This window comes from Actinacidiphila alni (assembly GCF_900112845.1).
GTDB classification, from domain to species: Bacteria; Actinomycetota; Actinomycetes; order Streptomycetales; family Streptomycetaceae; genus Actinacidiphila; species Actinacidiphila alni.
Window position 1 is genome coordinate 342029 of sequence record NZ_FONG01000007.1, and the last position, 42080, is coordinate 384108.

Genomic DNA, 42080 nt, shown 5'->3' on the forward strand with positions numbered 1-42080 from the left:
CGCGGCGGCGACCTCCGCGATGACGATCGGCGAGAGCTCCCAGCGCGCGGACAGGAAGCCGCGCGGCTCGTCGGCCTCGACCACGCCCGCCACGACCGGCAGGTCGACGGGCGTGATGAGGAAACCGTCGCGCCCCCAGACCCGGTCGTCGTCGCCGACGAGCGAGCGCTTGCGGCCGGCCGCCACGATCGACAGGGACGGGGTGTAGCGCTGGTACGCCAGCCCCGTCGGCGCGGTGACGTGGCTCAGCCGCAGCCCGAGGCGGGCGGCGAGCGCCCGGTCGGCGGCCCGCCGCGCGATGACGTCGGCCACGCGGTCGAGCCGGTCGGAGATCGTCTCCGCGGCCGCCTCGCCCATGCGCCCCATGTGCCCCATGCGTCTCATCCAACCCCATGCCGTACGGTCCGGCCCGGCCGGTCGAGCCTGTCGGGCCGGTCTGCCTACGAGTCCGGGCCGGTCGGTCCGGCCCGGCCGGTCTGCCCACGGGGCCGGGCCGGCACCGGACGCCGCCGGGACCAGCATCGCCGGGGCCGGGCGCGGCCGGAGCCCCGTACCGGAATCGGGCAAGACAATGATCGTTCCAGGCAATCCGGCCGCCCGCCCCGCGCGCCACGATCGAGGCATGCGTACGAACGAAGACCTCCTGTCCGCCCTCCCCGCCGACGGCACCCTCTCCGGCCGCACCGCCCTGGTCACCGGCTCGTCCGGTGGCATCGGCGAGGCCGTCGCCAGGGTCCTGGCCGCGTCCGGCGCCGAGACCGTCGTCAGCGGCCGGGACCGCGGCCGTACGCGGGCCGTCGCGGACGCGATCGGGGCGGCGGGCGGCCGCGCCCACGCCCTCACCGCGGACCTCGGCGCCGAGCCCGCCGCGGTCCGCGCCTTCGCGCGGGAGGCCGAGGACGCGCTCGGCGGCCGGGTCGACATCCTGGTCAACAACGCGGGCGTCTACCCGGGCGTCGCCACCGCCGCCGTCACCGACGACGAGATGCAGGCCCTGTGGGCCACCAACATCCGCGCCCCGCACGTCCTCGTCGCGGCCCTCGCCCCGCGCATGGCCGAACGCGGCTCCGGCGCCGTGGTCAACGTCGGCTCCTGGATGGCCCGCGTCGGCGTCCCGTACAAGGCCCTCTACCCCGCGACGAAGGCCGCCGTCGAACAGCTCACCCGTGCCTGGGCCGCCGAGTACGGTCCGCACGGCGTCCGCGTCAACACCGTCGCGCCGGGCGCCACCGCCACCCTCGGCACCGCGAGCAGCGCCGACACGCTCGCCGCCATGACGAAGGCCACCCCGGCCGGCGTGCCCGTCCGCCCCGTCGACATCGCGTACGCCGTCCGCTATCTCGTCTCCGACGAGGCCGCCTTCGTCCACGGCGCCACCCTCGACGTCGACGGCGGCCTCTCCGCGACCCGCTTGCGCTGACCGCCGCCCCCCCCGGCCGGCGACCGTCGACTGTTGACCGTGGACCGGCCGGGGCTTCAACTTCCGCCCCGGCGCGCCAAAATGAACGTATGACAGTCGCGGGCGTGGCCAGCACCCTCATCATGCTCTGCGGTCTGTCGACCGCGCTCGTGCTCCACCTGCGTTCCCGCACCCGGCGCCGGCAGCTCGAACAGGAACGCCTGGCCGCGAGCTGGGAAGCCCTCATCCGCGAGCGCGACAGCGCCCGGTCCGAGGGCGCCCACCTCGTGCAGATCCTCAGCGTCTACCAACGCGCCCGGCGCGGCTCCAAGGCCGTCGTCCGCTGGTGCGACACGGGCGCCACCCAGGACGCCTGGTTCTGGGACCGCCACGTCCCCCCGGGCGCCTACCTCCTGCTCCGCGGCCACACCGGCTTCGGCCCCCACAACCACAACCCGGACGTCCTCTACGTCCACCCCCACGAAGTCCTCCGTCAACTCCCGGCCCACGCCCCGGGCGCCTGGCGATCCCACAACCGGCCACCGATCTGACCGGGCCGAACGCGGGCCCGGGCAGCGGGAGTCAGCCTTCTGAACATGCCAGACCTGTGGTTCGCACCCGACCCCGGAGTCCCGGTGCACATGCCGGGCAGCCCCCTTCACGCACCGCGCGGCCCCGTCGCCACCGAGATCACCCCCACCCCCGTCGAGCCCCCGCCCCGCTGAAAGGGACACCCATGTCACGGCTGTGGAAGCTGACGATCGCCGCCCTGCTGGCAGCAGTTGCCGGCACAGCCTGGAAGCGCCGCGGCTGGCTGTTCTACATCTACGCCACCTGGCGCGAGAGCCGCGACTGACGCCCCGGAGCCCGGGCCCGATGTCACGGAGTACGGACCCCACCGGCCCGCCGGATTCACTCTCCGGGGTGGGGGCTCCTCGACGGAGCGCAGGGTGGGGCGGGTGGGACTCGAACCCACGACCGACGGATTATGAGTCCGCTGCTCTAACCGGCTGAGCTACCGCCCCGTACGGTGCGCCTTGCGCGCCGTCTGCCGCAGCATAGCTGCTCATACGATCTGTCGCCCTCGCGGGTCACAGACGCGTCATTGGGTGGACTCGCGGGGGCCGGGGGTTGGTTCCCGGGGGTATGAAAAAGGACCCCAACGGGGTCCTGATCCGGCGCTCCCCCGACTGGACTCGAACCAGTAACCTGCCGGTTAACAGCCGGCTGCTCTGCCAATTGAGCTACAGGGGACCGAGCTCCCCCGACTGGACTCGAACCAGTAACCTGCCGGTTAACAGCCGGCTGCTCTGCCAATTGAGCTACAGGGGATCGCTCTGCGTGCACCGAATGCACTCGTCAGGGTGTCCCCGGACGGCGCGCGTTCGCTGCGACACATACATTAGCGCAAGTGAGGGGGTGCTCCGCCAACCAGTTGCGCCAGGGTTGTCGCCCGGGTGCGCAGGGTAGGCGCGGAGCACGGCACACCTCACCCGACGGAGAGAGGGTGGACCCCATGCGCTACCGGCTGGCTTTCCTGACTGGAGCGGCTGTCGGCTATGTACTCGGCGCGCACGCCGGGCGGGAGCGGTACGAGCAGCTGCGCAAGAGCGCACAACGCGTGGCGCAGAATCCGGCGGTGCGGAACGCCGCGGAGAGCGCCGCGCAGAGCGGGCGGAGCGCGGCGGTGAAGGCCGCGGACACAGTGACGGCGAAGGTCGGCGACCGGCTGCCCGAGCCGGTGGCGGAGCGGGTGAAGGCGCTGCGCGACCGGACCGCGCCGGCCGAGGACGACTGGGGCACGTCCAACACCTGAGCAACGTCTGACCAGCGTCCGGTAGCCCCCCTGGTCCGCCGGGACACGGGCCCCGCTTCGAACACCTGGTCCAACCTGATGCACAGCTGTCACCCCGTACCCGCCCGCCGTGCGGCATCATGCCGTCCATGGGGAAAGTCGCGGGCATAGACAGCTCCACCACCGGTACGACCGTCGTCGTGTGCGACAGCGAGACCGGGGCGGTACTCAGGCAGGGCCATGCGCCGCACCCTCTGGAGGACGGCGAGAAGCCGACCGAGATCGACCCCCAGGCGTGGCTGCTCTCGCTCGGCGAGGCGGCCAAGGACGGCGTGCTCGAAGGGGTGCAGGCGATCGGCATCTCGGGGCAGCAGCACGGGCTGCTCGCACTGGACGCCGGCGGCGTGACCGTACGGCCCGCGCTGCTGCGCGGGGACAAGCGGGCGCAGGTGCAAGCGGTGGACCTGACCGACGAGCTGGGCGGCGTGGCCGGCTGGACGGAGGCGGTCGGGTCGGTGCCGCAGGCGGCGTATCCGGTGGCGAAGCTGCGCTGGATCGCGCAGCACGAGCCGCGGGCGGCGCAGCGGATCGCGCAGGTCCTGCTGCCGCACGACTGGCTGGTGTGGCAGCTGCTGGGGCGGCCCGCGCGCCGGACCACCGACCGCGGTGACGCCTCGGGCACCGGCTACTGGTCGGCGGCCACCGGCGAGTACCGGATGGATCTGGTGGAGCGGGCGCTCGGCCACCAGGTGGCGCTGCCCGACGTGCTGGCGCCGGCCGAGCCGGCCGGGCAGACCCCGGAGGGCCTGCTGATCTCGGCGGGCACCGGCGACAACATGGCCGCCGCGCTGGGCCTGGGCCTCGGCCCGGGCGACGCGGTGGTCTCGCTGGGCGCCGCGGGCACCGTCTTCGCCGTGCACCACGAGGCGCTGAAGGACCCGACGGGTACGGTCACCGCCTTCGCGGACGCGACCGGCCGCCACCTGCCGGTGGTGCAGGTGCGCAACGCCGTACGCACGCTGCGCGGCACCGCGGACCTGCTGGGTACGGACCTGGCGGGCCTGTCCGAGCTGGCGCTGAAGTCGACGCCGGGCGCGTACGGCCTGGTGCTGCTGCCGTACCTGGAGGGTGAGCGGACCCCGGACCTGCCGCACACGGCGGGCACGCTGGCCGGGCTGCGGCGGGACTCGATGAAGCCGGAGCACCTGGCGCGGGCCGCCTTCGAGGGCATGCTGTGCGGGCTGACGGACGCGCTGGACGTACTGCGCGACAAGGGCGTCGAGGTGCGCCGGGTGTTCCTGCTGGGCGCGGCGGGCGAGCTGCCCGCGGTACAGGCGATCGCGCCCGCGCTGTTCGGCACGCAGGTCGTGGTGCCGCCGGCCGCCGAGTACGCGGCGCTGGGCGCGGCCCGGCAGGCCGCCTGGTCGCTGGGCGCGGTGCTCGGCTCGCAGTCGCAGAGCGAGCCGCCGCGGTGGGCGCAGGCCGCCGCGCAGCTCCTGGAGCCGGGCGACGACTCGGCTGTGGGCTCTGCGGTGCGCCAGCAGTACGTGTCGGTGCGCGAGCAGACGCACCCGGGGGCGTTCTCCGCCTTGTGAACGGGCCGGCTCGACGGGCCGCCACCAGTCAGCCTGGCCGGCGCCCCGTTGATCAACCAGGTGGCGCCCCGTCGATCGGCCGGCGCCGCACCCCGTCGATCCCCTGGGACGTTCGCCCCGTTAATCACATGCGGCACGGCAGCGCCGACAGGTAAAATCACCCGCCGATTCCGGCGGGCAAAGGACCGGCAAAGCCCGCCCGGCCGGGGCAACGTCCGCCGGTCCCGCCGCGTCCTCACAAGCTCCGCCGACTCCGAGGTATTCAGTGTGCTGATCCGACTACTGCGGTCCCATCTGGGGCCGTACAAGCGACCCATCGGTCTCTTGGTGCTGCTCCAACTCGTGCAGACCATCGCCACCCTCTACCTGCCCACCCTCAACGCCGACATCATCGACAACGGCGTGGTCAAGGGCGACACCGGCTACATCCTGGACCTGGGCGGCGTCATGATCGGCGTGACCGTCGTCCAGGTCTGCTGCGCGATCGGCGCCGTCTACTTCGGCGCCCGCACCTCGATGGCGGTCGGCCGGGACATACGGAAGTCGGTCTTCGACCGGGTGCAGAGCTTCTCGGCCCGCGAGGTCGGCCAGTTCGGCGCGCCCTCGCTGATCACCCGCACCACCAATGACGTCCAGCAGGTGCAGATGCTGGTGCTGATGACGTTCACGCTGATGGTGTCCGCGCCGATCATGTGCGTCGGCGGCATCGTCATGGCGCTCGGCCAGGACGTGCCGCTGTCCTCCCTGCTGCTGGCCGTCGTGCCGGTGCTCGCCATCGTGATCAGCCTGATCGTCCGCAAGCTGCGCCCGCTCTTCCGCACGATGCAGACCCGCGTCGACACCGTCAACCGGGTGCTGCGCGAGCAGATCACCGGCATCCGCGTGATCCGCGCCTTCGTCAAGGACGACTTCGAGCAGCGCCGCTTCGCCAAGGCCAACGACAGCCTGACCGATGTGTCGCTGGCCACCGGACGGCTGCTGGCGCTGATGTTCCCGATGGTGATGGCGGTGGTGAACCTCTCCAGCGTGGCCGTGCTGTGGTTCGGCGCGCACCGCATCGACAGCGGCGGGATGCAGATCGGCGCGCTGACCGCGTTCCTCAGCTATCTGATGCAGATCCTGATGTCGGTCATGATGGCCACCTTCATGTTCATGATGGTGCCGCGCGCCGAGGTCTGCGCCGAGCGCATCGAGGAGGTGCTGGGCACCGAGTCCAGCGTCGTCCCGCCGGTCGCGCCCGTACTGTCGCTGCGGCGGCACGGCGAACTGGAGCTGTTCGGCGTCGAGTTCGCCTACCCCGGTGCGGAGGCCGCGGTGCTGCGCGGGATCGATCTGGTGGCCAGGCCCGGCGAGGTCACCGCGATCATCGGCTCCACCGGCAGCGGCAAGTCCACGCTGCTCGGCCTGATCCCCCGGCTGTACGACGCGACCGGCGGCCGGGTGCTGGTCGACGGCGAGGACGTGGCGGAGCTGGACCCGGCGCTGCTCGCCGAGACCGTCGGTCTCGTGCCGCAGAAGCCGTATCTGTTCTCCGGCACCGTCGCGTCCAATCTGCGCTACGGCAAGCCGGACGCCACCGACGAGGAGCTGTGGCACGCGCTGGAGGTGGCGCAGGCCAAGGACTTCGTGGAGCGTCTCGACGAGGGGCTCGACGCGCCGATCGCGCAGGGCGGCAGCAATGTCTCCGGCGGGCAGCGGCAGCGCCTCGCGATCGCCCGGGTGCTGGTCCGCAAGCCGGAGATCTACCTGTTCGACGACTCCTTCTCCGCCCTGGACTACGCGACGGACGCGGCGCTGCGCCGCGCGCTGCTGCGCGAGACGGCCGCGGCGACGGTGGTGATCGTCGCCCAGCGCGTGTCGACCATCCGCGACGCCGACCGGATCGTGGTCCTGGACGAGGGCCGGGTCGTCGGCACCGGCACCCACAGCGAGCTGATGAACGACAACGAGACGTATCGGGAGATCGTCCTGTCCCAGCTGACGGAGCAGGAGGCCGCCTGATGAGCGACGACGAGAGCAAACCCGCCGCGGCGCAGCGCCCGCCGCGGCCGATGGGCGGCCCGGCGCGGTTCATGAGCGGCGGCCCGGTCGAGAAGCCGATGGACTTCGGCGGTTCGCTGAAGCGGCTGCTCGGCCTGATGCGCCCGGACCGCCTGCTGCTGTACATGGTGCTGCTGTGCGGTACGGCCAGCGTCGCGCTCGCGGTGACCGGGCCGCGGATCCTCGGGCACGCCACCGACCTGATCTTCGCCGGGGTGATCGGCCGGCAGATCCACGGCGGGTCCAAGGACCAGGCGCTCGACACGCTGCGCGACCACGGCGACGGCAAGGTCGCCGACATGCTGAAGGGCATCGACTTCACGCCCGGCCAGGGCATGGACTTCGGTGCGATCGGCCGGGTGCTGCTGATCGTGCTCGCGGTGTACGTGGTCGCCGCGCTCTTCAGCGTGGTGCAGATGCGCACCGCGACCAAGGTGATCAACCGGGCGGCGTACCGGCTGCGTTCGCAGGTCGAGGACAAGCTGGCGAAGCTGCCGCTGTCGTACTTCGACAAGCAGCCGCGCGGCGAGGTGCTCAGCCGCGCCACCAACGACATCGACAACATCGGCCAGACGATGCAGCAGACGATGGGCCAGCTCATCAACTCGGTGCTGACCATCGTGGGCGTGCTGGCGATGATGTTCTGGATCTCCTGGCTGCTGGCGCTGATCGCCCTGGTCACGGTGCCGGTGACGCTGGTGGTGGCGACGCGGGTCGGCAAGCGGGCGCAGCCGCAGTTCATCCAGCAGTGGAAGACCACGGGCAAGCTGAACGCGCACATCGAGGAGATGTACACCGGCCACTCGCTGGTGAAGGTCTTCGGGCGCGCGGAGGAGTCGGCGGCGGCCTTCGAGGAGCAGAACGAGGCGCTGTACCGATCCGGTTTCAAGGCGCAGTTCATCTCCGGCACGATCCAGCCGATGATGATGTTCATCGGCAATCTCAACTATGTGCTGGTGGCCGTCGTCGGCGGTCTGCGGGTGGCGTCGGGCGCGCTGTCCATCGGTGACGTGCAGGCGTTCGTGCAGTATTCGCGGCAGTTCAGCCAGCCGCTGACGCAGGTGGCGAGCATGGCGAATCTGATCCAGTCGGGCATCGCCTCGGCGGAGCGGGTCTTCGAACTGCTCGACGCCGAGGAGCAGTCGGCCGAGCCGAAGGCGCCGGCCCGCCCGGAGACGGTGCGCGGCAAGGTCGCGCTGGAGGACGTGAGCTTCCGCTACGACCCGGACAAGCCCCTGATCGACGGCCTGTCGCTGAAGGTCGAGCCCGGTCACACGGTCGCGATCGTCGGCCCGACCGGCGCGGGCAAGACCACGCTGGTCAATCTGCTGATGCGCTTCTACGAGGTGTCCGGCGGCCGGATCACCCTGGACGGCGTCGAGGTGGCGGCGATGTCGCGCGAGGAACTGCGGTCCTCGATCGGCATGGTGCTCCAGGACACCTGGCTGTTCGGCGGCACGATCGCGGAGAACATCGGCTACGGCAGCGAGGGCGCGACCCGCGAGCAGATCGAGGCGGCGGCGCGCGCCGCGCACGCGGACCGCTTCATCCGTACGCTGCCCGACGGGTACGACACGGTGATCGACGACGAGGGCGCGGGCGTCAGCGCGGGCGAGAAGCAGCTGATCACCATCGCGCGGGCGTTCCTGTCCGACCCGGTGATCCTGGTGCTGGACGAGGCGACCAGCTCCGTCGACACCCGTACCGAGGTGCTGATCCAGCGGGCGATGGCCAAGCTCAGCCACGGCCGTACCAGTTTCGTCATCGCGCACCGGCTGTCCACGATCCGCGACGCCGATGTCATCCTGGTGATGGAGTCGGGCGCGATCGTCGAACAGGGCACGCACGACGAGCTGCTCGCGGCGGAGGGCGCCTACGCCCGGCTGTACGCGGCGCAGTTCGCGCAGGCCGTCGCCGAGGTCGACTGACACGCGAGGCCACGCGGGGTACGGGGACACCGGGTGGCCGACGGTACGGCGGGCAGGCGCGTTGGTAGCCTGTGCCGCCGTACCTCGGGAAGGGCAGAAGTGATGAGCAGCGCCGCCACCGCACCGCCGGGCAGCCGCAGCCGAGGGGCGGAGGCCGCCGCCGCCGCACCACGGGCCGGCCGGGGCACGGACCCGGCGCGCTGCCCGGGCGGCCGGGCGAATCCGCCGCTGGCACGGCGTACGGCGCGGGCGACCATCTGGTACCTGCGGGTGGTCGGTGTCGTCGATCTGCTGTCCGCCGTCTCCCTGACGCTCCGTCAGGAAGTGGCGGAGCACAATTCCGGGGAGCTGTTCACCCCGTTCATGCTCTTCGCCGGCTTCGGCTCGGCCGCGGCGACGCTCTTCATGGCGATGATGCTGGCCCGCCACAAGCGCATGGCCTGGCTGGTGTTCATGGCGCTGTGCGGCGGCTACGCGGCGCTGTCGGTGTGGGGCCTGTGCTACGACGAACTGCGGCAGCACCCGTTCAACTGGGTCTCCACCGCGCTCACCCTGGCCGCGCTGTGCTGCGGCGCGCTCGGCCGCCGCGAATTCCACGGCAAGGGCGACCGCACCAATCCGCAGCTCGCGCTCGCCGTGCTCGGCGTCGGCGCGCTGCTGTCGGTGCTGGTCGGCACCACCTTGGTGACCGCTGTGGGCCCGGACCGGGCGAGCGTCGGCGACCGCGTCTGGTACGTGGGGCTGCGGCTGGCGACGCTGAGCCGCGACTCCGACCTGGAGCCGAATCTGCACATCAGCCGGTGGGTCAGCGCCGGCCTCAATCTGGCGGGCCTGGCCCTGCTGCTCGCCGTCCTCTACGCGCTCTTCCGCTCCCCCCGCGGCCGTGACCTGCAAAGCCGCGACGACGAGGACCGGCTGCGGGAACTGCTGGCGCGGCACGGCGCCCGCGATTCGCTCGGCTACTTCGCGCTGCGCCGCGACAAGTCCGTGATCTTCTCCGCCAGCGGCAAGGCCGCCGTCGCCTACCGCGTGGTCGGCGGGGTCGCGCTGGCCTCCGGCGACCCGATCGGCGACGTCGAGGCATGGCCGGGCGCCATCGACGCCTGGCTGGCCGAGGCCCGCGACCACGCGTGGATCCCCGCGGTGATGGGCGCCAGCGAGGAGGGCGGTACGGTTTACGCCCGGCACGGCCTGGACGCGCTGGAGCTGGGCGACGAGGCGATCGTGGAGACGGACGAGTTCACGCTCGACGGCCGGGCGATGCGCGGGGTGCGGCAGGCGTACAACCGGGTGCGCCGCGCCGGTTACACCACCCGGATCCGGCGGCACCGCGACATCCCCGCCGACGCGATGGCGCAGCTGCTGGAGCGCGCCGACCACTGGCGGGACGGCGCCACCGAGCGCGGCTTCTCGATGGCGCTCGGCAGGCTCGGCGACCCGGCCGACGGCGACTGCGTGATGATCGAATGCCTGGACGCCGACGGCGAGTTGAAGGCGCTGCTGAGCTTTGTGCCGTGGGGGCCGAAGGGGCTGTCGCTGGACCTGATGCGGCGCGACCGGGACAGCGAGAACGGGCTGGTCGAGTTCATGGTGCTCGATCTGATCGAGCGGGCCGCCGAGGTCGGGGTGGAGCGGGTGTCGCTGAACTTCGCGATGTTCCGGTCGGTGTTCGAGGACGGCGCGCGGCTGGGCGCCGGGCCCGTACTGCGCCTGTGGCGGTCCGCGCTGATGTTCTTCTCGCGCTGGTGGCAGCTGGAGTCCCTCTACCGGGCCAACGCGAAATACCGGCCCATCTGGGAGCCGCGTTTCCTGCTCTTCGCCAAGAGCGCGCATCTGCCGCGGATCGGGCTGGCCAGCGCGCGGGCCGAGGGGTTCGTGGTGGCGCCGCGCCCGCTGGCCCGGCTGCGCAGGGACGGCTGACTGCTCCCCGCCGCGCGAGGGGGCCTCAGTCGAGATAGCCGCGGAGCTGGTCCGCGAAGGCGTGGTCGCGCAGCTTGTTGAGGGTCTTGGACTCGATCTGCCGGATGCGTTCGCGCGTCACACCGAAGATCCGGCCGATCTCCTCCAGGGTGCGCGGGCGGCCGTCGTCCAGGCCGTAGCGCAGCTGGACGACCTTGCGTTCGCGCTCGCCGAGCGTGGACAGCACCGCCTCCAGGTGCTCGCGCAGCAGCAGGAAGGCCGCGGACTCCACGGGCGAAGCGGCGTCGCCGTCCTCGATGAGGTCGCCGAGCGCGACGTCCTCCTCCTCGCCGACCGGCGCGTGCAGCGACACCGGTTCCTGGGCGAGCCGCAGCACCTCGCTGACCCGTTCCTCGGACAGTTCGAGATGCGCGGCGACCTCCTCGGTGCTCGGCTCGTAGCCGCGTTCCTGGAGCAGCCGCCGCTGCACCCGCACCACCCGGTTGATCAGCTCCACCACGTGCACCGGCACCCGAATGGTGCGGGCCTGGTCGGCCAGCGCCCGGGACATCGCCTGCCGGATCCACCAGGTCGCGTAGGTGGAGAATTTGTAGCCGCGCGCGTAGTCGAACTTCTCCACCGCGCGGATCAGCCCGAGATTGCCCTCCTGGACCAGGTCGAGCATGGTCAGGCCGCGGCCGACGTACCGCTTGGCGACCGAGACGACCAGCCGCAGATTCGCCTCGATCAGCCGGCGTTTGGCCATCCGGCCGAGCACCACGAGCCGGTCCAGGTCCACGGCGAGCTGCGAGTCCAGGTCAGGGGAGGCGCCGAGCTTCTCCTCGGCGAAGAGCCCGGCCTCCACACGGCGGGCCAGCTCCACCTCCTCCGCCGCCGTGAGCAGCGGGATCCGCCCGATCTCGCGCAGATACTGCCGGAAGAGGTCCGCGGAGGGACCGGCGGCCTCCTCGCGCAGCGGGCGTACGGGCTCGGGGTCCTCGTCGTCCCGCTCGTCGGTGACGGGCCCGTCGGTGACCCGTCCGTCGGTGACCGGACCCTCGGCGGCCGGGCGCTGCTCCGGCACCCGCGGGCCCGCGACATCGCCCGGCGGTTCCGCCTGGGGCTCCATCGCCACCACCTCGGCCACGGTCGGGAGAATCGGGATCTGGGACTGCGTCTGGCTCTGGATCTGGGTCTGCACGGGTGAGACCTCCGGAGTGAGCGCGTCGTCGGGCTCGCAGCGCGCTGCCTGACCGGCTCTGGGCGCCGTCACCCAGTGTGGCCCACGACGCGGCCCCGCTACGAGGGTCGTGCGGCCCCTTTTTCACACCACGTCACCGGACACGTCCGCGCGGTGACGCAAGGCATATGCCGGGGCCGCGCCCGACAGGCCGGGCACACGTACCGTCGTGCGCCTCCGTACGGCCCTACAGCCCGGCCGCGCCCATCTCGCGCAGCCGCTGCCCGTACTGCTGGAGTGCCCACAACTCGCTCAGCGAGGCGGTGACTTCGGGTGAGTCCTGCGGGACACCCTGCGCGGCGAAACGCGCCTGCGCAGCATGCACCTGGGCCACCCGCCGCTCCACCGCGTTCATCCGGACCCGGACCAGCACCTCGCCCGCGTAGAACTCCGGCGACTTGTGCATCACCGGCTCGACGGCCAGTTCGGTGACCATCATCCGTACGGTGTCGTCGGGCGCCGCGTCCCTGACCCGGACCAGATAGTCGCTCTCGGCGGCCTCGACCCCGCCGGCCTCGGCGATCACCCGGCGCACGGCGGCGTACGGCGGTCCGGTGAACTCGTCCTCGCCGTACGCGTCGAAGGCCGGGGAGACCAGCTTCGGGTACTGGAGGGCGAGCTTGAGCAGTTCGCGCTCCACACGGTGGGCGGGGCTGCGCAGGTCCAGGCGGGGGCCGCGCGGCGCGTTCTGCGCCGGGACCTGTCCGCGCTGGTCCTGGCCGCCGCCGTACCCGCCGCCCGGTCCCCCCTGACCGCCCTGACGGCCGTACTGCGGGCGGCTGGTCGTACTGCCGCCGCCGGCCGCGCGCGCCCTGGCCATCGCCCGCACCCGGCGGATGATCGACTGCTCCTCCGACTGCGTGGCCATGCCCGCCATGCCGACCAGCCGGATCGCGTAACGGTCGCGCAGCGCCTGGTTCTTGATCGCGGCAACCACCGGGACCGCCGCGTCCACGGCCGCGACCCGGCCCTCGTCGGTGTCCAGGTTGTAGCGGGCCACGATGGAGCGCAGCGCGAAGGCGAACAGCGGGGTACGCCCGTCGATCAGCCGCTGCACCGCCGCGTCGCCCTCGGCCAGCCGCAGTTCGCACGGGTCCATACCGCCTGGCGTGATCGCGATCGACGTCTCGGCGGCGAATTTCTGGTCGTCCTCGAACGCCCGCAGCGCGGCCTTCTGGCCCGCCTCGTCACCGTCGAAGGTGAAGACCACCTCGGCCGTCGCATTGTCCATCAGCAGCCGGCGCAGGATCTTGATGTGGTCGCCGCCGAAGGAGGTGCCGCAGGTCGCGATCGCCGTGGTGATCCCGGCGAGATGGCAGGCCATCACATCGGTGTAGCCCTCGACGACCACCGCCCGGCCGGTCCTGGCGATCTCCTTCTTGGCCAGGTCGATGCCGTACAGCACCTGGGACTTCTTGTAGAGCGGCGTCTCCGAGGTGTTCAGATACTTCGGCCCCTGGTCGTCCTCGCGCAGCTTGCGCGCGCCGAAGCCGATCACCTCGCCGGTGATGTCCCGGATCGGCCAGATCAGCCGCCCCCGGAACCGGTCGATCGCGCCGCCCCTGCGGCTCTCCGACGCCAGCCCGGCGGTGATCAGCTCCTTGTCCGAGAAGCCCTTCCCGCGCAGGAACCGCACCAGGTGGTCCCACCCGGCGGGCGCGTACCCGACTCCGAAGTGCTCGGCCGCCGCCTGGTCGAAGCCCCGCTCGGCCAGGAACTTCCGCCCGATCTCCGCCTCGGCGCTCCCCAACTGCTCCGCGTAGAACTGCGCGGCCACCTTGTGCGCCTCGACCAGCCGGATCCGCTCGCCCTGCTGCCGCCCGGGGACATGGCTGCCCTCCTCGTACCGCAGCGTGATCCCGGCCTGCCCGGCCAGCCGCTCGACGGCCTCGGTGAAGGACAGATGGTCGACCTTCATGACGAACGCCAGGGTGTCCCCGCCCTCGCCGCAGCCGAAGCAGTTTCCGGTGAGGATGTTGTCCTCGAGGACGAACGCCGCCCCCTGCTCGACTGTGGCGCAGAAGACTTCTTCGACCCGGTCGGTCTCCTCCACCGACTTGACCGTCCAGCCCCGGCGTACGAATTCCTTGGCGCAGTCGTTGTAACGCTTCCGGTGGTCGGAATTGAGGAAGAACGCCTCGGTCAGGTCCTCGTGCACGAAATGGATCCGGAACAGCGAACTGGGTTCACGACCCGGGAAGCCTTCACGCACCTGCTCGGTGACGCCGTAGGTGCCGATGCCCAGGCGGGTCGCCAGGGCCCTGACGTATTCGAGCGTCTCGCGCTTCGCGCAGCTCAGGCTGACCGTGCCGTCCTTCGCCACATGCCCGTCCGCAGCCACGTATCCGGCCAGCCAGCCGTACAGATACGGCACCGACTCGTCGAGCGGCGGAAGGCTCTTGAAGAATTTCGGCAGATGATGGACGACGATCTGATCCGGGTTCTCCACGATCGTGCTGTTCGGAAACCACTTGAGCAGTTCGGTGTCCTTGACGGGGTCGAGCTGCGCCATCGAACCCGTGCCGTTGAGTGTGCCGTCGCCGAACGTGATGCCGTGAGCGATGCCGAAGGGTGACGGCGTCGTCTGCTGGACCCGCGATCCCGGGAAGACATACGCGAGGCGGTGTTCCGGCCGCAGCTCCTCGGTCGTGACCTCACGGAGGTTGTAGCGGTCCTTGCCCGCACGCACGAACCAGCGGTGACCGGCCGTCGCGAAGATCTCCTTGCGCTGGCCGTTCCTGCCGAGGGTGATCTTCCGAAGCTGCTGGACGCCGAACGACCGGAACGGCGCCTCGTACCAGTTGCCGCTGCGGGTCAGGATCCGATGCGTACCGCCCGCCAGCTCACGGATCTCCTTGACGCCGTCCCAGGTCAGAACCCGGGTCTCACCCGCCAAGCAGTGGTAGAGGCCCTTGGAGGGGCTGACCTGGAAGGAGGGGGACTTTTCGTCGTGGAAGGGGCACAGGCCCTTGAGATTGCCGCCGCCGGCGTTCTTGAGCTGGAGGTACTCGGAGACGACGGCGTCGATCGGGACCGCGTCCCGTACCGCCTTCACGTCTTCGTCCCTGATCCTGCCCGCCACCCGCGCAAGTCTACGGCGCTGGTGGGACAGTGCGGCGCCGGGAGCGGTGCGTGGCACGGCTCTTGACCGGAGCGGGGGTGAGGACTACGTTCGCCGATCGTTAGGAACCTTTCCTATTGTGGGGGACGCCGCCGTATGTCCGAACTTCGCAGAAGGCCGTTCCGCCGCTGGGCCACCGCCGCGGGCACGGCGGTCACCGCGACCGCCGTTCTGGCCGCGCTGTCGCTGGCGGGCGGCGCGGACACCGCGCAGGCCGCGGCGGGCGGCGAGATCCGGGTCAATCAGGTCGGGTACCCGGGCGGCGCCGCCAAGGAGGCGTTCCTGCTGGTGAAGGCGCCGGTGGCGAAGGCGTCGTGGAAGCTGGTGGACGGCCGCGGCCGGGCCGTGGCGCACGGCACCACCGGGGCGAGCCTCGGCCGGTGGAACAGCGCCTATCCGGCGGTCTACGCGATCGACTTCAGCACGGTCCGCAGGAGCGGCAGCTACCGGCTGGTGGCCGGCGGCGCGGCGAACGCCTCCTCCCCCACCTTCACCATCGGCTCCGCGAAGAGTGTCTACGGCGGGCCCGCGGCCGACGCGACCGCCTTCTTCCAGGCCCAGCGCGACGGCGCCCGGACGGTCCCCGGGCAGCTGCACCGCAAGCCGTCGCACCTCAACGACGCGCACGCGACCGTCTACGCGTGGCCGTCCTTCACCGACCCCGACGGCGACACGATCAAGGCCGCGCCGAAGAAGATCGCCGGGGCCGGCCCGGTGGACGTCTCCGGCGGCTGGTTCGACGCGGGCGACTATCTGAAGTTCACCGAGACCACCTCCTACGCGGTCGCCGCGCTCCAGATCGCCGCCCGGGACACCGGCGCCGGCCCGTCCTCGGCGGTCGGCCGCGAGGCCCGGCACGGTCTGGACTGGCTGGACAGGATGTGGGACGAGAAGACGAAGACGCTGTACATCCAGGTCGGCCTGGGGTCAGGTACGGACAGCGGCAGCGTCGTCGGCGACCACGATGTGTGGCGGCTGCCGGAGAAGGACGACAAGGACGCCGCGCACCCCTTCCTGAAGAACCGCCCGGTCTTCCGGGCGGGCGTGCCCGGCTCGAAGCTCAGCCCCAATCAGGCGGGCCGGCTCGCCGCCGACTTCGCGCTCGCCGCGCAGCGCTACGCCGCCGTCTCCCCCGCGAAGGCGCGCGCGTACCTGAGCACGGCCGCGCAGATCTACACCCTGGCCGACCCCCGCCCCGGCACGCTCGTCACGACGGTGCCGTACGGCTACTACCCGGAGACCAGCTGGCAGGACGACATGGCCTTCGGCGGCGCCGAACTGGCGCTCGCCGCGCAGCGGCTGCACGACCCGCGCGGCACGGACTGGCTGAAGCAGGCGGCGACTTGGGCCAAGGGCCACCAGAGCGAGGACGGCGCCGACACGCTCAACATGTACGACACCAGCGCGCTCGCCGACCTCGATCTGGCACGCGCGGTCCGGGCGGCGGGAAATCCGCGCGGCCTGGCGGTCGGGTACGACGGTCTGATCGGCTATGTGAAGGGGCAGTTGGCGACGGGCGAGAAGCGGGCGAAGGCCGACCCCTTCCACGCGGGCGCGGTCTACGACGACTTCGACGCGGACTCGCACACGATGGGCCTGGCCGCCACCGCCCGGCTCTACCGCGCGGTGACCGGCGACCGTACGTACGACCGCTTCGCGGCGGGCCAACTGGGCTGGCTGCTCGGCGCGAACGCCTGGGGCACGTCCTTCATGGTCGGCGAGGGGCACACCTTCCCGACGTGCACGGCCGGGGAGTTGGGCAATCTGGCGGGCAGCCTCGACGGTTCGCGTCCGCTGGAGGTCGGTGCGATCGTCAACGGGCCCAATGGCGCCGGGCAGTTCAGCGACGGGCTCGGCGACTACCTGGGCGGCATGCGGCCGTGCCCGCCCGACGGCACCGACGCGTACGCCGCCTTCGACGGTCGCGGCAGCCAGTACGTGGACGACGTGCGATCCTGGCAGAGTTCGGAACCCGCCCTGGACATGGACGCGTCGGGGCTGCTGGCCTTCTTCCTGTCGAAGTGAGACGTCAGGATCGCGAAGGGGTCCCGTTCACCGGGCGAGATCCTTGGTGACGAACACGTAGTGCGGGCCGATCGGTTCGATGACGAATTCCTCGCCGACGGCGGTGAAGCCGAAGTGCTCGTAGAAACCGGCCGCCGACGTACGGCCGTTGCACCACGCCAGGACCGCGCCGCGGGCCGCCGCCTCGCGCAGCCCCGCGCTCAGCGCCGCGGCGCCGAAGCCCTGGCCGCGGGCCTCGGGCGCGCTGGCCATGCCGCGGAAGCGGTACGCGACCGGCGCTCCGGCCCCCTCCTCACCGGGCAGCGCCTGCGGGAAGAAGGTCGCGCAGCCGCGTACGGCACCGGCCCCGTCGTACGCGGCGATGTGGAAGGTCCCCTCGCGCGAGTCCTCCGGATAGACGGCGGACTCGCGCGGCTGACCGTCCCGCAGCACCGCCCACCGCAGGGCGAAGATCTCCTCGACGGGCACGGCGGCGACACGGGCGACGGCGGTCATACGGGGGCTTCCTCCCGGGTGCGGCTGGCTGCGGCGGGCTGCGACCGGGAGAAAGCTCCTGGTCAGTCCAGGAACGAGGTTAGCGGCACCGTCGGGTCGGACAGCCGCTCGGGGTCGACGGGGCGGCCGGAGCGGATGAGCTGCTGGATCGGGTCGGTGACGTCCCACACATTGACGTTCATCCCGGCCAGCACCTTCCCCTCGCTCAGCCAGAAGGCGATGAACTGCCGCTTGCCCACGTCCCCGCGGCACACCACCTGGTCGTAGGAGCCGGGCGCCGCGTGCCCGGAGAATTCCATGCCCAGGTCGTACTGGTCGGAGAAGAAGTACGGGACGCGGTCGTACGACACCGGGCGGCCGAGCATCGCGCGGGCCGCGGCGGGGCCGCCGTTGAGCGCGTTCGCCCAGTGCTCGACGCGCAGCCTGGTGCCGAGCAGCGGGTGCTCGGCCGCGGCGACGTCGCCCGCGGCGAAGATGTCGGGGTCGGAAGTGCGCAGCGAGGCGTCCACGGCGATGCCGCCGCCGTCGGCCGGGTCGACCAGGTCGAGTCCGGCGATCTCGGCGAGCGCGGTGCGCGGGGCCGCGCCGATCGCGGCGAGCACGTCGTGCGCCGGGTGCTCCTCGCCGTCGTCGGTCTGCACCGCCAGCACCATGCCGTCCTGGCCGGTGATCTCGGTGAGCCGGGCGCCGAAGTGGAAGCGGACGCCGTGCTCGGCGTGCAGATCGGTGAAGACGGCGCCCAGTTCCGGGCCGAGCACCGTGTGCAGCGGGGTGGGCGCGGGCTCCACGACGGTGACCTCGGCGCCGTAGCCGCGGGCCGCCGCGGCGACCTCCAGGCCGATCCAGCCAGCGCCGGCCACCACCAGGTGGCCGTTCTCCCGGCCGAGGCTGGTCAGGACGTGCTTGAGCCGGTCCGCGTGCGCGAGCCGGCGCAGGTGGTGCACCCCGGCCAGCTCCGTACCGGGGATGTCCAGGCGGCGCGGCTCGGAGCCGGTGGCCAGCAGCAGCTTGTCGTAGACCAGCGCCGTGCCGTCGCCCAGCCGTACGGTCTTGGCGGCCGGGTCCAGGTGCACGACGGGCTGGCCGAGGTGGAGTTCGATGTCGTGCTCCGCGTACCAGGCGGTGGGCTGCACGAAGACCGAGTCCCGCTCGTCGCCGCCGGTCAGATAGCCCTTGGACAGCGGCGGACGTTCGTAGGGGTGGTCGCGCTCGTCACCGATCAGTATCACCCTGCCGGTGAAACCCTCGGCGCGGAGCGTCTCGGCGGCCTTGGCGCCGGCGAGCCCTGCTCCGACGATCACGAAGGTTTCGTGTGCGTCCACCACGGTGGCCCTCCAGCGGGTCGGTGAGGTGCGCGTGCCGCTCTTGTGCGTGCTGCGCTTGTGCGTACATACGAGCGTCCCGCACGTCAGGGCCGTCCGGAAGAGCGCCGCGCCGTTCCTTCACCGGCTCCTTCCTCCACCCGTACGGCATCCGGCCATATGCCGGAGGGGTATCCAGCGGTACCGGACGGGGCATATGGGGCAACGCCGGGGTGGCCGCCGGGTGGTCGTCGGGCCGGCGGCGCCCCGTCGGCACGCGCGCCGTCACGCGCCGCGCGCGTGCAGCCGGGCGTGCAGGGCGGTGGCCGCCGCGTCGGTGAGGGAGGCGATCTGGTCGACCACGGCGCGGCGCCTGGCGCGGTCGTCGAGCGCCGCGTCGAAGATCCCGCGGAACTGCGGGTCGAGGCCCTCGGGGGCGCGCTCCAGCAGCCGTTGCGCCAGCTCGCCGATCACCACGCGCTGCTCGGCGCGCCGCCTGGCCTGCGCGGCGCGCTGCATCACGTACCGGTCGGCGACCGCCTTGAGCACGGCGCATTCCAGGCGCTGTTCGCGCGGCACGACCAGTTCGGCGCGATAGCGGGTGAGGCGGCCCGTGCCGTACCGCTCGCGGGTGGCGTTCTCCGCCGCCAGGCAGAAGCGGCCGATCAGCTGCGAGGTGGCGTCCTTGAGGCGGGCCTGCGCGAGCCCGGAACCGTCGTAGCCGTGCGGCCACCAGGGCTGGCCGAGCAGCCGGTCGAGCGCGGCGGACAGTTCGGCCGGATCGGTGCCGGGCGGCGCGTAACGGGTGGCGGCGCAGCCGAACACCTCGGCGCGCTCGGGCGCCGACCGCAGCGCGCCGGGGTCGATGTGCCCGGCCTGGAGGCCGTCCTCCAGGTCGTGCACCGAATACGCGACGTCGTCGGACCAGTCCATGACCTGCGCCTCGAAGCACCGCCGGTCGTCGGGCGCGCCCTGCCGCAGCCAGCCGAAGACCGGCAGGTCGTCCTCGTAGGCGCCGAATTTCGGGCTGTCGGGCGCGCCGGGGTGACCGCCGCGCGGCCAGGGGTATTTGGTGGCCGCGTCGAGGGCCGCGCGGGTGAGATTGAGGCCGACGCTGACGGGCGCCGGGCCGCCGGCCGGGTCGGGAACGAATTTCTTCGGCTCGATCCGGGTCAGCAGCCGCAGGCTCTGCGCATTGCCCTCGAAACCGCCGCAGTCCTCGGCGAATTCGGCCAGCACCAGTTCGCCGTTGTGCCCGAAGGGCGGGTGGCCGAGGTCGTGCGCCAGGCAGGCGGTCTCCACCAGGTCCGGGTCGCAGCCGAGCGCCGCGCCCAGTTCCCGGCCGACCTGCGCGCACTCCAGCGAGTGCGTCAGCCGGGTGCGCGGGCTGGTGTCGACCGCCGCCGCGCTGTTCACCCCCGGGTCGACGACCTGCGTCTTCCCGGCCAGTCTGCGCAGCGCGGCCGAGTGCAGCACCCGCGCCCGGTCGCGCTGGAAGGCCGTACGCCCGGGCCGCTTGTCCGGCTCCGGCACGTACCGCTCCATGTCGGCCTCGCTGTACGGCCCGTACCGCTCGTACGGTCCCAGGTGCGCGGTGGCCGCGCGCGGCGACCGGTCGTTCCCGTCCATACCTGCGACGGTAACCGGCCGCGGTGACGGACGGCGTACGCCGGGGTGTCGGGCGGGGCCGCCGGGAGGGCCGGGCGTCGTCGCCGGGGTGGGTCGTCGCGGGACTTCGCGCGGCGTCGGGCGGCGTCGGGCGGCGTCGCGGGGGCGGGACTTCGCGGGCCGTCGCTGGGGGACGTGTGTCAGACGAGCACGGTGCGGTGCCGGGGCGCGGGCGGGCGCAGGGTGACGCCGGGCCGCAGTGCCTCGTCGTAGCGGTGCAGGACGAGGCGGGCCATCGCCTCGTGCGCGCCGAGCGGGGCGGCGGCGATCCAGGGAGCGGCGGCCGCGGTCTGCGCGGCGAAGCGGCCGGGCGCGGTGAAGTACGAGGCGACCGCGATCCGCCGGTGGCCGCGGGCGCGCAGCGCGGCGACGGCGTCCGCGACGGTCGGCGCGGCGGCCGAGGCGTACGCGGGCAGCACCGGCACCCCGCCGAGCCGGGCGGTGAGCAGCGCGGCCGTACGGGCGGTGCCGGCGGCCGAGTCCGGGTCGCGGGAGCCGGCGGCGGCCAGGACGACGGCGGAGCCGGTCCGGGTGTCGTGGCCGGTGGGTCCGGGGGCGGTGTGTCCGGGGGCGGGCCAGCCGGCTTCGGTCAGGCGGGCGTGCAGGGCCGTGGCCAGCAGCGGGTGCGGGCCGAGCGGGGCGGCGATCAGGCCGCGCAGGTGCGGGGCCGCGGCCAGCGCGTCCGGCAGGTCCACTTTGACGTGGTGGCCGCGGCCGAGCAGCAGCGGTACGAGGACGGCCGCGCCGCGCAGCCGTGCGAGGGTCTCCTCCAGCAGCGGTTCGTTCAGCTCGATGTGGCCGAGCCGTACGTCCAGGCCGGGACGGCGGGCCCGGACGCGCGCCAGCAGTTCCCGTACGGTCCGCAGCGCGCGCGGGTCGCGGCTGCCGTGCGCGACGGCCACCAGCGTGGGGGCGGCGCCGGCCTTCGGCAGTGCGGCGCGGTGAGGTGTCATGCCGCGATCCTGCGGGCCCGAGTTTGCCCGGTCATTGCGCGAACATAACAGCCGGTTTCGACCGGCTCACGTCGGTGCGGCAGAGGTGTGAGGGGTCCGGCGCCGGGGCGGTCGCGGGACCGGTCCCTGCGGCGGTCGCGGAGGCGGTCGCGGGGTGCTCAGGGGGCGTTGTCAGTGGGGGGTCCTAGTGTGGTTCACGCGCAACCGAACGGGGGCGTCCGGCGTCGGTCCCGTTGGGGAAGCGGGATCGACGCCGGGCGTGGGCAAGGGGGGCAGGGGGTGGACGAGGTGACGGCCGCGGAGGGTACGGCGGGGGCGGACGGTACGGCGGGGGGCCAGGGCTGGAGGGCGCGATTCCGGGGGCGGGTGCGGCCGCGGCTGCCGCGGACCCGGCGGGGGTGGCGCCGCCTCGTGCGGTGGACGGTGGTGGTGTGCGTGCTGGCGCTGCTGCCCGCGACCTGGCTGAAGCTGGCCGGGGACGGGCGGGTGCGCGGCCTGGCCGACGTGCCGCGCGAGCCGGTGGCCGTGGTGTTCGGCGCCGGGCTGTGGGACGGCAAGCCGTCGCCGTATCTCGCGCACCGCCTCGACGCGGCGGCGACGCTGTACCGGACGGGCCGGATCCGCGTGGTGCTGGTGACCGGCGACAACAGCCGTACGTCGTACGACGAACCGAGTGCGATGCGCACCTATCTCACCGCCCACGGCGTCCCCTCCGACAAGGTCGTCCTGGACTACGCCGGCTTCGACACCTGGGATTCGTGCAGCCGTGCCAAGCGGATCTTCGGTGTGGACCACGCGGTCCTGGTCAGCCAGGGCTTCCACATACGCAGGGCCCTGGCGCTCTGCTCGGCCGCCGGGATCGACGCGTACGGCGTGGCCGTCGACGAGCCGCACGACGCGACCTGGTACGCGGGCGGCGTCCGGGAGCTGCTGGCGGCGGACAAGGCCGCGGTGGACGCGGTGCTGCGCCCCGACCCGCACTTCCTCGGGCCGCACGAGAACGGGGTGGCGCGCGCCCTCACAGCGCATGACGTGCCGCGCTGAGGCGGGTGTGCCCGGGGCGTAACGGGCGCGGGCGGCGGGGGGAAACACCGTCCGCGCAGGCTGGGCGGATGAGCACTCCGCCGGCCGCGCCCGCGGCCCCGCAATCCGGTCCCGGCGCCCCGGCCCTCGTCGCTCCGCCGGACGCCGGGGTCGACACGCACTGCCCGTACTGCGCGTTGCAGTGCGGGATGACGCTTCGGCCGGGTTCCGGCGGTCCCGAGGTGGTGGAGCGGCCGGCCTTCCCGGTGAACCGGGGCGCGCTGTGCGGCAAGGGCCGTACCTCCGCCGAGGTGCTGTCGTCCGCGGTACGGCTGACCGGGCCGCTGGTGCGCGGCGCCGACGGCGAACTGGTCCCGGCGGGCTGGGAGGAGGCGCTGGACCGGGTCGCGGCGGGGCTGCTGCGGGTGCGGGCGGCGCACGGCCGGGACGCGGTCGGGGTGTTCGGTGGCGGCGGGCTGACCAACGAGAAGGCGTACGCGCTGGGCAAGTTCGCCCGGGTGGTGCTGCGGACGTCGCAGATCGACTACAACGGCCGCTTCTGCATGTCGTCGGCGGCGGTGGCGCACCAACGGGCGTTCGGCCTGGACCGCGGGCTGCCCTTCCCGCTGGCGGACATCGGCGCGACCGGCTGCGTGATCCTGGTCGGCTCCAATCTCGCCGACACGATGCCGCCCGCCCTGCGCTATTTCGCCGAGCTGAAGCGGAACGGCGGCACGCTGATCGTGGTCGACCCGCGCCGCACCAGGACCGCCGAGCAGGCGGACCTGCACCTCCAGCCGCGCCCCGGCACGGACCTGGCGCTGGCGCTCGGCCTGCTGCACCTCGTGGTCGCCGAGGGCCGGGTCGACGCGGACTTCGTCGCCGCGCGGACCACCGGCTGGGAGCGGACGCTGCCCGGGGTGATGGCGCACTGGCCCGAGCTGGTGGAGCGGATCACAGGGGTGCCGGTGCCCCGACTGCGGCGCGCCGTCGCGCTGTTCTGCGACGCGCCGGAGTCGATGGTGCTGACCGCGCGCGGCCCCGAGCAGCAGGCCAAGGGCACCGACACGGTCAGCGCCTGGATCAATCTGTGCCTGGCGACCGGCCGGGCCGGCCGCCCGCTGTCCGGTTACAGCTGCCTGACCGGGCAGGGCAACGGGCAGGGCGGGCGCGAGCACGGCCAGAAGGCGGACCAGCTCCCCGGCTACCGCAAGCTCGACGACCCGGCGGCCCGCGCGCATGTCGCCGCCGTGTGGGGCGTCGACCCCGACGACCTGCCGGGACCCGGGCCCAGCGCGTACGAACTGCTCGACGCGCTCGGCCGGGACGTGCGCGCGCTGCTGCTCATGGGGTCCAACCCGGTGGTGTCCGCGCCGCGCGCCCGGCATGTCGCGCAGCGGATCGCCGCGCTGGACTTCCTCGCGGTGTGCGATGTGGTGCTCTCCGAGACGGCGGCGCTCGCCGATGTGGTGCTGCCGGTGACGCAGTGGGCGGAGGAGACCGGCACCACGACCAATCTGGAGGGCAGGGTGATCCTGCGCCGCAAGGCCGTCGACCCGCCGCCGGGCGTACGGACCGACCTGGAGGTGCTGGGCGCGCTCGCCGAACGGCTCGGTCACGACAAGGGTTTCCCCGCCGACCCGGAGGAGGTCTTCGACGAGCTGCGGCGGGCCTCGGCCGGCGGGCCCGCGGACTACTCGGGCATCAGTTACGCGCGGATCGCGGCGGAGGACGGCGTCTTCTGGCCGTGCCCGCGGGACGCCGCCGAGCGCACGCCGGACGGTGCGCCGGCGGGCACCCCGCGGCTGTTCCTCGACCGGTTCGCCACGCCGGACGGCCGGGCCCGCTTCACCCCAGTCCAGCACCGGCCCGCGGCCGAGGAGCCGACGCCGGACTTCCCGTACTACCTGACGACCGGGCGGGTGCTCTCGCAGTACCAGTCGGGGGCGCAGACCCGGCGGGTGCGGGAGCTGAACGAGGCCGCGCCCGGCCCCTTCGTGCAGCTCCATCCGCGGCTCGCGGACCGGCTCGGGGTCGCCGACGGCGAGCCGCTCGCGGTGACCAGCAGGCGCGGCCGGGCGGTCGCCCCGGCCCGGGTCTCCCCCGCGATCCGGCCGGACACCGTCTTCATGCCGTTCCACTGGCCGGGCGAGGGCAGCGCCAACACGCTGACCAATCCGGCGCTGGATCCGGCGTCGCGGATGCCGGAGTTCAAGGTGTGCGCGGTGCGGGTGGAGAAGGCGTAGAACCTCTTCTGCATGCATTGCATGCAATGCATGCAGAAGCTAGGGTCGGCCGTGTGCAGCAGACCGACACCGCCCGCGCGCGGCTGCGTGACCTGATCCTCGACGGCGCCTACGCGCCCGGCGAGCGCCTCACCGAGACCGAGGTGGCGCTGTCGCTGGCGATGAGCAGGACCCCGGTCCGCGAGGCGTTCCGGGCGCTGGTCGCCGACGGCCTGGTGCACTCCGCCGGGCGCGGCGTCCGCGTCGTCGCCCTCGACGCCGAGGCGCTGCGCCACGCCTACCAGGTGCGCGCCGCCCTGGAGGCGCTCACCGCCGAACTGGCCGCCGTACGCCAGGCCGAGGGCCGCATCGCCCCGGCCGACCTCGCCGAACTGGTCCGCGACGCCGACCGTACGGAAGTGGCCACGCTCGCCGGGCGGCTGACCGAGGCGGTCGGCCACAACCGCCGCTTCCACCGGCGGATCGCCGAACTCGCCGCCAATCCGGTGGCGTTGGCCTCCCTCGACCGGCTGTGGGACCAGATCCTCGTCTCCACCCGCGCCTCGCTCGACCCGCCGCACCGGCCCGCCCAGGTCAACGCCCAGCACCGCGAGCTGCTCGCCGCCGTCACCGAGGGCCGCGCCCGCGACGCCGCCGAGGCCGCCCGCCGCCACGTACTCGACACCTGCGACGCCCGTGCCCGCGCCCGCTGAAAGGACCCCGCGTCATGCCGTCCGCCCGTAAGCACGTCTACGAGACCCGGGTCGTCTGGACCGGCAACCGCGGCACCGGCACCGCCTCGTACCGCGACTACGCCCGCACCCACGACGTCACCGCCGACGGCCCGCCGCCCCTCGCGGGCTCCGCCGACCGCGCCTTCCGCGGCGACCGCGACCGGTGGAACCCCGAGCAGTTGCTCCTCGCGGCGCTCTCCCAGTGCCACATGCTCTCCTACCTCCATGTGTGCGCCGTCAACGGTGTCGTCGTCACCGCCTACACCGACCGCGCCACCGGCACGATGGAAGAGACCGCCGGCGGCGCCGGCCACTTCACGGAGGTCACCCTCCACCCGGCCGTGGAGGTCGCCTCCCCCACCATGACCGCGGCGGCCAACGCCCTCCACGAAGAGGCCCAGCGCCTCTGCTTCATCGCGAACTCGGTCAACTTCCCGGTCCACCACGAGCCGACGGCCACCACCGGGGGTTAGTCGGCGTCCGCGTCCGCCGCGTGGGCGGTCGACACCCCGGGGTGCCCGTCCCGCGGAGTGCGGCGTCTTCTCGCCCGACGGCGAGCGAGGTCTTTCAGGGGCGCGGGGAACTGCGCGCTCAGCCCGCGCGCGCCTTCAGACGAAAAACCGCCCCCAGCGGGGCAGACGCTGTTGTTCTTGCGACCACCGGGCCGGTGGGGGCGGGCCGCGCAGTTCCCCGCGCCCCTAAAAGACCTGACTCACCGCACTCCGCAGGAGACATCACGCACCCCCGACAGGGGATCACGCACCGCACTCCGCAGGAGATCAGGCACCCACTTTCGTGGCGCGAGCGCGGAGGCGACGGAGCATGCGGGGGTCGGCGAAGCCGACGGCGTGGGCGGCGGCTTCGACGGTGGCACCGTGGGAGAGGAGGTGTTCGGCGCGTTCGAGCCGCAGCTCGTGCTGGTAGCGAAGGGGCGTGAGACCCGTGGAAGCGGTGAAGCGCCGGGTGAGGGTGCGCTCGCTGAGACCGGTGGCGGCGGCGAGTTCGGCGAGCGCGAGGTGGGAGGTGAAGCGGGCGTCGATGAGGTCCTGGACGCGGTGCACCGCGTCACTGAGGTGCGCCCGGTGCCGCAGCATGGCGCTGGCCTGCCGCTCGTCCCCGTTGCGCCGCGCGTACACCACCATCTGCCGGGCGACGCGCGCGGCGGCGCCCGGCCCGTGCCGGACGGCGAGCAGATGGAGGGCGAGGTCGATGCCGCTGGCGATCCCCGCGGAGCTGACGACGCGGTCGTCGACGACGTAGAGGACGTCCCGGACGACGGTGGCCAGCGGATAGTCGCGGGCGAGTTCGTCCTGCACGTCGTGGTGGGTGGTGCAGCGCCGCCCGTCGAGGAGGCCGGCCCGGCCGAGGGCGTCCGCGCCGGCGCAGACGCTGGCGACGGTGCCGCCGCCGGCGTGGTGGGCGCGCAGCCACTCCAGCGTGCCGGGCCCGAGCGCCCCGTTGGCCCGCAGCGTCGGCGAGCGCCAGCCGGGGACGACGATCAGGTCGTCGGCGGACAACGCCGGCAGTACGGTGCCCGCGCGCAGCGCGAGTCCCTGCGCGGTCGGGATGTCCTCCTGCTCGGCGACGTACGCCGACTCGTACCCGAGGCCGTGGTCGGCGGCCGTGGAGAACACCTGCGCGGGCCCGGCGAGGTCGAGCAGATGCAGATTCGGCACGAGCAGGAAGACGACCCGGGTCACGATCCGGTCAGCTCCTTGACGGTGGTGACGGCGGCGAAGCGACCCGCGAGAGCGTACTCGGTGCGCGTGATGATGTCGGCCGGGAGCAGGGTGCGCGGGTCGGCGAGGATCTCGGCGAGCGGGCGCCCGGCGGGCGCGTCAGGGTGGCCGATCGGCTCGGTGGCGGTCGCGTCGGTGACGAAAGTGACGTCGTAGCCGAGGTCGGAGGCGAGCCGGGTGGTGGTCTCCACGCACTGCTCGGTGCGGATGCCGCAGGTGATCAGCGAGCGGATGCCGCGTTCGGTGAGGATCTGCTGGAGGTTGGTGGTGGTGAAGGCGTTGTGCGCGGTCTTGGTGAGCAACGGTTCGCCGTCGGCGCGGGTCAGTCCGTCGATCAGCCGGACGTGGCCGCTCGCCGGGTCGAAGACCGTGCCGGAGCCGGGTTCGGTGTGCAGCACCCAGATCACCAGGTGGCCCCGCTCGCGCGCGTGGTCGACGAGTTCGCCGACGCGTACGGCGACCTCGGGGTCGGAGGCGGCCTGCCATGTCTCGCGCTGCCGGAAGGACTCCTGGACGTCGATGACGACCAGCGCGCTGGCGGATTCGGGCTTCGTGTTCCCTGACGTGTTTCCTGACGTGTTCTCGGTCATGATCCGATCGTGCCGCGCCCCGGGGTGCCGCCGGTAGGCCCGATCGTGCCCCGATGCGGAACGATCCGGTCACCCCGCATGGCTGCCGTGCGGATACGGCGGCGGCCCGGACTCACAGCGCGCGGCCGCACCGGATGAGGCCGGTGTTCCCGAGGGATAATGGCGGGGATGCGGGCGGGAAACAGCGGTCGCCCACGATTGCGGCCATGGACGACGGCATGCGCATCGTGGTGATCGGCGGCGGGATGGCGGGGACCCGGCTCGCCCAGCAGCTCGCGCCGTACCGTACCGCGCCCGGCCTGACGGTCACGGTCGTCGGCGAGGAGCGGCACCCGCCGTACAACAGGGTGCTGCTCGCGGAGGTGCTCGCCGGCCGGTACGCGCCCGCCATGATCACCCTGCCGGGCGCGGGCGGCACGGACAGCGGCGGTGACGGCGGTACGGGCGCGCCCCGGCGGGCGGTCCGGCTGGACCGTGCCGACCGGCTGGTGGTGTGCGACGACGGTACGGCCCTGCCGTACGACCGGCTGGTGCTGGCGACCGGCTCCAACCCCGTACTGCCGCCGCTGCGCGGCCTGTTCGAGGAGGGGTCGGACGAACTCCCGCTCGGCGCGCACTGTTTCCGCACCATGGACGACTGCCTGGCGCTCGCCTCGGCCGCCGGCCACGGCACGCGTGTGGTGGTGGTCGGCGGCGGGCTGCTGGGGGTGTCGGCGGCGCAGGCGCTGGCCGCGCGCGGCGCCCGGGTGGTCCTCGCCCAGCAGGGCGAGCACCTGATGGAACGTCATCTGGACGGTACGGCAGCGGCGTTGCTGCGCGGCCACCTGGAGGCGCAGGGCGTGGAGGTGCACATCGAGTGCCGGGCGCGCGGCCTGCTCACCCAGCGGATGCCCGACGGCCGCCGCGCCGTGCGGTCGGTCGAACTGTCCGACGGCTACTGCCTCGGCGCCGAACTCGTCGTCCTGGCCTGCGGGGTGCGGCCCCGCGTCGGCCTCGCGCAGGCGGCCGGGATCGACGTCGCCAAGGGTGTCGTCGTGGACGACCGGCTGCGCACCTCCGACCCGGCCGTGCACGCGATCGGCGACTGCGCGCAGCACGACGGCGTGCTCTACGGTCTGGCGGGCGCGGCCCACGACCAGGCCGACGTCCTGGCGCGGGTCCTCGCCCAGGAGGCGGGCGGCGCCGCGACCGCGTCCGACGCCCCCCGCTACACCGGCACCCGCGCGCTCACCCGCCTCACCCTCACGCCAGGAACCGGCACCGGATCCGCGAGAGACACCGGCACCTCTTCCCCTGACGTCCCGCCGCTGGACGTCGCCGCCTTCGGCGACCCGGTGCCGGGCCCGGGCGACGACGTGCTGCGCCTGACCGACGCCACCCGCGGCGCGTACCGGAAGGTCGTGGTGCGCGGGGACCGGCTGGTCGGCGGGATCCTGCTGGGCGATCTGGCCGCCGTCGGCACGGTCGCCGGGGTCTGGGAGGGCGACGAGCCGCTGCCCTCCGCCCCACTGCTCCATCTGCTCACCGACGACGGAGGTTACTGACCATGGCCGCGAACCCAGGCATGGCCGCGCCGACCGGGACCGAGGCCGAGGCTGGGACCGAAGCCGAAGCCGAAGCCGAAGCCGTGGCCGGGGCCGCCTCGGCGAGGAGGACGATCGTGCTGGTCGGCCACGGGATGGTGGGCCAGCACTTCCTCGAAGCGCTGGCCGACCGCGGGGTGACCGCGCGGGACAGGGTGGTGGTGTTCTGCGAGGAGCCCCGCCCGGCGTACGACCGCGTCCACCTCACCTCGTACTTCTCCGAGGGCCGGACGCCGGAGCAGCTGTCCATGGTCGAGGACGGTTTCATGGCGCGGCACGGCGTCGAGCTGCACGTCGGCGACCCGGCGGTGGCCGTGGACCGCGACGCCCGTACGGTGACGGCCCGTTCGGGTCTGACCGTCGGGTACGACACGCTCGTGCTGGCCACCGGCTCCTACCCGTTCGTGCCGCCGGTGGACGGCAAGGACGCCGAGGGCTGCTTCGTCTACCGCACGATCGAGGACCTGCTCGCCATCGAGGCGTACGCGCGGCGGCCGGAGACGGTGACCGGCGCTGTGGTCGGCGGCGGGCTGCTCGGCCTGGAGGCGGCGGGCGCGCTCAAGGGCCTCGGACTCGACACGCACGTCGTGGAGTTCGCGCCCCGGCTGATGCCGGTGCAGGTGGACGACGGCGGCGGCGAGGCGCTGCGGCGTACGGTCGAGGGCCTCGGTGTGACGGTGCACACCGGCGTCGGCACCCAGCGGATCGACAGCGACACGGCCGGGCGCGTCAGCTCCATGGCGCTGTCGGACGGTTCCGCGCTCGGCGCCCAACTGGTCGTGTTCTCCGCGGGAGTCCGGCCGCGCGACGACCTGGCGCGTGCCTGCGGGCTGCCGGTCGGCGAGCGCGGCGGCATCGTGGTGGACGGACGCTGCCGTACGGCGGACGCGGCGGTGTTCGCGATCGGCGAGTGCGCGCTGGCCGCGGACGGCCGGGTGTACGGACTGGTCGCGCCGGGCAACGAGATGGCCGAGACCGCGGCGCGCACCATCGCCGGCGGCGCCGATTCCGAGGGCGAGCAGGGCGCGTTCACCGGCGCCGACCTGTCGACGAAGCTGAAGCTGCTGGGCGTGGACGTGGCGAGCTTCGGCGACGCGCACGGCGCCGCCGACGGCTGCCTGGACGTGCTCTACTCCGACTCGCGTTCCGGCGTCTACCGCAAGCTGGTGATGGGCGCGGACGGCACCCTGCTCGGCGGCATCCTGGTCGGCGACGCGGAGTCGTACGGCATCCTGCGCCCGCTGACCGGCTCGGTGCCGCCGGTCGCGGCCGAGCACCTGGTGCTGCCGGCGGGGGCGGGCGCGCCCGTCCAGATGGGCCCGGGCGCGCTGCCCGACGAGGCGGTGATCTGCAGTTGCCACAATGTGACGAAGGGCCGGATCAGGGGCGCGGTCACCGAGCACTCCTGCACCAGCGTGCCCGAGGTCAAGAAGTGCACCAAGGCCGGTACGGGCTGCGGCAGTTGCGAGAAGGTGCTGGGCCGGCTCGTCGACGCCGAGCTGGAGGCGAACGGCGTCGCCGTCGACAAGGGCCTGTGCCGCTGCTTCGCGCACACCCGCGCCGAGCTGTACGAGATCGTGCTCGCGCTGCGCATCGGCTCCTACCGCGAACTGCTGGACGGGCACGGCCGCGAGGACGCGCGCGGCGGCGAGGGCTGCGAGGTCTGCAAGCCGGCCGTCGCCTCGATCCTGGCCTCGCTCGCGACCGCCATCGGCGCGTCCGTGCACGTCCTGGACGGTGAACAGGCCGCGCTCCAGGACACCAACGACCGCTTCCTGGCCAACATGCAGAAGAACGGCTCCTATTCGGTCGTGCCGCGCATCCCGGGCGGCGAGATCACCCCGGAGAAGCTGATCGTGATCGGCGAGGTGGCTCGCGACTTCGGCCTCTACACCAAGATCACCGGCGGTCAGCGGATCGACCTGTTCGGCGCCCGCGTCGAGCAACTGCCGCTGATCTGGTCCCGGTTGGTGGACGCCGGCTTCGAGTCCGGGCACGCCTACGGCAAGGCGCTGCGCACGGTGAAGTCCTGCGTCGGGCAGACCTGGTGCCGTTTCGGTGTGCGGGACAGCGTCCGGATGGCCATCGACCTCGAGCTGCGCTACCGGGGGCTGCGGGCGCCGCACAAGCTCAAGTCGGCGGTGTCCGGCTGCGCGCGGGAGTGTGCGGAGGCACAGAGCAAGGACTTCGGGGTGATCGCCACCGCGAGCGGCTGGAATCTGTACGTGGGCGGCAACGGCGGCGCGACCCCGCGCCACGCCGACCTGCTCGCGAAGGACCTCTCGGACGCCGAACTGGTCCGGCTCATCGACCGCTTCCTGATGTTCTACGTGCGCACCGCCGACCGCCTGGAGCGCACCAGCGTGTGGCTGGAGCGGATCGAGGGCGGCCTGGACCATGTGCGGGACGTGGTGGTGCGCGACTCGCTGGGGATCTGCGACTCGCTGGAGGAGCTGATGGCCGCGCATGTCGCGGGCTACCGCGACGAGTGGGCCGACACCCTCGACGACCCGGAGCGTCTGCGGCGGTTCGTGTCCTTCGTCAACGCGCCGGACGTGCCGGACCCGACGGTCCGCTTCGTGCCCGAGCGCGGTCAGATCAAGCCGGAACCGGCCGCCACGACGCTGGTGGCCCTGTCAGAGACGGTGACCGTATGACCATCGAGATCACAGAGACCGTGACCATGGTGCGGATCGCGACGGGCTCCGGCTGGCTGCCGGTGTGCTCCTCGGGACTGGTGGAGCCGGGCCGCGCGGTGGTCGCGCTGCTGCCGGACGGCGCGCAGGCCGCGGTCTTCCGGGTCCGCGGCGGGGCGCTGCACGCCATCGGCAATGTCGACCCCTTCACCGGGGCCGGGGTGCTCGCGCACGGGCTGACCGGCGCGGTGGACGGCCGCCCGTACGTGGCGTCGCCGCTGCTCAAGCAGCGGTTCGACCTGGCGAGCGGGCGGTGCCTCGACGACGACGCGGTGGCGGTGCCGGTGTACGAGGTCGTCGAGAGGTGACCGCCCGCTCGCACGGGCCGTGCGGGGTGGTGCTCAACTCACGGTGCAGGCGGTTCCGTTGAGGGTGAAGCCGGTCGGTGCCGGATTGCCGCCCGACCAGTCGGCGTTGAAGCCGAAGGACGTCGAACCGCCGGCCGGGATCGCCCCGTTGTAGGAGAGGTTCGTGGCCGTCACGGCGGTCCCGCTCTGGCTGACCGTCGCGTTCCACGCCTGGGTGACGGTCTGGCCCGACGCGAAGGTCCACTTCAGCGACCAGCCGTTGACGGGTGCGGAGCCGTTGTTCTTCACCGTCACATTGGCGGTGAAGCCGGTGTTCCACTGGTTGACGCCGTAGCTGACGGCGCAGCCGCCGCCACCGCCGGGCGGTGTGGTGGGCGGTGACGTGGGGGGCGAGGTCGGCGGCGTGGTGGTCGTGCCGCCGCCCAGCGCCGTACGGACCGCCGCGTAGGCGGGCTTGGGCTGGTAGTTCTCGTCGTAGAGGGTCGCCGCGCCCTGTCCCGGGAAGGTGCTCGGCACCCACGAGGTGGCGTCGGTGAAGCCCCAGACGGTGATGCCCGCGCAACGGGTCACGCCCAGGCAGTCGTTGACGACCGCCGCGTAGTCGTTGGCCTGCTGCTGGAGCTTGCCCGCGTCGGACGGGGTCTGCATCCGTACGTCCAGCTCCGTGATGGCCACGTCCACGCCGAGGTCGGCGAAGCGCTGGAGGTTGGCCTTGAAGGTGGACGGCACCTGACCGAGGATCAGGTGCGCCTGGAAGCCGACGCCGTCGATGGGGACGCCCTGCTGCTTCAGCGACTTGACGAGGTTGTACATGCCATCGCTCTTGGCGCCCGTGCCCTCGACGTTGTAGTCGTTGAGGTAGAGCTTGGCGGCCGGGTCGGCGGCGCGGGCGGCCTTGAAGGCGTCGGCGATGTAGGAGACGCCGAGCTGGTTGTACCAGAGGTCCTGGCGGAAGGTGCCGTCCTCGTTGAACGGCTCGTTCACCACGTCCCAGTGGACGACCTTGCCCTTGTAGTGGGTGACCTCGTCGGTGACGTGCTTGACCAGGATGCTGTGCAGCTCGTCGTTGCTGAAGCTGCCGGAGGTCAGCCAGTTGGGGAGCTGGCTGTGCCACACCAGGTTGTGGCCGCGCACCTGCATGTCGTGCGCCTGCGCGAAGGTGACGATGGAGTCGCCGGGCGCCCAGTTGTACGTGCCGCGGCTCGGCTCGACGGTGTCCCACTTCATTTCGTTGCCTGGAGTGACACTGTCGAATTGGGTGCCGGCGATCGAGGCGCTGGTGCCGCTGAGTTCGCTCGCCATCAGGGCGGTGCCCATGTAGACGCCCTTGGCGGCGGCCAGGTCGCGCAGCGGCGGGTCGGCGGCGTGTGCGGAGGGGACGGTGACGGCGACCAGGGCCGCGGTCGCCGCCAGCAAGGCGGCGCCCGATCCGCCGATGACGGATCTCAGGGCTCGCGTGGAGACCATGGGGTGGATACCTCTTCCAAGTGGGGGATTGGATCAGGTAGTTCGGTGCTCTCACTGTCGCGTCGGCGAGGCTTCGAATGTTTCGAAGAACATTCCGACTGCGGCGCAGACCCTACGGGCACCCCACCCGAGCGTCAACACCCCCGGCAATCACCGCACTTCGGACGCGTCCCCGCCACCGTCCGCCGGGCCACCGTCACCCGGCGCGTCGGCGACCGACGGCGGGCGCGTACTGCTGCGCTCCACCAGCCGCGTCGCCAGGTCCACCCGCAGCGTGCTGGGCTCCTTGCCGCGGCTGAGGTCGAGCACCAGCCGCGCGGCGGCCTCGGCCATCTCGGTCAGCGGCTGCCGCACCGTGGTCAGCGGCGGACTGATCCAGCGGGACAGCGGCAGGTCGTCGAAGCCGACCACGCTCAGGTCGCCGGGGATGCTCAGCCCCAGCTCACGGGCCGCCTCGTACAGGCCGAGCGCCTGGAGGTCGTTGCCGGTGAAGACGGCGGTGGGGCGGTCGGGCAGCCGCAGCAGCTCCAGGCCCGCGGCGTATCCGGCCTCGTGGTGGAAGTCGCCGGCCCGCACCAGGGCCGGGTCGAAGGCGACGCCCGCGGTCTCCAGCGCGGCGCGGTAGCCGTCGATCCTGGCCCGGCTGCACATCATCCCGGCGGGTCCGCCGATCACACCGATCCTGCGGTGCCCCAGCTCCAGCAGGTGGCGGGTGGCGGCGACACCACCCTGCCAGTTGGTGGCGCCGATCGCCGGCACGTCCTCGCCGGGGTCACCCGCCGGGTCCATCACCACGAACGGGATGTCGCGGCTGATGAGCTGGGCGCGCTGGGCCGGGTCCAGCCCCGACAGGACCAGGATCACGCCGGTCGGGCGGCGGGCCAGCACCCCGTCGACCCAGGTCTGGCCGGGGCTGAGCCGGCCCGCCGACTCTGAGAGCACCACGCTCAGGCCCTCCTGCCGGGCGACGTTCTCCACCCCGCGGATCACCTCCATCGCCCAGGCGCTCTCCAGCTCGTGAAAGACCAGGTCGAGCAGGGGCGCGGGCTGTGCGTTGCCGCGCCGCCGCTGGTAGCCGTGCAGGCGCAGCAGCTCCTCCACCCGACTGCGGGTGCCGGGCGCGACATCACCGCGACCGTTGAGCACTTTCGAAACAGTCGGAGCCGAGACGCCCGCGGCACGGGCGATCTCGGCGAGGGTGGCCGCGCCCGCGGAACCGGTCGCGGCGGACCGGCCCGCCGCGTCCGCGGTGCCATTGGGCGGGGACGCGGGCCGGTCGGGGGTCTGGGACGGTACGTCTGCGGCGCTCATGACAGCGATCGTAGCCCGCCCCCACCGCATCCGTCCGACCCCGGGGGCCCTCGAATACCCCGGCAACAGTCGGTTTCCTTTACGAATCATTCTCCCGCCGGGCCGGTCGCGTGCCGGTTCCCGGACGCGGTGGGGTAGACGGCAGCCCGCTGACATATCAACTCCCCTACGTCGTCCGTCTGTTCGGGCCATGGAACGGCGGACCCCGGGTAACCGGCATCTCAGGAGGTGACGCGATCATGGCGATCAGTGGTGCTGCGGGGCGGATGCCCTGGTGGGCGCGGGCGGCGGTGGGTGTGGTCGTGCTGGCTCTGCTGTTCCTGCTGCTCGGCAAGGCCGATCTGCTGCCCGGAATACCGAACCCGTTCGCGGAGAAGGACAAGGACCGCAGCGGTCCCGTCCTGCTGAAGTCGATCCAGGACATGAACCGCTTCGAGGGCGCGAGCGGCAACTTCGAGGTCGTCGTCGACCTGGAGAAGGACGCCAAATTCCTGCCGTCCGCGGTGCGCGGCAAGCGCACGCTGTACGTCGGGGCGGGCAGCGTCGACGCGTACGTCGACATGGGCCACGTCGGCGCCGACGCCGTAAAGGTCTCCGACGACCGCAAGTCCGCGACCGTACGGCTGCCGCACGCGGCACTGGAGCGTACGGCCCTGGACACCAAGCACTCGTACGTGGTCTCGCAGCAGCGCGGGCTGTTCGACCGGATCGGGGACTTCTTCGGCAGCAACCCCGGCAACGCGCAGCAGCTCAATGAGCTGGCCGCGCAGAAGATCCAGGACGCCGCCAAGAAGACGGAGCTGGGTGCGCGGGCGGAGACCAACACCAAGTTCATGCTGGAGCATCTGCTGACGTCGCTCGGCTTCGAGCATGTGCAGGTGCTGTTCGGTCCGCCGCCGAAGACCGCGCCGAGCGCGTCGCCGAGTACGTCGAGTGCGTCGCCGAGCGGGAGCCACAGCGCGAGCCCCAAGTCCTGAGCCAGGCCCTAGGCTGGGTGCCCCGAACGGGACCGGCGCCAGGGGGGCGACAGTGCGATTGGTGGTCGAGGTCGAGGAAGGCCCGCCGCAGGGGCCGAGGTACGGCGCGGACACCGGACCGCGGTCGCTGGAGCGGCAGTTGCGGAACGACGGGGGCGACGACTGGCTCGTCGCCCCCTCCTCGCCGTTCACGCACCACGCCCCCGAGGCGTCCGGCCTGATCGACGTGCAGCTCGTGTCGACCTCGGGCGTCGTTCCGCTGGCCCGGTCGCTGCTGTCGTGGCTCGACGCGCACGACGGCCGGACCCGGCTGACCGTCCGCCGCGCCGGCCGGCCGGAGACGGTGGAGGTCACGCCCGGGCCGCCGGACCGGCTGGCGACGGCGCTGGCCGGTCTGCTCACGGACGCACCGTCCGGGAGCGGCGACGCGGGTGCCCGGCCGACCGCACCGTACGTCTCCGACCGCGATGTCCACTTCGGTGACGTCGCCGCCCGTCCGGGCAGCAGCCACTTCAGCTCGGGGGACAGCACGTACAACGACGGCGGTCTGCTCGGTGTCACGCCGCCCGGGCCGCCGTTCGGCGACGACGACGAGGACGAGTAGAGCCGCTCGTGGGAGACATCGCCAAGGGTGTGCTGGGCGGGGCGTGGACCCTGCTGGTCGGCTGGGTGCTGCCGACGGCGCTCAATCTGAGCGTCTTCTTCTTCGCCGTCGCGCCGACCCTGCGGCACACCGCGCCGGTCACCCGGCTGTGGCCCGGCACCCGCACCGACGCGGCCTTGCTGCTGCTGGCGTCGTCCGTGCTGCTCGGCCTGGTGCTCAGCGCCCTGCAGAATCCGCTCTTCCGCATCCTGGAGGGCTATCTGCTGTGGCCGGAGCGGGCGTACCGCGCGGGCTGCGCGCGGCACGGGCGGATCAAGAAGCTGATGTCCGACCGGCTCGTCCTGATCAGGCTGGCGCGGCGCGAGGCGGAGGCCCCCGCGCGGCTGACCGCCGAGGACACGGCGCGGCTCGCCGCCCTGCGCGCCGACCCCCGGCTGACCGCGGTCGCCGCCTCCGACGCGCGCCGCTCGGCCACCCAACGGGCGCTGCTGCGCGAGAAGTTGTCGCGCTATCCGCTGGACGACCGGCAGATCGCCCCGACCCGGCTCGGCAACGCGATCCGCCGCTTCGAGGAGTACGGCTACGACCGTTTCCGGCTGGACACACAGGTGCTGTGGAACGAACTCACCGGCACCGCACCGGAACAGATCCGGCGGCAGGCCGAACTGGCCCGGGTGAACGTCGACTTCTTCGTCGCGCTGCTCTACGGGCACGGCCTCGTCGCCCTCGCGGCGGTGCTCTCGCTGACCGCGGCCGACCCCGACACGCTGCCGCTCACCGTGGCGGCCGTGGTGCTGTGTCTGCTGATCCCGGTCTGGTACCGCTGCGCGGTCGTCGCGACCGACGAATGGGCCGCCGCCGTAAGGGCGTTGGTGAATGTCGGCCGCAAGCCGCTGGCCGAGTCGCTGGGGCTGCGGCTGCCCGCCGATCTCGCCGCGGAGCGCGCCATGTGGACGCTGGTCACGCGCCAGTCACGTACCGCGTACAGCGACCGTACGGCGGCGCTGGACGCGTACCGCGCCTGAACCGGCGTTGTCCGTACGGCGGTTCAGACCACCGGGATGATGCCGCCGTCGACCCGGTATTCGGCGCCGGTCAGCCACTTGGCGCGGGCCGAGGCGAGGAAGGCGATCATCTCGGCGACGTCCTCGGGGTCGCCGGGCCGTCCCATCGGGACCTTCAGGTGGTCCACGAGGCGCTGCTTCATCTCGTCGAGGCCGAGGCCCTGCGCGTCGGCCATCTGCCGAAGGTGGTCGGCGGCGCCCTCGGTGACAACGAAGCCGGGCAGCACGCACACCACCCGCACCCCGTGTTCGCCGACCTCGGTGGCCAGTTCGCGGCTGTACGCGTTCAGCGCCGCCTTGGCCGCCGCGTACGAGACCTCGGTCCGCTGCGGGAAGCGGCTCGCGATCGAGGAGACGTGCACGACGACGCCGGAGCCGCGCTCGACCATGCCCGGGACCAGGGCGCGGTCGAGACGTACCGCGCTCAGCAGATTCATCTCCAGGTCGGCGAGCCAGGAGGCGTCGGACCGCCGCAGGGTCGGGGCCGGCGCGGTCGCCGCGCCCGCGTTGTCGACCAGGACGTCCACGCCGCCGACGGTGTCCAGCACCCGCCGGGCGAGATCGGCCGCGCCCTCCTGCGAGCGCAGGTCGGCGGGGACGAAGGTGACCGGCAGGTCGTCCGGCGGTGCGGTGCGCGAGGCGGCCAGTACGGTCGCGCCGCCCGCCGCGAACCGGCGCGCAGTGGCCAGGCCCAGGCCCCGGCTGGCGCCGGTGACCAGCACCCGCAGGCCGCGCAGGCCGTCGTCCGGAATCGTCATGGGAGTGCTCCTTCAGTAAAGTGAACCCGACTCCGGAAACTGTACACATAAAATGAACCGGCCTCACCTTAGGAGGACCGTTGCCCCCGTCCCGCCAGCCGTCCCAGGCCCGGCCGCTGCGCGCCGACGCCCGCCGCAACCGCGAGGCGCTGCTGACCGCCGCCCGCGAGGCGTTCCTCGCCGGGGACACCGACGCCCATGTCGAGGAGATCGCCCGCCGCGCGGGGGTCGCCGTCGGCACCCTCTACCGGCACTTCGACACCCGCGAGGCCCTGGTCGCCGAGGTCTACCGCCAGGAGGTCGCCGACCTGTGCGCCGCCCCGGCCCGCCTTCTGGCCGAGCACGGCCCGGACGAGGCGCTGCGCCGCTTCCTGCTGCTCCTCGTCGAGCACGCCGCCGTCGGGCGCGGCATGGGCGAGGCGCTGGAGAGCATCATGGCCACCGACTCCCCCGTCTTCGACGACGCCCGCAGCGACATGGCCCACGCCCTCGACACCCTGCTCACCGCGGGCACCGCCGCCGGCCTCGTCCGCCCCGGCGTCGACGGCCGCCTCCTCCTCCGCGCCCTCGGCGGCATCTGCGGCATGCGCGCCCACGGCTGGCAACAGGACGCGATCCGCATCACCGAACTCGTCCACGACGGCCTCCGCCACACCGCCTCCCGCACCTGACCGCCTCGCCTCAACCGCCGCACGCCCGGGGCGAGTCGGTCTCCGCGCTCAGTCGATCCAGCGGAGGCCGGCGAGGGCCGCGTCGAGGATGGGGCGGCGGTATTCCGGGGTGCCCGGGATCTTCGCGATGGCCACCACGAGGTCGAGGATCTGGTCGAGGTCGAGGTCGCCGGCGATCTGCCGCGCCTCCTGGGCGGCGGTGAGCAGCGGCCGGCCGGCCGCGAGCATCCGGCCCCGGCTCTGGAAGACGGGATCGGTCGTGTCGGTGTGTTCGAGCAGCCCGATGACGACCGGCCGCTTGGCGGTGACGTACTGGAAGAACCGGCGCAGCCAGGCCATGAGCCGGTCCTCCGGGGTGTCGCCCTCGACGGTCGCGGCGGCGGCGCACACCTCGTCGATCTCGTCGACGAGCAGGGCCTCCAGGAGCTCGTGGCGGGTCGCGAAGTTGCGGTAGAGGGTGGCCTGGCCGACCCCGGACCTCCGGGCGACCTCGGCCATCGACGTCTCGGCCCCACCGGCGGCGAACGCGGTGCGCGCCGCGTCGAGGATCCGCTGGCGATTGCGGGCGGCGTCGGCCCTCCTGGAGGGCGGATGGTCGGTCATTCACGCGTCCTTGCATAAGTGGACAGGGTCTCCGTATTATCTGGACACCCTCTCCGTTTCCATCGGGGACTCTACCGAATCCGTCCGGGGATCCGTCATGAGCACAGTCAACACCCCGGGGCCGACGGCGCCGGCCCGCACGTCGCCTCCCGTCCACCGCCGGCTCGTACTGGCCATCTGCTGTCTCAGCGTGGGCGTGACCGGCATCGACCTGTCCATCGTCAATGTGGCGCTCCCCTCGATCGGCCAGGACCTGCACGCCTCGGTCAGCGGCCTGCAATGGACGGTCGACGCCTATGCCCTGGTCATGGCGTGCCTGCTCCTGCTGTCCGGCTCCATGGCCGACCGCTTCGGCCGCCGGCGGATCTTCCAGCTCGGGCTCGCCCTGTTCTCCCTCGGCTCGCTGCTGAGCGCCGTCGCGCCCGGCGTCGGATGGCTGATCGCCTTCCGCGCCCTGCAGGCGGTGGGCGGCTCGATGCTCAATCCCGTCGCGATGTCGATCATCGTCGGCGTCTACACCGATCGCGCCGCACGCGCCCGCGCGATCGGCGTGTGGGGATCGGTCATCGGCGTCACCATCGCGGCCGGGCCCGTACTCGGCGGGCTGCTGGTCGACGGCATCGACTGGCGGTCGGTGTTCTGGGTCAACGTCCCGATCGGGGCCGTGGCCATCTGGCTCACCCGGCGGTTCGTCCCCGAGTCCAAGGCGGTCCGGCCGCGCGCGTTCGACCCGTACGGCCAGGCGCTGATCGTCGTCCTGTTCGCGTCGGTCGTCGCCGCGACGATCGAGGGGCCGCGGCGCGGCTGGGCGGACCCGTGGATCGCCGGGCTGTTCGCGCTCGCCGTCCTGGCCCTCGCCGGGCTGCTGGTCGTCGAGCCCCGGCGCCCCGAACCACTGATCGACCTGCGCTTCTTCCGCAGCCCGCCGTTCTCGGGGGCGAACACGATCTCCGTCGCGATGTCGGCCGGCCTGGGCGGGTTCCTGTTCCTCAACACCCTCTACCTCCAGGACATCCGCCACTTCAGCCCGCTGCGTGCCGGGCTGATGATCATCCCGATGGCGGTGGGGCAAGCCGTGGCCGCCCAGCTGTCCGGGCGGCTGCTCGCCTCCGGAGGACCCCGCTTCCCCCTCGCGCTCGGCGGCGCGCTCCTGGCCGTCGGCGGCTTCCTCCTCGTCCCGCTCACCGCGCACACCGCGAGCGTCTACCTGCTGGCCGCCTACGCCGTCTTCGGCCTCGGCGCGGGCATGGTCGGCCCGCCGGTCACCAATACCGCCGTCTCCGGACTGCCGCCCGACCAGGTCGGCGTCGCCGGCGCGCTCGCGGCGAGCGCCCGCCAGTTCGGCAGCGCCATCGGCGTGGCCGTCACCGGCTCGATCGTGGCCGGCACCGGAGCCGGTTTCATCGACGCGAGCCGCACCGCCTGGGCCGTGCTCGGCGGCTGCGGGCTCGTCGTGCTCACGCTCGGCACCGTCTCCACCAGCGGCTGGGCCCGGGCCGCCGCCGCCCGCAACGGCCGGCGCCTCGCCGGCGAATCCGGCACCGCGGGCGAGGGGTAGCGCGGCGGCACGCGCGGGCCGGTCTCAGGCGGCGTGCGGGCCGACCCATCGGGAACCGACCGGGGTACGGGGTTCGGGCGGCCGGTCCGACGGGGCCGCGTCCGTACCGTCGCTCCCGGATCCGTACGTCCCGGCACCGCACGTCCCGGCGCCGACCCGCTCGCCGCCGGCCTGCCCCGATCCGTACGTCCCGGCGCCGGCCGCCTCGGCGGCGTCCTTCCCCGTACGGCCGAGCAGCGGGCCGGTGCCGGTCAGGTCGAGCAGGCGGCGTACGGCCGGGCTGACGTCGGACAGGTGCAGTGTCGCGCCGGTCCGGTCGGCGACGGCGGCGGCTTTGAGCAGGGCGTTGAGGCCGGTGCAGTCGAAGAAGTCCACCCGGCTCAGGTCCACCTCGAGCCGGTCGCACGCGCGCAGCACATTCCCGGTCAGCGCCCGCCCGAACGTCTCGGCGTTGGCATGGTCGATCTCGCCGCTGACCGTGGCCCACACAGCACCGTCGGCGTGCGTCAGGTGCACGATCAGGCCGCTGGACGGATGGGTGATCACCTGAGGATTCGGTGCCGCCTCGGCTCCGGCCCCGGGAAAAGGTCGTCGCTCTGCTGCGGACATCTCAAGGCCCTCTCTCATCGGCGTGCGGCGTCCCTCTCATGCTGGCCACCGACCGGGAGGCACGTCAAGTAAAACGTGAATGAGAATTCATCCTTTGCGGA

General features: G+C 72.9%; 34 protein-coding genes and 3 tRNA genes (1 of these 37 cut by a window edge). 20 read left to right on the forward strand and 17 right to left on the reverse strand.

The features are described from left to right. A protein-coding gene (locus BM076_RS14685) for an AraC family transcriptional regulator (protein ID WP_245796052.1) crosses the window boundary here: on the reverse strand, positions 1 to 375 show its 5' portion. It extends 645 nt beyond the left edge of the window; 375 of the gene's 1020 nt are visible here — the first part of the coding sequence; it begins with the start codon at positions 373 to 375; the stop codon falls past the left edge of the window. 247 nt (positions 376 to 622) lie between these two features. Between BM076_RS14685 and BM076_RS14690 the strand changes: the two genes are divergently transcribed. Next, on the forward strand, positions 623 to 1420 hold the full coding sequence (locus BM076_RS14690) for an SDR family NAD(P)-dependent oxidoreductase (RefSeq protein WP_093713933.1): 798 nt from the start codon (positions 623 to 625) through the stop codon (positions 1418 to 1420). Positions 1421 to 1509: 89 nt separating this feature from the next. Then, complete coding sequence (locus tag BM076_RS36110; protein WP_093713934.1) at positions 1510 to 1950, forward strand: hypothetical protein; 441 nt, start codon at positions 1510 to 1512, stop codon at positions 1948 to 1950. 400 nt (positions 1951 to 2350) lie between these two features. Here BM076_RS36110 and BM076_RS14700 read toward each other — a convergent pair. The 3 genes from BM076_RS14700 to BM076_RS14710 form a co-directional block, all read right to left on the reverse strand. Then, positions 2351 to 2424: transfer RNA gene (locus BM076_RS14700), tRNA-Ile, on the reverse strand. 156 nt (positions 2425 to 2580) lie between these two features. Next, positions 2581 to 2653: transfer RNA gene (locus tag BM076_RS14705), tRNA-Asn, on the reverse strand. 5 nt (positions 2654 to 2658) lie between these two features. Next, positions 2659 to 2731: transfer RNA gene (locus BM076_RS14710), tRNA-Asn, on the reverse strand. Positions 2732 to 2915: 184 nt separating this feature from the next. On the opposite strand from BM076_RS14710, the gene BM076_RS14715 reads away from it, so the two are divergent. The 5 genes from BM076_RS14715 to BM076_RS14735 all read left to right on the forward strand — a co-directional run bounded on the left by BM076_RS14715 (position 2916) and on the right by BM076_RS14735 (position 10677). Continuing rightward, complete coding sequence (locus tag BM076_RS14715) at positions 2916 to 3215, forward strand: hypothetical protein (protein ID WP_093713935.1); 300 nt, start codon at positions 2916 to 2918, stop codon at positions 3213 to 3215. Between the two features lie 128 nt (positions 3216 to 3343). Then, positions 3344 to 4789: an FGGY family carbohydrate kinase gene (locus tag BM076_RS14720; protein WP_093714010.1), complete on the forward strand. Its 1446-nt coding sequence runs from the start codon at positions 3344 to 3346 to the stop codon at positions 4787 to 4789. Between the two features lie 267 nt (positions 4790 to 5056). After that, positions 5057 to 6790, forward strand: coding sequence for an ABC transporter ATP-binding protein (locus BM076_RS14725; protein ID WP_093713936.1), 1734 nt, complete (start codon positions 5057 to 5059; stop codon positions 6788 to 6790). 50 nt (positions 6791 to 6840) lie between these two features. Continuing rightward, positions 6841 to 8757: an ABC transporter ATP-binding protein gene (locus BM076_RS14730; RefSeq protein ID WP_093714011.1), complete on the forward strand. Its 1917-nt coding sequence runs from the start codon at positions 6841 to 6843 to the stop codon at positions 8755 to 8757. Between the two features lie 102 nt (positions 8758 to 8859). Further along, positions 8860 to 10677 carry a phosphatidylglycerol lysyltransferase domain-containing protein gene (locus BM076_RS14735; protein ID WP_093713937.1) on the forward strand — a complete coding sequence of 606 codons (1818 nt, stop codon included), beginning with the start codon at positions 8860 to 8862 and terminating at the stop codon, positions 10675 to 10677. A 25-nt stretch (positions 10678 to 10702) separates the two neighbouring features. Here the strand turns inward: BM076_RS14735 and BM076_RS14740 are convergent, their stop codons facing one another. Beyond that, positions 10703 to 11929 (reverse strand): RNA polymerase sigma factor, encoded by a 1227-nt coding sequence (locus tag BM076_RS14740; RefSeq protein ID WP_093713938.1) that lies wholly within the window; start codon positions 11927 to 11929, stop codon positions 10703 to 10705. Positions 11930 to 12083: 154 nt separating this feature from the next. Continuing rightward, a complete protein-coding gene (gene dnaG / locus BM076_RS37495; RefSeq protein WP_093713939.1) occupies positions 12084 to 14978 on the reverse strand; it encodes a DNA primase in 2895 nt (964 codons plus the stop codon). 135 nt (positions 14979 to 15113) lie between these two features. Between dnaG and BM076_RS14750 the strand changes: the two genes are divergently transcribed. Then, on the forward strand, positions 15114 to 17042 hold the full coding sequence (locus BM076_RS14750; RefSeq protein WP_093713940.1) for a glycoside hydrolase family 9 protein: 1929 nt from the start codon (positions 15114 to 15116) through the stop codon (positions 17040 to 17042). Positions 17043 to 17069: 27 nt separating this feature from the next. Here the strand turns inward: BM076_RS14750 and BM076_RS14755 are convergent, their stop codons facing one another. From BM076_RS14755 to BM076_RS14770, 4 genes are all read right to left on the reverse strand, one after another. Continuing rightward, a complete protein-coding gene (locus BM076_RS14755; RefSeq protein ID WP_093713941.1) occupies positions 17070 to 17537 on the reverse strand; it encodes a GNAT family N-acetyltransferase in 468 nt (155 codons plus the stop codon). A gap of 62 nt (positions 17538 to 17599) precedes the next feature. Continuing rightward, positions 17600 to 18862 carry an NAD(P)/FAD-dependent oxidoreductase gene (locus BM076_RS14760; RefSeq protein WP_093713942.1) on the reverse strand — a complete coding sequence of 421 codons (1263 nt, stop codon included), beginning with the start codon at positions 18860 to 18862 and terminating at the stop codon, positions 17600 to 17602. 261 nt (positions 18863 to 19123) lie between these two features. Further along, a complete protein-coding gene (locus BM076_RS14765) occupies positions 19124 to 20467 on the reverse strand; it encodes a deoxyguanosinetriphosphate triphosphohydrolase (RefSeq protein WP_093713943.1) in 1344 nt (447 codons plus the stop codon). 179 nt (positions 20468 to 20646) lie between these two features. Next, a complete protein-coding gene (locus BM076_RS14770; protein WP_093713944.1) occupies positions 20647 to 21459 on the reverse strand; it encodes a sirohydrochlorin chelatase in 813 nt (270 codons plus the stop codon). A 411-nt stretch (positions 21460 to 21870) separates the two neighbouring features. Here BM076_RS14770 and BM076_RS14775 point away from each other — a divergent pair, with 411 nt between their 5' ends. From BM076_RS14775 to BM076_RS14790, 4 genes are all read left to right on the forward strand, one after another. Further along, complete coding sequence (locus BM076_RS14775; protein WP_245796053.1) at positions 21871 to 22503, forward strand: SanA/YdcF family protein; 633 nt, start codon at positions 21871 to 21873, stop codon at positions 22501 to 22503. Positions 22504 to 22571: 68 nt separating this feature from the next. Continuing rightward, positions 22572 to 24728, forward strand: a complete 2157-nt coding sequence (locus BM076_RS14780) for a molybdopterin oxidoreductase family protein (protein WP_093713945.1) — start codon at positions 22572 to 22574, stop codon at positions 24726 to 24728. Positions 24729 to 24781: 53 nt separating this feature from the next. Beyond that, a complete protein-coding gene (locus tag BM076_RS14785; protein WP_245796054.1) occupies positions 24782 to 25420 on the forward strand; it encodes a GntR family transcriptional regulator in 639 nt (212 codons plus the stop codon). A 14-nt stretch (positions 25421 to 25434) separates the two neighbouring features. After that, positions 25435 to 25914, forward strand: coding sequence for an OsmC family protein (locus tag BM076_RS14790; protein WP_093713947.1), 480 nt, complete (start codon positions 25435 to 25437; stop codon positions 25912 to 25914). A gap of 306 nt (positions 25915 to 26220) precedes the next feature. Here BM076_RS14790 and BM076_RS14795 read toward each other — a convergent pair whose 3' ends face one another. After that, positions 26221 to 27141, reverse strand: coding sequence for a GlxA family transcriptional regulator (locus tag BM076_RS14795; protein WP_093713948.1), 921 nt, complete (start codon positions 27139 to 27141; stop codon positions 26221 to 26223). Beyond that, positions 27138 to 27770, reverse strand: a complete 633-nt coding sequence (locus BM076_RS14800; RefSeq protein WP_093713949.1) for a cysteine hydrolase family protein — start codon at positions 27768 to 27770, stop codon at positions 27138 to 27140. The genes BM076_RS14795 and BM076_RS14800 overlap by 4 nt, the downstream gene beginning before the upstream one ends. Before the next feature lie 206 nt (positions 27771 to 27976). On the opposite strand from BM076_RS14800, the gene BM076_RS14805 reads away from it, so the two are divergent. The 3 genes from BM076_RS14805 to nirD all read left to right on the forward strand — a co-directional run bounded on the left by BM076_RS14805 (position 27977) and on the right by nirD (position 32357). Next, complete coding sequence (locus BM076_RS14805) at positions 27977 to 29314, forward strand: NAD(P)/FAD-dependent oxidoreductase (protein ID WP_093713950.1); 1338 nt, start codon at positions 27977 to 27979, stop codon at positions 29312 to 29314. A gap of 134 nt (positions 29315 to 29448) precedes the next feature. Beyond that, positions 29449 to 32010, forward strand: a complete 2562-nt coding sequence (nirB, locus tag BM076_RS14810; protein ID WP_245796068.1) for a nitrite reductase large subunit NirB — start codon at positions 29449 to 29451, stop codon at positions 32008 to 32010. Then, positions 32007 to 32357 carry a nitrite reductase small subunit NirD gene (gene nirD / locus BM076_RS14815; protein WP_093713951.1) on the forward strand — a complete coding sequence of 117 codons (351 nt, stop codon included), beginning with the start codon at positions 32007 to 32009 and terminating at the stop codon, positions 32355 to 32357. Before nirB ends, nirD begins: the two co-directional genes overlap by 4 nt. A 33-nt stretch (positions 32358 to 32390) precedes the next feature. Here nirD and BM076_RS14820 read toward each other — a convergent pair whose 3' ends face one another. Further along, the gene (locus BM076_RS14820) at positions 32391 to 33824 is read right to left on the reverse strand and encodes an endo-1,4-beta-xylanase (protein WP_093713952.1); all 1434 of its coding nucleotides are present in this window, start codon (positions 33822 to 33824) and stop codon (positions 32391 to 32393) included. Positions 33825 to 33974: 150 nt separating this feature from the next. Further along, positions 33975 to 35135 (reverse strand): LacI family DNA-binding transcriptional regulator, encoded by a 1161-nt coding sequence (locus tag BM076_RS14825; RefSeq protein WP_093713953.1) that lies wholly within the window; start codon positions 35133 to 35135, stop codon positions 33975 to 33977. Positions 35136 to 35374: 239 nt separating this feature from the next. On the opposite strand from BM076_RS14825, the gene BM076_RS14830 reads away from it, so the two are divergent. The 3 genes from BM076_RS14830 (at position 35375) to BM076_RS14840 (ending at position 37741) form a co-directional block, all read left to right on the forward strand. Continuing rightward, entirely contained in the window at positions 35375 to 36112 is a 738-nt protein-coding gene (locus BM076_RS14830; RefSeq protein ID WP_093713954.1) for a DUF4230 domain-containing protein, read from the forward strand. A 61-nt stretch (positions 36113 to 36173) separates the two neighbouring features. After that, complete coding sequence (locus BM076_RS14835) at positions 36174 to 36716, forward strand: effector-associated constant component EACC1 (protein WP_143120570.1); 543 nt, start codon at positions 36174 to 36176, stop codon at positions 36714 to 36716. Positions 36717 to 36724: 8 nt separating this feature from the next. Beyond that, positions 36725 to 37741 (forward strand): hypothetical protein, encoded by a 1017-nt coding sequence (locus tag BM076_RS14840; protein WP_093713956.1) that lies wholly within the window; start codon positions 36725 to 36727, stop codon positions 37739 to 37741. Between the two features lie 23 nt (positions 37742 to 37764). On the opposite strand, the gene BM076_RS14845 is transcribed toward BM076_RS14840, so the two are convergent. Then, on the reverse strand, positions 37765 to 38538 hold the full coding sequence (locus BM076_RS14845) for an oxidoreductase (RefSeq protein ID WP_093713957.1): 774 nt from the start codon (positions 38536 to 38538) through the stop codon (positions 37765 to 37767). Positions 38539 to 38618: 80 nt separating this feature from the next. Between BM076_RS14845 and BM076_RS14850 the strand changes: the two genes are divergently transcribed. Further along, complete coding sequence (locus tag BM076_RS14850) at positions 38619 to 39209, forward strand: TetR/AcrR family transcriptional regulator (protein WP_456151209.1); 591 nt, start codon at positions 38619 to 38621, stop codon at positions 39207 to 39209. A 48-nt stretch (positions 39210 to 39257) separates the two neighbouring features. On the opposite strand, the gene BM076_RS14855 is transcribed toward BM076_RS14850, so the two are convergent. Beyond that, positions 39258 to 39812, reverse strand: a complete 555-nt coding sequence (locus BM076_RS14855) for a TetR/AcrR family transcriptional regulator (protein ID WP_093713958.1) — start codon at positions 39810 to 39812, stop codon at positions 39258 to 39260. A gap of 97 nt (positions 39813 to 39909) precedes the next feature. Between BM076_RS14855 and BM076_RS14860 the strand changes: the two genes are divergently transcribed. After that, positions 39910 to 41370: an MFS transporter gene (locus BM076_RS14860; protein ID WP_093713959.1), complete on the forward strand. Its 1461-nt coding sequence runs from the start codon at positions 39910 to 39912 to the stop codon at positions 41368 to 41370. Between the two features lie 24 nt (positions 41371 to 41394). On the opposite strand, the gene BM076_RS14865 is transcribed toward BM076_RS14860, so the two are convergent. Next, on the reverse strand, positions 41395 to 41916 hold the full coding sequence (locus BM076_RS14865; protein ID WP_177246447.1) for an STAS domain-containing protein: 522 nt from the start codon (positions 41914 to 41916) through the stop codon (positions 41395 to 41397). Positions 41917 to 42080: the final 164 nt, after the last annotated feature.

What these genes read in the sequence shown, in the direction of transcription:
- BM076_RS14770 (WP_093713944.1), bottom strand. Translation starts at nt 21,459, where the DNA reads ATGACACCTCACCGCGCCGCACTGCCGAAGGCCGGCGCCGCCCCCACG.
- BM076_RS14715 (WP_093713935.1), top strand. Translation starts at nt 2,916, where the DNA reads ATGCGCTACCGGCTGGCTTTCCTGACTGGAGCGGCTGTCGGCTATGTA.
- BM076_RS14805 (WP_093713950.1), top strand. Translation starts at nt 27,977, where the DNA reads ATGGACGACGGCATGCGCATCGTGGTGATCGGCGGCGGGATGGCGGGG.
- BM076_RS14860 (WP_093713959.1), top strand. Translation starts at nt 39,910, where the DNA reads ATGAGCACAGTCAACACCCCGGGGCCGACGGCGCCGGCCCGCACGTCG.
- BM076_RS14845 (WP_093713957.1), bottom strand. Translation starts at nt 38,538, where the DNA reads ATGACGATTCCGGACGACGGCCTGCGCGGCCTGCGGGTGCTGGTCACC.
- nirD (WP_093713951.1), top strand. Translation starts at nt 32,007, where the DNA reads ATGACCATCGAGATCACAGAGACCGTGACCATGGTGCGGATCGCGACG.
- BM076_RS14755 (WP_093713941.1), bottom strand. Translation starts at nt 17,537, where the DNA reads ATGACCGCCGTCGCCCGTGTCGCCGCCGTGCCCGTCGAGGAGATCTTC.
- BM076_RS14690 (WP_093713933.1), top strand. Translation starts at nt 623, where the DNA reads ATGCGTACGAACGAAGACCTCCTGTCCGCCCTCCCCGCCGACGGCACC.
- BM076_RS14750 (WP_093713940.1), top strand. Translation starts at nt 15,114, where the DNA reads ATGTCCGAACTTCGCAGAAGGCCGTTCCGCCGCTGGGCCACCGCCGCG.
- BM076_RS14825 (WP_093713953.1), bottom strand. Translation starts at nt 35,135, where the DNA reads ATGAGCGCCGCAGACGTACCGTCCCAGACCCCCGACCGGCCCGCGTCC.
- BM076_RS14780 (WP_093713945.1), top strand. Translation starts at nt 22,572, where the DNA reads ATGAGCACTCCGCCGGCCGCGCCCGCGGCCCCGCAATCCGGTCCCGGC.
- BM076_RS14790 (WP_093713947.1), top strand. Translation starts at nt 25,435, where the DNA reads ATGCCGTCCGCCCGTAAGCACGTCTACGAGACCCGGGTCGTCTGGACC.
- BM076_RS14730 (WP_093714011.1), top strand. Translation starts at nt 6,841, where the DNA reads ATGGGCGGCCCGGCGCGGTTCATGAGCGGCGGCCCGGTCGAGAAGCCG.
- BM076_RS14830 (WP_093713954.1), top strand. Translation starts at nt 35,375, where the DNA reads ATGGCGATCAGTGGTGCTGCGGGGCGGATGCCCTGGTGGGCGCGGGCG.
- nirB (WP_245796068.1), top strand. Translation starts at nt 29,449, where the DNA reads ATGGTGGGCCAGCACTTCCTCGAAGCGCTGGCCGACCGCGGGGTGACC.
- BM076_RS14720 (WP_093714010.1), top strand. Translation starts at nt 3,344, where the DNA reads ATGGGGAAAGTCGCGGGCATAGACAGCTCCACCACCGGTACGACCGTC.
- BM076_RS14735 (WP_093713937.1), top strand. Translation starts at nt 8,860, where the DNA reads ATGAGCAGCGCCGCCACCGCACCGCCGGGCAGCCGCAGCCGAGGGGCG.
- BM076_RS36110 (WP_093713934.1), top strand. Translation starts at nt 1,510, where the DNA reads ATGACAGTCGCGGGCGTGGCCAGCACCCTCATCATGCTCTGCGGTCTG.
- BM076_RS14765 (WP_093713943.1), bottom strand. Translation starts at nt 20,467, where the DNA reads ATGGACGGGAACGACCGGTCGCCGCGCGCGGCCACCGCGCACCTGGGA.
- BM076_RS14820 (WP_093713952.1), bottom strand. Translation starts at nt 33,824, where the DNA reads ATGGTCTCCACGCGAGCCCTGAGATCCGTCATCGGCGGATCGGGCGCC.
- BM076_RS14800 (WP_093713949.1), bottom strand. Translation starts at nt 27,770, where the DNA reads ATGACCGAGAACACGTCAGGAAACACGTCAGGGAACACGAAGCCCGAA.
- BM076_RS14855 (WP_093713958.1), bottom strand. Translation starts at nt 39,812, where the DNA reads ATGACCGACCATCCGCCCTCCAGGAGGGCCGACGCCGCCCGCAATCGC.